Here is a 41,693-nt window from a genome sequence, read left to right as displayed (position 1 = left end):
CCGTCACGGACGGTAATACATCCAGGTCCACGGGCTGGAACCACCCGAACGAGTGACCGAAACCGGACCCGGGAACTCCACCCCCGACCCACACCACACCCCCCCTGCACGCCTGCCGGCGGTAGCCCGCCACGACGGCCCGAACGCCCGACAGCGTCGGCGGCTGTGCCTCGAAGCTGCCCATCGGTACCGATGCGCTCGCCCGTGACCGCCCCGCCGACCGCCATGAATCGGTCGCCGGGAAAGCCCCGCCCCAACCCTGGCCGAAGATCCCCGGCGCCCCGCCCCCAACTGCAGCGGCCCCCGTCGCGGCAGCCCACGACAGCCGCTCACCACCGCCACCACCGCCACCACCGCCACCACCGTCAGCCCGCCATGACGACGGGACAGCAGAAGAACACCGACGCGTGTCGGGGCACGACGCGACACGCGTCCCCTCCGGGGCGTCATCACGCCGGTGATCAACCGCCACCAGTCACCGGCACCAGCCACGCCATCGCGTTTCGAACCGACCCCGGCGGCATAAGGCCCCGGATAGACGACCGACCACGGGCCAACCCCCGGCACGGATGCCGGAACCCCCACCCCAAAACCCCCGCCGGACCGCGACGCACCCGCCACCACCACCGCGCCGCCCACCCGGCGCCGGAGGCGCTGTCTGGCGCACATGTGACCACTGGGCTGCGGTGTGGGCTGAGGCCGGGTCCTAGGCTGCGGCGATGAAGCGTGTAACCGATGTGCCCGACCGCCTCGCCCAGCCGCCTGCGGATCCGACCCGGGCGAACGACTACGACAGCTTCGCCGAGGCCTACTCGGCGGAAACCGAGAACAACCTCGTGAACGCGCACTACGAGCGGCCCGCGATGTTGGCCCTGGCCGGAGACGTGACCGACCGTCGGATCCTGGACGCAGGCTGCGGGTCGGGCCCCCTGTCCGCCGCACTGCGCGACCGCGGTGCGGCCGTCACCGGCATCGACGCCAGCGCCGAGATGGTGGCGCTGGCCAGGCGGCGACTCGGCGACAACGCAGCCCTGCACGTGGCCGATCTGCGCGACCGCCTGCCGTTCGCCGACGCCGCGTTCGACGACGTAGTCGCATCGCTGGTGCTGCACTACCTGGAGGACTGGGGCCCCACGCTGGTCGAGTTGCGGCGCGTACTCAAGCCCGGCGGGCGGCTGCTCGCATCAGTGGACCACCCTTTCGTGGCCTATACGATTCAGGATCCCCGGCCGGACTATTTCGCTGCCACCGATTACGCCTTCGACTGGACGATCAACGGACAGTCCGTCCCGATGAAGTTCTGGCGCAGGCCGCTGCACGCGATGGCCGACGCCTTCACCACCGCCGGATTCCGCCTTTCCGTCATCAGCGAGCCCCAGCCCCATCCTGCCGCCCGTGAACTGTTCCCCGACGGCTTCCGTGGCCTTTCGACCAAACCCACCTTCTTGTTCTTCGTCGTCGAGGTACCGCCCTCGGGCACCAGCTCGGAGAACTGACCAGACCGTCGCTGACCGTCGCCGACCACGAGCAACGCCTGCCGAAGCCGGACGACCAGGGCGGAACCCAATGACGGGGCGGCACCGGCGCTCCCGGTCCCGCCCCGGTCCCGCCCCGGTCCCGCCTCGTCGCACGGCGGCACGGCGGCACGACGGCACGACGGCACGACGGCACAACCTCAGTGCACGTAGCAGACGTTGGCCTCGGCCGGCGGCGGAGTGCCGTTCTTGACGTAGAAGCCGAACGTGGTCGACTCGCCGGGCTCCAGCGTCCCGTTCCTGTCGGTGTTGCCGAAGGCGACGGCGAGGCCGTAGCCGCTCAGCACCGTGCGCCAGTGCTTCTCGATGTTCGCGTCGGGCGAGATGGACGAGTGCACCATCCAATTGCCGATCTCCGTCTCACCGGAGTTCGTCACCGTCACCTTGGCGCGGTAGTCGTCACCCTTGGCAGTGATCTTCACCTTCGCGGCGCACTTCCCGCCCGCGCTCGCGGAGTGGCCCTCGTGGCCGGCGTCCTGTGCCTTGCCGTCCGCGGGCTCGGCCTGTTCCCCGTGATCGGTGTGCTCGCCGTTTCCGCCGCCGCCGGGCTGCTCGCCGGACTTCCCGCCGGGTTCGGTCCCGGTCCGGGCCTCGGCCGCGGACCGTGCGCCCTCGGCGGCGGTCTTCTCACCGGCGCCGCCGGAGTCGCCCGAGCCGCCCGTGAACACCGCCAGAAGAAGGACGGGCAGGGCGACCAGCAGGCCGAACAGTGAGAGCCTGCGCCACAGGCCGCTCCGGGTTCCGGTTCCGGAGTCGCCGCCTTCGTTCGCGCGCCAGGTTCTCAGGGATCGCTTCATGGGTGGTGCCTCTCCCTTCGGGGGGTGGAGATCCGGCGCGCGTGGGGGACGGAATGCCGCCGGACCAGAGCTGTGGGAGCGCTCCCAGAAAGGTAACCGCCCAGCCCGCTCAGGGAAATGCCCGGGGCGAAAGATGATGTGGCGCGCCCCGGTCCGGCTGCCCGCTCCGCTCCCGCCGAGCGGAGCGGGCAGCCGCTTCCACCCCCGGTCCCTCAACCGGAGATACCGAAGAATTCGACGGCCGACTCGGCCATGCCGCCCATCGGCAAGCTGTGCCCGGCGCCTTGGACGCTGATGGATTCCACCTTCACCTCACCGGCCGTGTCGGCGAAGCGCTGGCGCGACCAGTTCGGCTGCGGCTGGTCGGTGGAGGTCGGCGTGGTGCTCAGCCCGAACACGTTGGTCCACTGCTTCATTTCCTCCTCCAGGAGCTGGAAGGGGATGAGCGTGTCGTTGGTGCCGTGCCAGAGCTGCACGCGGGGGCGGTCGCCGGTGTGCTCCGGGTACGCCCGCCGCACCGCGTCACCCCACTCCTGCGGGGTCCGGCGCATGTTGCCGTTGACGCACTTGCTGGTCATGGGCGGGAAGTCGGCCTCGTTGGCGAAGCAGGTGAACGGGACGCCCATGAACACGGTTCCGGCCGCGAACACGTCCGGATAGAGGGCGAGGAGGGTGTTGGTCTCCATGCCGCCGGAGGAACTGCCGGTGACGAAGACCCGCTCCGGGTCGCCGTTGTAGCGCTCCTGCGCGTGGCCGACCATCGAGACGATCGAGGCCGGATCGCTGCCGCCGCCGCGGCGCTTGGACGCGTCGGACCACACGTCGAAGCAGTTGGACATCGCCGTCTGCTTCGTCGCGGTCGGGTAGACGACGATGAATCCGTGACGGTCGGCCAGCTGTCCGAACCCGCCCGACTGGTGGAAGCCCGGCCCGGACCCGCCGCAGCCGTGCATGGCCACGACGACCGCCGGCCGGTCGGGGAGGGAGTCCGGCACATACAGGTGCATCCGCAGGTTGCCGGGGTTGCTGCCGAAGTTGGTCACCTCCACCAGCGATGCGGCCGACGCCGGTGAGGGGGCGGAGATGCCCGTGAGGAAGAGCAGCAGGCTGCCGGCCACAGCCGCCAAGAGGGATCTGACGCGCATCGTGTGCCTCCTGTGGGGGGAGTTGGGGCACAGACGTTAGACAGTTTTCTGGCGCGCAACAATCAATTGCCGAAGTTCGATCCCAGGTTGGCCGAAGGGCGTTCCGCGGCCGTTGGATTCTCGCCATGCTCGAGAAGCGTGGCGCGGCGCGGCGGGGACGGGGACACCCGGGTGGCGGTGGGCCGTCAACCCTCCGCCGGTCAGTGGACGGCGAACCGCACGCCGAACGGGTTGAACGTCGCCGGGAGCGGTCGCCCCGGCTCCGGGCGGAGCCGTGACACCAGCTGGTACACGAGCCCTTCCCCCAGCATCGCCGCCAGCCAGGTACTGGTGTGCAGCAGCACGATGTTCTCCCCGGGGCAGACCCCCGGGCCACCGCTGAAGGGGATGAGCGCCGGGTCGGCCCGGGCACGGCCGTCGAGCCACATGTCCGGGCTGAACCGGTCGGCGTACGGGGCATACGGGTCGCCCCGGTGGAAGTACGGGGCGTGGGCGAGGACGGTGGTGCGGGCCGGCACGGTCCGTCCGCGCCACTCGACATCCTCGGTGGTCTGCCGCAGCACGGCGGGGGTCGTCGGCCAGAGCCGGACGGTGTCCAGTACGCAGGCTCGCAGGAACGGCAGCGTCCGCGGCCCGCCCGGGTCGGTGCCGGCGATCTCGTCCCGAGCGCGTCCGCCCTCCTCGGGGTGGGTGGCGAGCAGCGCGAGGGTGCGGAGGACGGTCATGCCCGCCGCGTCGAAGGCGAACAGCCAGTGCGCGATCTGGCTCAGCGGATCGGAGCCCTGCTCCTCCGCGTGCGCGAGGGCCGCCGCCGCGAGGGTGTCCGGGCCGGCCGCCTCCGCCCGCTGCCGCAGATGGTCCAGGAAGCGGGCGCGCAGCGCGCGCCGCCGGGGCAGCAGGACGGACCAGTTGGCCGCCTCGCGGAGCCGCCCCAGTTCGCCGGTGAGCCGGTGGTCGTCGCGCGCGGCGTCGCCCAGGACGGTGCGCCGTACCGTGCGCCACCAGCTCACCGCGAACGCGTCCCAGGCCAGTTGCCCGGTGACGGCTCCCCGGTCGGCCAGGAGGCGGGCCTCCTCGCGCACGGCGCGGACGACGGCAGGGGCGAGATGGTGCAGCGGCCGGTGGATCTCCAGCGCCTCCTCGTTGAGGCGCCGCCGGGACGCGCGCTCCGTTCCCCGGGTGATCAGCGAACCGTGCGGCTGGAACTGGGAGAGCGCGCCCCGCTTCTCCCAGGAGGCCGGGCTGAACGGCCGCGGCGTCCCGTCGAGTACGCGGCGCACGTCACCCGGGTCGAGGAGGAGCAGCAAGGGGCGGCCGGCCAGGCGCATCGGCAGCGGGCCGTCGCCGTGCCGTTCGCGGAGCCGGCGGAGGGACGCGATACTCCGGCGGTCGAGCTGGAGACGCTCGGCGAGGGCCATGCCGCGGGGCCGCCGTTTGATCACTCCTGTGGAGAGGAGCGGCAGCAGGACCTCGGCGGTGAAGCGCAGCCGCTCCGCCGTGCCGGCCCGCCGAGGTGCGGCGGAGGTGGTGGGCTCGGGTGCGGTGGACGGCGGCATGGCGGCTCCGGCTCGGTCGGCGGGCGTACGGTCGGCGGGCGGGATCCGGGCGGTCCGGCAGTCCGGCAGTCCGGCAGTCGGGCAGCCCAGCCGCTCCAGCGGCCCGAGCGGTCCGAACGGCCGGATGACCGGGCGGTGCGCCCGGCACTCCCGTGCGCTCCCGGCCGTCCGGCGTCCGGCGTCCGGCGTCCGGCGTCCGGCGTCCGGCGTCCGGCGTCCGGCACATCCTGCGGAACCCGCCGGACGGGCAGCGAACAGACAGACGGTCAGTCAACCGATCGGCCGAACCGGAAGCCCGCCGGGCTTGTCCGGATACCCGGCGCTTCGGCAGGGAAACGGTCCCGGAAGCGGGCCGTCCGGTTCGGGGCGGTCCGTCCTTCCCGGTGTCTCATTCTGCGGTCGGTCCGGCCGTGAGTCCTGCCACATGGGCCGGTTGGCCCTTCCCCGCACGACCCGCTCTGTGGCCGCTCACAGAGATCGGAACACCCTGGTGTGCGCCTGTTCCGGCCCCCGGCGCTCCCTTGCCCCGTGCGAGATCACCGGGCTAGCCTGCCCTCGCTCGTGACCCGTCAGTAGGTTCCGCTGTCCGGATCCGCCAAGTGAGGGCCTGCTCGGCGCGAAGCTGCCAGGGCCTTTGTCAAGGACGACATCCGGCCATCACGACGGACAACGCGGATCTCATCACACATCCCTCCGGCCACTCGAGTGCAACCGCACCGGGGAGGACCCGGAGGAACGTCACAGAAAGAGGTCGGATCGATGGTCCAACGGCTCGGTGTGGTCGCGGAGTCGGCCACAGGGGAGACGCGGGTCGCCGCGACCCCGGACACCGTGCGCCGGCTGATCAGCCTCGGCTACGACGTCCTGGTCGAGTCGGGTGCCGGTCAGCGGTCGGATTTCGCGGACGAGTTGTACGCGCAGGCCGGCGCGAAGATAGGCAGCCGTGAGGATGCCTGGCGGTCCGATGTCGTCCTGAAGGTCGATCCACCGGCTCCGGAGGAGGTCGGCCTGCTGCGGGACGACGCGACGCTGATCGGCCTGATCGGCCCCGCTCTGCGCCCGGAGCTCGTCGAGACGCTCACGCAGCGTTCGATCACCGTCCTGGCGATGGACGCGGTGCCGCGCATCTCCCGGGCCCAGTCGCTGGACGTGCTGAGCTCGATGGCCAACATCGCCGGCTACCGCGCGGTTATCGAGGCGGCCCACCGGTTCGGCCGGTTCTTCACCGGCCAGGTGACGGCGGCGGGCAAGGTGCCGCCGGCCAAGGTGCTGGTGGCCGGTGCGGGCGTGGCCGGGCTGGCGGCGATCGGCGCCGCCAAGGGCCTCGGCGCGGTCGTCCGGGCGACGGACCCGCGTCCGGAGGTCGCGGACCAGGTGCGCTCGCTGGGCGGGGATTTCCTCGCCGTGGAGGTCGAGCAGGAGGCGAGCGCCGACGGCTACGCCAAGGCGACGTCCGAGGACTACGACCGGCGCGCCGCGGAGATCTACGCGGAGCAGGCCGCCGAGGTCGACATCGTCATCACCACGGCGCTCATCCCCGGCCGCCCGGCGCCCCGGCTGCTGACGGCCGAGCACGTGGCGAGCATGCGGCCGGGCAGCGTGATCGTCGACATGGCCGCCGCGCAGGGCGGCAATGTCGCGGGCTCCGTCGCGGGCGAGGTGGTCGTGACGGACAACGGCGTGACGATCATCGGCTACACGGATCTGCCGGGCCGGCTGCCCGCGCAGGCCTCGCAGCTCTACGGAACCAACATCGTCAACCTGATGAAGCTGCTGACGCCGGGCAAGGACGGTCAGGTCGTCCTGGACTTCGACGACGTGGTGCAGCGGTCGATGACGGTGGTCCGCGCGGGAGAGAAGACGTGGCCGCCACCGCCGGTGCAGGTGTCCGCCGCCCCGGCCGCGCAGCCGAAGCCGGCGGAGGGTGCGACGCCCACGGCGGAGAGCAAGCGCAAGCAGCCGATGCCGCAGAGCCGCAAGCTGGCGCTCGGTGGTCTGGTCGCGCTGGGCCTGTTCCTGCTGACGGCGGTCTCGCCGAGCCAGCTCGCCGGTAACTTCACGGTGTTCGTGCTGGCCATCGTGATCGGCTACTACGTCATCGGCAGCGTGCACCACGCGCTGCACACGCCGCTGATGTCGGTGACCAACGCGATCTCCGGGATCATCGTCGTCGGCGCCCTGCTCCAGATCGGGCACGGGAACACCGTCGTGACCGTACTGTCGTTCGCCGCGGTCCTGCTGGCGAGCATCAACATCTTCGGTGGCTTCGCGGTCACCCGCCGCATGCTCGGCATGTTCTCCAAGGACTGAGGCCTCATGACCGTCACCACGGCCGCGCAGGCCGCCTACATCGTCTCCGCCCTGCTGTTCATCCTCAGCCTGGCCGGACTCTCCAAGCACGAGACCGCCCGCTCGGGCGTCGTCATGGGTATCTCCGGGATGGCGGTGGCCCTGGCCGCCACCATCGCGCTCGCCTCGCAGAGCATCTCCGGCACCGGCGCCGCCCTGCTGGCCGCCGCCATGCTGATCGGCGCGCTGATCGGGCTGTGGCGGGCCCGGATCGTCGAGATGACCGCCATGCCGGAACTCATCGCCCTGCTGCACAGCTTCGTCGGTCTGGCCGCCGTGCTCGTCGGCTGGAACGGCTATCTCGAGGTCGCGGACCACTCCGGGGAGGACGGCGGGCTGACCGGCACGCTCCTCGGCATCCACCACGCCGAGGTGTTCATCGGCGTCTTCATCGGGGGCGTGACGTTCACCGGCTCCATCGTCGCCTTCCTGAAGCTGTCCGCGCGGATCAAGTCCAGCCCGCTGATGCTCCCCGGCCGGAACGCGCTCAACCTCGGCGCGCTGCTGGCCTTCGCCGTCCTGACCGTGGTCTTCGTCATGGAGCCGCACATCGGTCTGCTGGTCGCGGTCACGGCGCTCGCCCTGGCCCTCGGCTGGCACCTGGTGGCCTCCATCGGCGGCGGTGACATGCCGGTGGTGGTGTCCATGCTCAACAGCTACTCGGGCTGGGCCGCCGCCGCGTCGGGCTTCCTGCTCGACAACGACCTGCTCATCGTCACCGGTGCGCTGGTCGGGTCCTCCGGCGCCTACCTGTCGTACATCATGTGCCAGGCGATGAACCGCTCCTTCCTCTCGGTGATCGCCGGCGGCTTCGGCGTCGAGGCGCCGGCCGCGGCCTCGGACGCCGAGCAGGGCGAGCACCGCGAGGTCACCGCCGAGGAGACCGCCGAACTGCTGCGCGAGGCCTCGTCGGTGATCATCACTCCGGGGTACGGCATGGCCGTCGCGCAGGCGCAGCAGCGGGTGGCCGACCTGACCCGCGCTCTGCGCGAGCAGGGCGTGGACGTCCGGTTCGGGATCCACCCGGTCGCCGGGCGGCTGCCGGGCCACATGAACGTGCTGCTGGCCGAGGCGAACGTGCCGTACGACATCGTCCTGGAGATGGACGAGATCAACGACGACTTCGCCGCCACGTCGGTGGTGCTCGTCATCGGTGCCAACGACACGGTGAACCCGGCCGCCCTGGAGGACGCGAACAGCCCGATCGCGGGCATGCCCGTGCTGCGGGTGTGGGAGGCGGAGAACGTCATCGTCTTCAAGCGCTCCATGGCCACGGGGTACGCGGGTGTGCAGAACCCGCTGTTCTTCCGCGAGAACAGCCGGATGCTCTTCGGCGACGCCCGGGCGCGCGTGGACGACATCGTGAACGCGCTGTCCGCGGCCCGGGTGTAGGGCGGCGGGCGTACCCGCCGCGCCGTGTGCGCGGTGGGGCGGCGCGGGGCGGGACCGGCTCATCGGTCCCGCCCCGCGCGGCTGTGCACCGGCCGGCGGTGAGGGCTCCCCGCCTCGGCATCGTCTCCCGGCGACGGGCCCCGACCGCGGTACCATCCCCAGCCGGACACACTCCCGCCGCGGCGTCGTCTCCCAGCGGACGGACCCCCGCCGCGGCACCGTCTCCCCGCGGACACACCCCGACCGCGGCGTCATCCCCCCGCGGAGGGGCGCAACTTGCCCGTCGCGGAGCGCGCGCGGTGGCGCAGCAGGCGGTCGAAGCGGGTGATCAGCGGGGTGACCGCGATGCCGTGGAGGACGACGGAGGCCACGACCGTGAAGGTCACCACCGCCCACAGCTCTCCGGCCGCGACACCGGCGAACTCCCCCTCCCCCAGCGCGTAGGCGAGGTAGAACAGCGAGCCGATGCCGCGGATGCCGAAGAACGCCGTCAGGCCGCGTTCCCGGGCGCAGGCCCCGCCCCGCGCCTGGCCGAGCCAGCCGGCGGCCGGGCGGATCACCAGCAGCAGGAGCAGGCCGATGGCGGCGCCCTGCCAGGTGAGCGGGGCCAGGCCGCCGAGGGCGACGAAGCCGCCCAGCAGGAACAGCAGGATGACGGTGAAGAGCCGCTCGATCTGCTCGATGAAGTCGTGCAGGACGTTGTGGTAGCCGTGGGCCCGCTCGGCGGCGCGGATGGCGCCGGCGGTGACGAAGACGGCGAGGAAGCCGTAGCCGTGCAGGACTTCGGTGACCCCGTAGGACAGGAAGGTCGCGCCGAGGGCGACGAAGCCCTCCTTGTGCTCGGAGAGCCGGAGGGCCCGGGGGCCGGCGCGGAAGAACATCCACCCGAGCAGCCGCCCGGCGGCCAGGCCGCAGAGGACGCCGACGACGCACTTGTAGAGGACGTCGACGAGCGCCCAGTGGCCGATCCAGCCGGTGGACCAGCCGGTGCCCGCGGCGGCGGCCAGGGCGACGGCCGCGCCGACGAAGGGGAAGGCCAGTCCGTCGTTGAGCCCGGCCTCGCTGGTGAGCCCGAAGCGCACCTCGTCCTCGTCGTGCTCGGCGTCGGTGGGCTCGCCCACCCGCACCTCGGCGGCGAGCACGGGGTCGGTGGGCGCGAGGACGGCTCCGATCAGCAGGGCCACGGCCGGCGGCCAGCCGAGCAGCAGCCATCCGGCGAGGGCCACGGCCCCGATGGTGAGCGGCATGGTGATGCCGAGCAGGCGCCAGGTGGTGGCCCAGGTGCGGAGTCCGAAGGGCCGGTTGATCGCGAGCCCGGCGCCCATCAGCGAGATGATCACGCAGATCTCGGTGGCGTGCTCCACCCAGCCGCGGTGGGCGACCGGGTCGGGTGCGGGCAGGGACAGCGGCAGGACGTACGGGAGCAGGTAGAGCAGCAGCCCTCCGCCGAGGAACACCATGGGCATGGACAGCGGGAGACGGGCCACAGCGCGCGGGAGGACGGCGGCGAGCAGGGCCCCCAGCCCGAAAAGGGCGAAAATCCAGTCGATCAGGGTCACCGGGTGCTTGTGCCCCGTTCCGGGCCCCGGAAGACCACCGGGGCGGGGGTGACGTGCGGGGTTCGGCGGGTCCGGGGTCCGCGGGCGGAGGAGTTCCGGGCAGAGGTTTCCGTGCGGAGAGTTCCGTGCGGAGAGTTCCGTGCGGGGGGTCCGTGCGGGGGTCCGTGGCCGGCGCCTCACCGGGCCGGCATCCATTACGGATCCGGACCCAATTAGGCTCCCATGGAGACGTCCGGCCGAGAGGCGGCCGTCGGCCGCCCGGACCGGGCGGGCAGCGGAGGGCCGCGCACCCCCGTGCACGCGCCCCGGAGCGGAGCGGGGCGAACCGTGGAACTGCGCCATCTGGTCTCCTTCGTGGCCGTGGCCGAGGAGCTGCACTTCGGCCGTGCCGCCAAGCGGCTGCGGATGGCGCAGCCGCCGCTCAGCCAGCAGATCCGGCAACTGGAGCGGGAGCTGGGCGTGCGGCTCTTCGAACGCAGCACCCGCTCGGTGCGGCTCACCAGCGCCGGGGAGTCCTTCCTCAAGCCGGTGCGGACGGTCCTCGACGATCTCGACATCGCCGTGCGGGTCGCCAGGGCGGCCGGGGAGGGCGAGTACGGGCGGGTGACGGTCGGCTTCGCCGGCGCCTCGTCCCATGCCACGCTGCCGCTGCTGACCCGGGCGGTGCGGGCCGCGCACCCGGGCATCGAGCTCGTCATGAAGGGCCAGACCTACGCCAATGTGGCCCTCGACCGGGTCGCCGACGGCTCGCTGGACCTGGGCTTCGTCCGGCTGCCGGTGAACCGGCCAGGCATCGCCTCGCGCTTCATCGGCGAGGAGGAGCTGCTGTGCGCGCTCCCCTCGGACCATCCGCTGGCGGAGCGCGAGCGGATCGCGGTGGCCGATCTGGCCGCCGAGCCCTTCGTCAGCTTTCCGGCGAACGCCGGTTCCACGCTGCGGGACGCGACCGTGCAGGTCTGCGAGGAGGCCGGTTTCCGGCCCCGGATCGTGCAGGAGGCGCCGGATTCGTACACGATCCTGGCGCTGGTGGCGGCCGGGGTCGGGGTGACGCTCACGCTCTCGTCCTGCTTGCACATCCAGCAGACGGGCCTGGTGCACCGGCCGCTGGACGGGCCGCCGGTGCGGCTGCGGTCGGCGCTGGCCTGGCGTACGGACAACCCGTCGGCGGCGCTGCGCAGCGTGCTGGCGGTGGCGGAGGAGGCCCTGCCGACCCCGCCGGGCCCGGACGGCGACGCGGCCGCGCCCGGCTGAGAACAGGACCGCCGCTCGCCGGGCCCGGGCAGCGGCTCCTCCGGGGGGTGCTTGAGCGTTGCGGCTCGGCATCGCCCTCGTGAAAACAGATTGATACGGCCGGCGTCCTAATCTCTCCCGGATCGGATATTGGACCGGAACAGTCCGGAGTGGAAGGCTCGGGTCTACGTTTGCCCTCTCCCCGGAAAGGCCCCCGACATGCCCGGACAGTCCTCCGACGTCGTCATCTGCGAGCCCCTGCGCACTCCCATCGGGCGGTTCGGCGGCGGCCTGTCGGGGCTGCGCGCCGCCGGACTGGCCGCGCACGTCGTCGCCGAGGTGGTACGGCGGACCGGCGTCGACCCGGAGCGGGTCGACGAGGTGATCCTCGGGCATGCCTACCCGACCTCCGACGCCCCCGCGATCGGCCGGGTGGCCGCCCTCGACGCCGGGCTGCCCGTCTCGGTGACGGGCACACAGATCGACCGCCGCTGCGGCTCGGGCCTCCAGGCCGTCCTCGACGCGGCCATGCAGATCCGGGCCGGTTTCAGCGACGTCGTCATCGCCGGCGGCGTGGACGTGATGAGCGCCGCGCCCTTCTACACCCACGACGCCCGCTGGGGCATCAAGGGGCCGGGCCTGGAACTGCACGACTCCCTGGCGCGCGGCCGGGTCACCGCGGGTGGCGTCAACCACCCGGTGCCGGGCGGCATGATCGAGACGGCCGAGAACCTGCGCCGCGAGTACGCCATCAGCCGCGAGGACCAGGACGCCCTGGCCCTCCGCTCCCAGCGGCGGGCCACCCGGGCGATGGAGACGGGCCTGTTCAAGGACGAGATCGTGCCGGTGACGGTGAGGACCCGCAAGGGCGAGACGGTGATCTCCACCGACGAGCACCCGCGCCCCGACACCACCGCCGAGCAGCTCGCCAAGCTGAAGCCGATCATGCGCAAGGCGGACCCGGAGGCAACCGTCACGGCCGGCAACGCCAGCGGCCAGAACGACGCGGCGGCGGCCTGTCTCGTGACGAGCGCGGAGACGGCGGAACGGCTGGGCCTGGCCCCGGTGGTCCGGCTGGTCTCGTTCGCCCGGGCGGGCGTTCCGGCCGGGACGATGGGCATCGGGCCGGTCCCGGCGACACGGGCGGCGCTCGGCCGCGCGGGCCTGGACCTCCGGGACATGGATCTGATCGAGCTGAACGAGGCCTTCGCCGCCCAGGCGCTCGCCGTCACCCGTGAGATGGGCCTGACGGAGGCCGATCACGAGCAGCGCATCAACGTCAACGGCTCGGGCATCTCCCTCGGCCACCCGGTCGGCGCCACGGGCGCCCGCATCCTGGCCACCCTGGCCCACGAGATGCGCCGCCGCGAGGCCCGCTACGGCCTGGAGACGATGTGCATCGGCGGCGGCCAGGGCCTGGCGGCGGTCTTCGAGCGCGTGGCCGGCTGACCGCGCGGGACGGGCCCGGCAAGCGGGATGCGCGTCCGACGGGCGGCAGTTCAGCGGACGGCGGGAGGGGGAAGCGGGAGGCGGCGAAGCAGCGGGCGGCGCGATGGACTCGGCCCCACCGTCCCGGCCGCCGGGGCGGACCCGTACAGGGCTCGCGGGAGGAGGGTTTATGCAACCCGTGCGCCCCAACCGCAGTATTTCCCGGGCCTCTTGACACTGTCCCGGGCACCCCGTACACACTGTGCCACCCCCTCCCCGCCCCCGGGATCCCAGGGGCGACATCGTTGTCCCACTGGACGATGACAACGATGTCAAGACACCACCAGTAGAGCACGAGAGCACAGCGGCACCACGCCCTCCCGGGGGTCCCCCACGTCAAGGAGTCGCACCATGAGCATGCGGACAGCCGTCACCGCGGCAGCCGTACTGGGGCTGATGGCCCCCCTGGCCGCCACCGCCCAGACCGCCACCGCGGCGGACGCACCGGCGCGCGCCGCCGCCACCGGCATTCACGTCGGCGACGGCAGGATCCTGGAGCGGGACGGATCCGACTTCGTGATGCGCGGCGTCAACCACGCGCACACCTGGTACACCTCGCAGACCACCCAGTCGCTGGCCGACATCAAGTCGCTGGGCGCCAACACCGTCCGTGTGGTGCTCAGTTCGGGCGACCGGTGGACGAGGAACGACACGGCCGACGTCCAGAACGTCGTCGGCCAGTGCAAGCAGAACAAGCTCATCTGCGTCCTGGAAGTCCACGACACCACCGGCTACGGCGAGCAGAGCGGTGCCACCACCCTCAGCCGTGCCGCCGACTACTGGATCGGCGTCAAGAGCGCGCTGGACGGCCAGGAGGACTACGTCATCGTCAACATCGGCAACGAGCCGCACGGCAACAACGGCTATGCCCAGTGGACGAACGACACCAAGGGCGCCATCTCCAAGCTCCGCGACGCCGGCTTCGACCACGCGCTGATGGTGGACGCGCCGAACTGGGGCCAGGACTGGTCGGGCACCATGCGCGACAACGCCCAGTCGGTCTTCGACTCCGACCCGGACCGCAACACCATCTTCTCGATCCACATGTACGGGGTCTACGACACCGCCGCCGAGGTCCGGGACTACCTGAACGCCTTCACCTCCAAGCGACTGCCCATCATCGTCGGCGAGTTCGGGCACGACCACTCCGACGGCAACCCGGACGAGGACGCCATCCTCGCCGAGGCCCAGTCCAAGGGCCTCGGCTACCTCGGCTGGTCGTGGAGCGGCAACAGCAGCGACGTCGGCTACCTCGACATGGCCAACGGGTTCGACAAGAACTCGCTGAGCAGTTGGGGCGAGCGGATCTTCAACGGCACCAACGGCATCCGGCAGACCTCCCGGGAAGCCTCGGTGTACGGATCCCGTACACAGGACCCGTGCACTGACCACGTTCACTGACCACGCGCACTGGTCCCGCGGCCCTCCGCGGCCAGCACGGCACGCCCCGTGGCGCGGCTTCCTCCACCACCGCGCCGACAGACCGCGGCTCCGGCTCCGGCACGCCGCCGACACCATCGCCGAGACCGCGCCCGGCACCGGCCCCCCACCCGGCGCCGGGCGCACGGGCGTCCGGGGGGATCGCGGCGCGGCTGCCGCGGGCCCGCGCCGCCGAAGCCCTGCGGCCGGCGGAGTCGGGCGCGGTCGCCGGCAAGGCGCTGCTGACGCCGTGACAGGTGCGACACCGGGAGCCCGGTTCCCCGTGCCGCGTTCCGCCTCCCGCACGTTCAGCCTCCCGCAGGCCGCGTCCCCGCAGGCCCCCGGGCCGCGTTCCGCGGGCAGCGGGCAGCGGGCAGCGGGCCACCGGTCCCCGGTCTCAGCCTGCGTGGCGGGCCGTGCCCTGGCTGCCGGAGAACAGCACCTCGGCCAGTTCGGCGTCCAGCGACTGGCGCACCTTGTCGGTCAGGGCGCCGTCGGTCGCCTCGCGGACGACCTCCACCACGCACCGGGACTCGTGCACCGCCTTGGGGTAGCCGGTGCTCGCCCGCTGCGCGACCCGCTCGAAGAACTCCTGGCTGCTCATCCGGACCCCGGTCTCGGGCTCGTCCGCCGCGTTCGCCACCCGGCGCAGATGCTCGCCGATCTCCCGGGGCAGCTGGGCCGCCAGATGCTCCGCCAGCGTCGCCGGGACGCGCTCGGCGAGCGTTTCCAGACTGGCCCGGGTGGCCGTCTCGGCGGCCCCGCGGCTGCCGAGGTGAGCGCGGGCCTGAACCTGGCCGATAAACGTGTCGTGCTGCATGGGATGCTCCTCGTGCTCCTTCGCGGTGCCGCACAGCACGGGGTGCGCGGCGGTGTCCGCCCACCGCACGGCTGTGCCCGCCGGCCGCGCTTGTGCGGTGTGCGTGCGTGTCTGCGGTTGCAGCGTCCCCGGCCGGGTTTCCGTGCCCTTTCGGGCAAAACCTCCCCACCGCACCGGTTCCGGGCGTCGCCGTATGACGGGGGCACGACCGGCCTGCGTCGCCGACCGGCCGGTCCGCGCGCCGGGTGCCGGGCCGTGCGGGTCCCGGCCGGCACGGCCCCCGGGTACCAGCGCCGCCGACCCGGGCGAGAGCCGACACGGCCCCCGCGTCCGCCGGCCCGGGCCCCGACCGTCAGGCGTCGCGCCGGTGCACCGCTCGCAGGCCGGCCAGGAGTGCGGCGGCCGCCCACAACGCCGTCACCGCGAGACCCGCCCACGGGCCGAGGCCTCCCGGCGGATCCTGGTACAGGACTTGCTGTCCGGCGCGGTCCGGAAGCCAGGCGGCGGCGCCCTCGGCGATGTCCCCGACCACGAAGGAGACGATCAGGATGAACGGGATGAGCAGGCTCAGTACCGCGACGGCGCTGCGCAGCAGGAAGGTGAGCCCCGCGGCGAACAGCGTCATCAGGGTGAGGTAGATCCCCGCGCCGGCGCAGGCCCGCAGGGCTCCCGGCTCCCCGAGACCGATGGCCAGCTCCCCCAGGAACGCCTGGCCGGCGAAGAAGGTGGCGAACGCGGTGGCGAACCCCGTCACGAGGGCGGCGGCGGCCACGACCGCCGTCTTGGCCGCGTAGAAGAGGCCCCGCTGTGGCACGGCGGCCAGTGAGATCCGCAGGGCACCGCCCGTGTACTCGGACGACACGGCGGTGGCGCCGAAGGAAATGGCCGCGATCTGCGCGAAGTTGATCGCGTAAAAGGCTTCGAAGACGGGGTCCCCGCCGTTGTCCGCCTCGGCCCGGCCGACGGTGGCGTAGACGAGCACGGTGATGGCCAGCGAGGCGGCGAGGACCGCGATGAGCGACCCGAAGCTCGCCCGGACCGACCTGATCTTGATCCACTCGGAGTGGAGCACTGCTGTGATCGCTGTGACGGACATGGTCAGGCCTCCCGTACTGCGGTCGGGGACGGGGGAGCCGCGGCGGCGAATTCGGTCTCGTCCGCCGTGAGGGCGAGATAGGCCTGCTCCAGGGAGGCGCGTTCGTCGATGAGTTCGGACACGGGGATGCCCTCGCGGGCGGCGACGGCTCCGACCTCCTCGGCCGTGGCGCCCTCCACCACCCACCGGCCGTCGCCGTCTCCCGCGACCGTGTGCCCCCGGGCCAGCAGCGTGGCGCGCAGCCGGACGGGGTCGCCGGTGCGGACGCGGACGCGCGCGTTGCTGTGCCGGTCGATGAAGTCCCGCAGGGGGAGGTCGGCGAGGAGCCGGCCCCGCCCGAGGACGACGAGGTGGTCGGCGAAGGTCGCGGTCTCGTTCATCAGATGGCTGGAGACGAGGACCGTGCGGCCCTCGCGGGCGAGCCGGCGCAGCAACTCGCGGATCCAGACGATCCCTTCGGGGTCGAGGCCGTTGGCCGGCTCGTCCAGCAGGAGAACGGGCGGGTCCCCGAGAAGCGCGGCGGCGATGCCGAGGCGCTGGCGCATGCCGAGCGAGAAGGTCTTGATGCGGCGGCGTGCCGCCGTGGTGAGGCCCGTCTCCCGGAGGACCTCGTCGATGCGGCGGGCCGGAATGCGGTTGCCGGCGGCGAGAAAGCGCAGATGGTCACGGGCGGTGCGGGAACCGTGGGCGGCCTGGGCGTCCAGCAGGGCGCCGACCGTGCGCAGGGGCTCGTCGAAGGTCCGGTACGGGCGGCCGCCGACCGTGGCGGTGCCGGAGGTGGGGCGGTCGAGGCCCAGGACGAGGCGCATGGTGGTGGACTTGCCGGCCCCGTTGGGCCCGAGGAACCCGGTGACCCGGCCCGGTGCGATGCTGCACGTCAGGCGGTCGACGGCCCGGGTGCCGCCGTACTCCTTCGTCAGGTCGGTGAGGTCGATGCTGGTCATGGCTTCAGCGTGGCCGTACGGGCCGGGGCCGGGCATCCCCCGCCGGTGGAGCCGGTCTCCCCCATGCGGGGGAGCCGCCGTCCCGCCCGCTCTGGCACGATGACGGCGTGCCGGGCCTCCTGATGCCGCTGACCCGTGCGGTCACGTACACCCGCTGGCTTCATCTGCTGGTGGGGTCGATCCTGCCGTTCGTCTGCGCCATGGTCCATCCGGGGCTGGACAGTCCGTCGCCGGCCGACTGGGCGCTGATCGCGATCCTGCCCGTTCCGCTGGTTCTGGCCGCCGCCATGGTGCCCGGGGTGCGCCGGGCGGAGGGGCTGCAGGCCCAGATGATGCTGTTTCCCGGACCGCACGCGCGAGTGAGGGGTGACGGGGACGCGGGTGTCTCCACCGTTCCGTCCGCTTCGTGGAGCGACCGCGCCCGGACCGGCGCCTGGATGGTGCTGCGGCTGGAAGCCGGACTGGCCGTCGCGCTGGTGACGGGGCAGCTGATGGCGCTCTCGATGGAGCTCGCCGGGGCGGCCACCGGGAATCCGGGTGTCGCCGGCCCGCTGCTGCTGCCGGTCCCCGGCACCGGCTGGGAGTACGGTCTGCTGGTGCCGGTGCCCGTCCTGGTGCTGGTCGCGGTGGTCGCCGGAGCGGGGGCCCTCATGGCCGAGGCCGCCCGCCGGCTGCTCGGGCCGTCGGCAAAGGAGCGCCTGGCCGAGCTGGAGGAGCGCACCGAGCGGCTGCTGGAACGCAACCGCATCGCCCGGGAGCTGCACGATTCCATCGGCCACGCCCTGACGCTGGCCGTGGTCCAGGCGGGTGCCGCCCGGGCGGCGGCCGACCCGGATTTCACCGACCGGGCGCTGGAGACCATTGAGGAGACGGGACGGGCGGCGCTGGAGGATCTCGAACGGGTCCTGCTCGTGCTGCGCGAGACACGGCGGCCGGCCGCCGCCCGGCCGGCCCTCGGGGAGGCGGGCCAACTGCTGGACTCCGCACGGTCCTCGGGCTCGCGGGTCGACGCGGAGGTGACCGGGCCCCTGGAGGACGTGCCGGGCCCGGTGTCCCGCGAGGGCTACCGGATCCTCCAGGAGGCCCTCACCAATGTGCTGCGGCACGCGGGTCCCGTCCCGGTCCGGGTGCGCATCACCGTTGCGGAGGGACGGCTGCGGCTGGAGGTGCGCAATCCGCTGGGCGCGGCGCCGGCCCCGGTGGCGGGCACGGGCGGCGGCAGCGGGCTGCGCGGCATCCGCGAGCGTGCCGCGCTGCTCGGAGGCGAGGCCCGGGCTGCCCAGGACGGCGGCCTGTGGCTGCTGCGCGTCGACCTGCCGCTGCGGTGACGTGACCGACCGGCGGTGACATGACGGACCGCCGGCCCGGCTGCACCGCCGGCGACACGGACCCCCTGGCGCGGGGCGGATTCAGGTCTCGCGCCCGGCGCTGCGGTCGGGTGCGCTCATGTCCCCCGTCCCGGGCGTGCCCCCGGCGAGCCCGTAGCGCAGGTACACGGTGCCCTTCGGGCCGGCCGCGGGCGGTTCGAGGAGCGTGAGGTTCGTGGGCACCTCGCCGCCGTCGAACACCTTCTTCCCGACGCCGAGCACGATCGGGTGCACCCAGAGGTCGAGACGGTCGAACAGCTTCTCCCGCAGCAGGGTCTGCACCAGGTTGAGGCTGCCGACGACCTTCACGTGCTCGTGCCGGTCGCGGATCCCGCGCACCGCGCCGGCCAGGTCCGGGCCGAGCAGCGTGGACCCGGCCCACGGGAGATCGGGCCTGCCGCGGGAGGCCACGTACTTCGGGACGCGGTTGAAGAGCGTGGCGATCTCGCCGTCCTCGCCGCCCTCCTGGTGCGGCCAGTAGGCGGCGAAGATGTCGTACGTCCGCCGGCCGAGCAGGAGGGCGTCCGTGCCCTCGTACGCGGCGCCGACCTGCGCCCCGGCCACCTCGTCCATCAGGGGCGCCTGCCAGCCGCCGAAGGGGAACCCGGCCGGGTCCTCGTCGGGGCCGCCGGGCGCCTGCCCCACGAGGTCGAGGGTGGCGAACAGTTCGATGTGGATGAGGCCCATGTCCCGCTCCCGATGGGTCGGTTGTTCCGGTCGGTGGGCGGACTCGCGGGCGCCGGCGGACTCATCGCCACGGCGGCCCCGTGCTGCGTGTTCGCCCTGCGGCAGGGTCCTGCCGCCGGCCCCGGCAGGTGTGCCGAATGCCTCGGTCCCGGCCCGCGCGTCCGGTGTCCCGGACTTCTCATGCCGGCCGGTGGTGAAGCGCGCGGCGCGGTACCCGGCTCATCGCACCGGGCCGGGGCGCCGCACCGGCACTCCCGCTCACGGTAGGGCACGAGCCGCGTCCGCACCGGCCGGCCGGTCTGCGCGGACGGGCGTCATCGCAGGTCACCGGCGGAAAGCCACGGTTGTGGCACTAGGCTGACCGGATGCCGCTCACCGTTCTCCTGGTCGACGACGAACCACTCGTACGGGCGGGCCTGCGCGCCGTACTGGAGGCCCAGCCGGACATCGAGGTGGTGGGCGAGGCGGGTGACGGGGCGGCCGTGATCCCGCTGATCCGGCGGCTGCGCCCCGACGTGGTGGCCATGGACGTACGCATGCCCCTCATGGACGGCATCGAGGCCACGCGGGCGGTCCTGCGCACGGTGCCGGACCCGCCCAAGATCGTGGTGGTGACGACCTTCGAGAACGACGAGTACGTGTACGGGGCGCTCCGTGCCGGCGCTGACGGGTTCCTGCTCAAGCGGGCGCGGCCGGCGGAGATCGTGCAGGCCATGCGGCTGGTGGTGGAAGGCGATTCCCTGCTGTTCCCGGCGGCGGTGCGGCAGTTGGCCGCCGCGCACGGCGAAGAGCACGGCAACGCCGGGGCCCGGGCGGCCATGGAGCGCGCCGCGCTGACCGGGCGGGAGGGGGAGGTGCTGCGTCTCATGGCGCGTGGGCTGTCCAACGCGGAGATCGCCGCACGCCTGGTCGTGGGCGGCGAGACCGTCAAATCCCATGTGAGTTCGATCCTGGCGAAACTCGGGGTGCGGGACCGCACGCAGGCGGTCATCGCGGCGTACGAGTCCGGCTTCGTGGCCCCGGGCTGATCACCGGGCGGGGGACGGCCGGGCCGGCGGGGGCAGCGGGAGGACAACTGGGGTGCGGCCGGGCCGGAGTGGTGCCAACCTGTGCCGGTGACCTCCACCGAGACGACGACCTCCCTCCGTGCCGCCGCGGCGCGCAACAACGCCGACTGGTGCGCCGCGGTCTGCCGGTCCCACGGCGTTCCGGGCACCTTGGACGAGACGGCCTGGTACAGCTCCCGCCGCACCCCGCCGTACTACCCCGACGCCGTCACCCTGCACCCCGCCGCGGCGCCGGACGGCTTTCTCCCCGGAATCGACACGACGTCACCCGGGTGCTCCGTCAAGGACAGTTTTGCCACGCTCGACCTCGCCCCGGGCGGCTTCACCGAACTGTTCACCGCCCACTGGATCCACCGCCCCGCCGGCCTTCCCGCACCGCGAACGCCTGCCCTGCGCGCCGAACCGGTGACCGCGGCCGCCCGGCTCCGCGACTGGCAGACCGCCTGGCACGGCGGCGGTGACGGGGCCCCGGACATCTTCCGGCCCGCGCTGCTGGACGACCCGTCCGTGCTGGTGCTGGCCTTTCACGACGGCAGGGAACTCGCCGGCGGCGCCGTCCTCAACCGCAGCGCGGGGCTGGTCGGCCTCTCCAACCTTTTCGCCGTCAACGACGGCGACATCGCCGCCGTGTGGTCATCCGCTCTCACCGCGGCCGCCGGCCACTTCCCCGGCCTCCCCGTCGTCGGCTACGAGCAGGGGGACGATCTCGGGCCCGCGCTCGCCTGCGGCTTCACCGTGCTCGGCCCGCTCCGCGTCTGGCTGCACCACTCCTGACCCGGTGCCGTGTCTCCCCCGGCCCGGGGACGGCGCGGGCGGTGGCGGCCGTCCGACCGTTCGTGAAGGGCACCGGCCGCCGGTCGGCAGAGCCTGTTCCACTCAACTCCCCCATTCGCCGGGCCTCTTCGGGTCACCGGGCGTCTTGTGGCCGCCCTGGGGGATGAGCCAGGCTGTCCGGCGCCCGGCCAACCTCCTGCGCCCCGCCCCGCACCCCCACCCCCCACCGATATGAGGTGCACGCGATATGAGCAGCAACAAACCGTTACCGGCCCGCCGCGGTCTGCTGGCCGCCGCCGCGGCTCTCGCCGCGGGCGCCGCCGTGAGCGGGCCGGCCGCCGCCCGCGCCCTGGCCGTTCCGCCGTCCGGCGCGCCGGCCCCCGCTGCCGGTGGCGGTGGCGGGCCGCGCCCGGCCGCCGCCCGTCCGCTGTTCCTGGGGACGTACACCTCGCAGCCCGGCGGCGGCACGGGCATCGGCCTCGCCTCGTACGACCCGGTGAGCGGGGAGGTCTTCCCGGGCGGGACCCTTGCCGGCGTCGCCGATCCCTCGTTCCTCGCCCTCGCCCCCTGCGGGCGCACCCTCTACGCCGTCAACGAGCGCCGGCCCGGCGGCGTCACCGCGATCGCCCTCGGTGAGGACGGCCGGCACCGGGTGCTGAACAGCCGCGACACGGGCGGCGACGCGCCCTGCCACCTCTCCGTCCATCCCGGGGGCCGGTTCCTGCTGAGCGCCAACTACACCTCGGGCTCCGTCGCGGTGCACCCCGTCGAGGAGGACGGCTCGCTCGGCGAGCGCACCGACCTGGTGGAGCACACCAGTCCCCCGCCCGGCCCCGGCCAGGACGGCCCGCACGCGCACCAGATCCTGACCACCCCCGACGGCGGCCATGTCCTCGCCGTCGACCTCGGCAACGACAGCGTCCACACCTACCGCCTCGACCCGTCCGCCGGGACGCTCGACCGGGTCTCCGTGGCCGTCCTGCCGCCCGGCGCGGGCCCGCGGGCGCTGGCCTTCCACCCCTCGGGCCGGTACGCGTATCTCGCCAACGAGCTGAGCGACACGATCGCGGTCTGCGCCTACGACCCGGACACCGGCCGTCTCACCCCCGGGACCCCGCAGCCGACCGGCACCGGCGGTGTCACCAGCTACCCCGCGCAGCCGCTGGTGTCCCGCGACGGCGCCCATGCCTATCTCAGCAACCGCGGGCACAACAGCGTCAGCCACTACGCCGTCGAGGACGGGGGCGCCTCGCTGCGGCTGCTCGGCACGGTCCCGGTCGGCGGTGACTGGCCCCGGCACCTGGCTCTCTCCCCCGACGGTGCGCTGATGTTCGCCTGCAACCAGCGCTCCGGCTCGGTGACGGTCTTCCGGGTCGCCCCGGGCACGGGCACCCTCTCCCCAGCGGCCACGCATACGGCCCCGGTTCCGGTCTTCGCCCTGCCGCTCTGACGGCCCGGGCGTGGACGCGCCGTTCGGCTGACCGTCAACGCACGGGACCCGCCGGGCCGTTGAGCCCGGCGGGTCCCTGAGCGTCACGCGTCACGGTCCGGCGGTTCACCAGACCGTGACGTCACCGATCAGTACGTGACCTGGCCGTTGCCGCCGTCGAAGACGACGTCGGAGCAGGAGTAGAAGTTCTCCTGGCTGTCCGAACGGGTCCAGTGGATGTAGATGATGTGCTGGCCGGACCGCTGCGGCAGGTTGAGGTCCCAGTAGTAGTGGCCGCCGTTGGAGCCCGCGCCGCCGGACTGCGGCGGGTTGGTCACGGTCTGCAGGAGCTCCAGGTCGCTCCAGGCCAGGCTCTTCGTCGGGCTGAAGCCGTTCTTGGTGATGTAGACGTCGAACTTGCCCGGGTGGTGCGCCCAGTTGCTGTGCTTGACCTGGATGCTGGCGCCGGAGGTGAGGTGGGTCTTCGGCCAGTCGGCGCGCGCGGCGTTGTACGAGGAGAAGTTGTACGGGCCGCGGTCGCCGCCACTGCACAGCTTGCCGTCCGGGATGTAACCGGTCGTCTTGCCGCCGCCGTTGGAGTCCAGCACGGCGAACCAGTTGTAAAGCGGGGTGGTGCTGGACTGCTGGACCGCCGCGGCGCAGGCCGGGTTGGCCGGCATCTGGTGGTTGTTCTTGATCAGGTCCTCGTAGCAGAGGTACGTGCGCGAACCCGGCATCATGGTCGCGCCGTGGGCGGCCGCGGGCGAGGGCATGGACGCCGCGACGAGAGCGAACAGGCCCGCTCCGAGGAGGCTCAGCGAACGGGGGGTGCGGACCGGGGACTTCTTCCGGTCCGGGTGCCGAATGGCCATGTGGGGGTCTCCTAGGGGGTCACCCGGCGGGCCGGGCGCCGTACGGACCCCGGCCGCTGGCGTGCGGCCGGGCCGGCGGGCGGCCCGTCGCCGGATCGAGTCCGACTGATGTGCAGCCACTCCCCGTCCCGCTGTGCGGCCGGGGTGGAGGGACGGCCGCCGACGGGAATGGGAGCGCTCCCACACAGATAGCACCCCGGGGATCATTCGTAAACCGTTCACACACAATTGTCGTGCCCACACCGGGATTTGACGGAGGAACCGGCCCCAGGGGGCCGGTTCCCGCCGGTACCGTACGGCGGCCGGGGCCGGCTCAGGCGCCCCGCGTCCCCCGGAGCACGTCCTCGGCCAGCACCCGGGCGACATTGCGCTCGGCGAGGGCGGTGATGGTGACGAAGGGGTTCACCCCGATGGACCCCGGGATCAGCGAGCTGTCGACCGCGTACAGATTGCGGTGTCCGCGCAGCCGCCCGTACCCGTCCGTGGCCGCGCCCAGCGGGCAGCCGCCCAGCGGGTGGTAGCAGAAGTCGTCGGCGAACGCGCGGTCGTCGCCGAAGAGGTCGTATCGGTACTCCGTGCGGTTGGCGCGGTTGACGCGGTCGAGGAGGGACTTGGCGGCGGTGACCGCCGGCGCGTTCTGCTCCCGCCGCCAGTCCAGCCGGAGCTTCCCCGTAGCGGGGTCGAGGGAGAACGTGCCGCGTTCCGGGTTGTCGGTGATCGCCAGATAGAGGCTGATCCCGGTCTCGATCCCGGCCGGGAGGGGGGCGATCTCGGCGAAGACGGGGTGGGTGGGGTGGTTCCAGTCGTCGATGGCGAGGACGGGGATGGCGGACTGCTGGCTGCCGGTCGGATTCCAGGGGTGGTTGGCGCGGCCGGCCATGATGTTGCCGTTGGGGCCCCACCCGGTGCCGAGTTCGGGGCTGAGGTCGGGCAGCGCGCCGGAGTCGCGGGCACGGAGCAGGAGTTCGGTGGTGCCGAGGCTGCCCGCGCCGAGGAAGAGGTGGGTGCAGGAGACCTCGGTGCGGGCCACCACGGAGCCGTTCTCGTCGATCTCCTTGACCGTCAGCGTGTAGCCGCCGTCCGGGCCCCGCTCGATCCGCTCGACCTGCCGCATCGTGCGGAGGGTGACCTTGCCGGTGCCGAGGGCGGCGGCGAGATAGGACTTGTCCAGGCTGCGCTTGCCGTGGTTGTTGCCGTAGATGACCTCGCCCGCGAGGGCGGACTTTGCGGCCTCGCCGCGCTCCTCCCGCTCCATGTACCCGAAGTCGTAGACGTTCGGCACGTAGGTGGTGGAGAGCCCGGCGTTGTGCGCCTGGTCGCGGGCCAGCCGGGCGAAGCGGTAGTAGTCGCTGTCGCCGAAGTAGTCGGTGCCGATGCTGTTGACGCCGAGCATGGCGCGGGCCCGGGGGAAGTACGTGCCGTACATCTCGGCGGCGTCGACGCCGGGGAGCACCTTCTCGAAGTGGCCGCGGGCCGGGGTGACGGCCATGCCGCCGTTGACGAGGGAGCCGCCGCCGACGCCGCGGCCGACGTAGACGGACATCTCGCCGAAGTTGACGCGGTCCAGGACGCCCGGGTAGCGCTCGATGTTCCGGTTGACCAGATCGAGCCAGAGCAGGGTGTCGAGCGGTGCCTCGGTGCGGTCCTTGAACCACATGGAGCGGCGGTCCGGGTTGAGCATGTCGCAGAAGATCCTGCCGTCCGCGGCGGCCTCGTCCCAGAGCCGGCCCATCTCCAGGACGAGGGTGTTCACGCCCGCCTCGCCGAGCCGGAGGGCCGCGACGGAGGCCCCGTAGCCGGAGCCGACGACGACGGCGGGGAAGGAGTCGCCGGAGGCCGCCGACCGGTCGGCGGCGGACGCGGGGGCGGAGACGCTGGTGAGTCCGGCCGCGGCGGCGGCCTGGAGCGCGGTGGCACCGATGAAGTGGCGGCGGCTCCTGCCTGCGAGAACCATCAGAACCGGGGGCACCGGCGAGGCGTCGGCGGGTGGCGGGACGGCCTGCCGGTGGTGGGCTGCCGATCATGCTGACACGTGCTGTTACCCCGGGTACCCCCGGGCACGGAAGCAACACCGGTCCCCCGGGAAATCGCCGCACACGGGCGGGTGTTGGGCCCGGCCGGCATGGGCCCGGCCGGCGTTGGGCCCCGCGGGCCGGGTGCCGACCGGGCCGGGTGCCGGCCGCGCCGAGTGCCGACCGGGCCGGGTGCCGGCCGGGGTGTTCGGCCTGGTACCGGGACGCGGCGCGGGCGCAGCCGGGACACGGGCGCGGCGAAGGTGCGGGCGCGGCCGAAGTGCGGGCGCAGCCCGGAGCGCGGGCTCAGCCGGGGTGCGGGCTCAGCCGGGATGCCGCTCGCCGCGGTCGCGGCGGGCGCGGCGCTCGCGCCGGTCGCGGAGCACGGCCTCCGGGTCGTAGGGCCTGACATTGAGGGGCGGGCCCACCGGCGGCCTGCGGATCGCCTCGCCGATCTTCTCGTTGATCTCCGCCAGGATGCGCCGGGCCTCGCGCTCGGAGCGGGCGCCGAGCGCGGCCTCGTAGGCGTCCTCCGCCTCCTTGCGCAGGGCGAGCGCCGGGGGCAGGGCGGAGGCGCCCTCGCGGTGCATCTTCTTCTTGATCCACCAGTTCTCGTCGTACGGGGCGTCCAGGCCGGTCAGCGGCTGGCCCGCGCCCGGCAGATTCTCGAAAGCGCCCCGCTCGGCGGCTTCCCGGATCTGCCGGTCGACCCAGGACTCGAAGTCGACGCCGGGCGGTTTGCGTTCCGTCATGGCAGGGCCTCCCCTGGGCTCCGGCCGGCCGGCCGGCCGGTCGGTCCGGTGCGGGCAGTGCCGGTCCCTCGTGACGGACCGGGCCTCCACGGTACAAGAATCCGCTCCCTCCCGGCCCTCTGTACCGGCGCGCCCGGTCAGGTGCCGAGGGCGGGGCGACGAAGGCCCGGGGGAACCCCTGCCGCCCGGTCCTCGACGAGCTCGGGTGGTCGCGGCGAGCCGGACTGGTCGCGACGCGTGATCGACTCGGTGAACATGCGGCCGCTGAAAGGGGGAGCCGACGGATCCGCCTGTTGGTCGAGGGAAGTACGGCTCGAAGATCCATCCGCTCACCGGCGCGTCCGACCCTGTCCATGGGCATCCTCGGGGCCAACGCCCAGTCTGCTACCGCAGACTCGCCGAATGAGATTGCAGGACAAGGGACTTGCACGGTTCGTGGCTTGTCCCACGGGTCACCGGTAACAGTTCCCTGGGACGAACTCCCGCCGAACAGGAAGGGAAATCCCGAGCTTTCCGGCAGCTCCGTTCCCTAGGTTTCACCCCATGGCCTCATCCATGGGTCCTGATGACCGAGTTGACGAGGCGCGGCCACGTCTGATGACCCGCCCGCTGCTGTTGCGCTTCGTGACGGTTGTCGGCTCTTCGGCGAGCTTCCATCTGCTGCTGCCCGTCGTCCCGGCCTACGCACAGAGCGCGCCGGGCGGGGGCAGCGACAAGGCGGGCCTGGTCACCGGTGCGCTGATGCTGGCCACGGTGGCCGGCGAGCTGACTGCCCCGTGGTTGGCCGCACGCTGTGGCTATCGCGTGATGCTGGGGGCGGGGTTGTTCCTCCTGGGCGCTCCGGCCCTGGCCCTGACCGTGTCGCAGAGTATGGCGTGGATCGTGGTGGTGTGCCTTGTCCGGGGGTTCGGCTTCGCGTTCACCCTGGTGGCGGGTGGGGCGCTGACGGCGTCGCTGATCCCGCCCGAACGCCGCGGGGAGGGGCTGGCCCTGATCGGCGTCGTGGCCGGTGTGCCCTTGCTGGTGGGCCTGCCGCTCGGGGCCTGGCTGGCCTTGCACACGGGGTACGGACCCGTCTGCTCAGTGGCGGCACTCATCGCTTTGGTCTCCATCGCCGCTGTCCCGGGTCTGCCCGGCCGGAAAGCAGCGTCGGGGCCGCCCCTGGGGGTCTTCGCCGGCGCCTGTTCCGGCGCGCTCGGCCGGCCCACGGCCGTGTTCGCGGTGACGGCGGTGGGCGCGGGGTTCGTCGTCACCTTTCTGCCACTGGCCGTGGCACCGGGCCATTCCGGCGTGGTTGCCGCGGCTCTCTTCGTGCAACCGGCCGCCGCGACCGCATCCCGTTGGTTCGCCGGCCGGCGCGCCGACCGGCGCGGAGCCGCCGGGCTGCTCGTGCCGGGGCTGGCCGTGTCAGCCGCCGGCATCTTCGTCATCGCCCTCACGGGCGTCCCCGCCGCGGTCGTCGTGGGTGCGGCCGTGTTCGGGATCGGCTTCGGCGTCATCCAGAGCGCCACCCTCACGCTGATGTACACCCGGGTCCCGTCCTCCGGGTACGGGACGGTGAGCGCCCTGTGGAATCTTGCCTACGACGCGGGGATGGGTATCGGCGCGGTCGGCTTCGGCATGGTGGCCGGTGTGACCGGCTACCCCTGGGCCATCGTCCTGACCGCGTTCCTGATGCTGACAGCCCTCGTCCCGGCCTGGTGCGACCGAACGGCAGCGCGCACACGACGCGCGAGGACGAGGGGGATCGGACGGTGACGGCAGAGGGGCCACGGTGAGCGGTCGCCTGCGTCCCTCATCCGCTTCCGCGGTCTCGCCGCATGCTCTCGACTCCCCCCTACGGCAGCGGCCATGCGTCACGTCCGCCGGGCCCGGCCGGTGAGGTGACCGGGGCGGGCATGTCGACGCATACCCGCGCCGTGGCCCCTCGCCCTCCCGGTGCGCCGTCGGCCTGCCGCAGACTGGCCCCATGGAACTCCAGATCACCGCGACCTCCCCCGAGCATCCCGCCGACCTCCTCGATCTGCCGTGGAGCGTGCCGCTGGAGGAGTGGCCGGACAAGCACCTGGTCGCGCTGCCGCGCGGCATCTCCCGCCATGTGGTGCGGTTCGCCCGCGCGGGCGACGAGGTGGTCGCCGTCAAGGAGGTCGGCGAGTGGGCGGCCGTACGGGAGTACGAGTTGCTGCGGGACCTGGACCGGCTCGCCGTACCGGCCGTGGACGCGCTCGCGGTGGTCACCGGGCGGAGAGACGCGAGCGGCGAGCCGCTGGAGCCGGTGCTCATCACCCGGCATCTGGACGGCTCGCTGCCGTACCGCTCGATGTTCGAGACGACGATGCGGCCCGGCACCATCAACCGGCTGCTGGACGCGCTCGCCGTCCTCCTCGTCCGTCTCCACCTGAGCGGCTTCGCGTGGGGCGACTGTTCGCTCTCCAACACCCTCTTCCGGCGCGACGCGGGCGAGTACGCCGCCTACCTCGTCGATGCCGAGACGGGGCAGCTCCAGCCCCAGCTGAGCCGCGGGCAGCGGGAGTACGACCTGGAGATCGCCCGGGTGAACATATCCGGCGAGCTGATGGACCTGGAGGCGGGCGGCTCCCTGCACCCCTCGGTGGACCCGGTCGAGTTCGGCACGGCCATCGCCGAGCGGTACGGGGAGCTGTGGCACGAGCTGACCCGCCAGTCGGTGTACCCGCTCGCCAAGCGGCACTACATCGACCGCCGCATCCGCCGCCTCAACGACCTCGGCTTCGACGTGGCGGAGATGCAGATCCAGGCGACCCCCGACGGCGACGCGGTGACGTTCCTCCCGAAGGTCGTCGACGCCGGACACCACCAGCGGCAGCTGCTCCGGCTGACGGGTATGGACGCCGAGGAGAACCAGGCGCGCAGCCTGCTCCGCGACCTGGAGACCTGGATGGTCTCGCAGGACGACTACGCGCCGGGCGACCCGCTCGGCGCACGCCCCGAGGTGCTGGCCCACCGCTGGGTGCGGGACGTGTTCCGGCCCGCCGTCCGCCTGGTCCCACGCGAGCTGCGCGGCTCGGCCGACATCGCGCAGATCTACCACGAGCTGCTGGAACACCGCTGGCTGCTGTCGGAGCGGGCCCGTCACGACGTGGGCCTGGAGGCCACCGTGGAGGACTACATCCGCACGGTGCTCCGGCCCGGCGGGGGGAGCGGCGAGGGGGCCGGGGCGGCGGGGACGGCGACGGAGGCGGAGGCCGGAGACGGCCCGGAGGGGGAAGAGGAGGGCTGAGGCGGCGGGCACGGTCCCGTCGGGAGGCGGCCGGGCATCGGGGCCGCCCGGGGGGTGATAGTCCTCCGCTCCGGTGGGTACCCGGGCCGGGCCCCGAACCGGCGAGAGGATGCGATCGCTGTGTCCCACAAGGCAGCCCACCGAGCGGCACACGACGGCGGCGACATCGGACGGCGCGTCGCCCGCCAGCGCGAACGCCTCGGTCTCAGCCGCGAGCAGCTGGCGACCCGGGCCGGGATGGCCCCCGGCTACCTGGAGTATCTGGAGGAGCACCCCGCCGACCCCAGCGGCCCGGGCCTGCTCAAGCTGGCCGGGGCGCTGGAGACGACGGTCGCGGCGCTGCGCGGCGGCTTGCCCTGCCCCCCGCCGGAGCGGGGCCGGCCCGGTGACTATCCGCAGCTGCGCGACCTCGGCCCCGAGGAGTGCCGGGACCGGCTCGCCTCGCACGGGGTGGGCCGGGTCGCCGTCTCCGGCGCGGAGGGCCCGGTGATCATCCCGGTGAACTACCTGGTCCTGGACGACACGATCGCCTTCCGGGCCCGGCCCGGCACCCCGGCCGCGACCGCACCGGAGCAGGAGGTCGCCTTCGAGGTCGACGACGTGGACGAGATGCTGAGCCAGGGCTGGAGCGTCCTGGTCACGGGCCGCGCCCGGGCCGCCACCGGCCACGAGGCCGCCCTGCTGGACGAGCGGGCGCCCCGCGAGCCATGGGCGGGCGACGGGCGCGACCGCTGGGTGCTCATCACCCCGGAGCACGTCTCGGGACGCCGCATGCACCTGGGCTGAGCGGGGGGCGGGGCGCCTTCGGGCACCGCCTGCCGGCGAGTGGGCCGGCAGTCCCCGGAGGCGGCCCGGCTCCGCGGAGCGGGGGTTCACCCTGCATGCCCGGTGGCCGTGCCACCGGGCGCCTCCGGCGGGCCTCCGGCTCCCCGCAACCCGGACGTTCCGGGAACACCACACGGGTCCGCGCGGCCCGGCCCGGCCGCCGGTCAGGCCCGCAGGTAGGCCAGAACGGCCAGCACCCTGCGGTGGGTCCCGTCCGCCGGAGGCAGGTCCAGCTTGGTGAGGATGCCGTTGATGTGCTTGCCGATCGCGGCCTCCGAGACCACCAGCTCCTTCGCGATCGCGCTGTTGGACCTGCCTTCCGCGATCAGCGCCAGCACCTCGCGCTCGCGCGGCGTGAGCCGCTCCAGCGGATCGCGGCGACGGCGCAGCAGGCGGCGCACCACCTCCGGGTCGACCACGGTCCCGCCGTCCGCCACCTCGTGCAGGGCGTCGACGAACTCCTCGACCTGGCCGACACGGTCCTTCAGCAGGTAACCGACCCCGGAACCGTCGCCGGAGTCCAGCAGCTCAGCGGCGTAGGTCCGCTGCACGTACTGGCTGAGGACCAGAACCGGCAGAGCCGGCCGCTTCTCGCGCAGCCGCACCGCCGCGTGCAGCCCTTCGTCCTGAAAACCGGGCGGCATCCGCACGTCCGTCACCACGATGTCGGGGGCGTGCTCCTCAACTGCGGCGACCAGCGACTCCGCGTCGGCCACGGCGGCCACCACCTCGTTGCCGGAGCGGCCGAGCAGACCGATGAGTCCTTCCCGCAGCAGCACGCTGTCCTCGGCCAGCACTACGCGGAGCGATGGTCTCCCTCGGTCAACTCGCAAGGAAACTCCACAAGTAACAGCGTCGGTCCCCCCGGCGGGCTGGCCAGGGCAAGTCTGCCATCCAGGACGGACACCCGGTCCGCGAGGCCGGTGAGCCCGCTGCCCAGCGAGGCATCGGCGCCGCCTGTGCCGTCGTCGCGCACCTGGAGGAACAGGCGGCCGTCTCGGTGACATCCGCTCACCTGCGCACGGCCGGCGCCGCTGTGCTTGGCGACGTTGGCGAGCGCTTCGCAGACCGCGAAGTACGCCGCGGATTCGACCGCTGAGGGCAGTCGGCCCGGCAGTTCGAGGTCGATGTCGACGGGGATCGCGGAGCGGTCCGCGGCGTCGGCGACCGCGGCTTCCAGACCGTAGTCCGCGAGGACCCTGGGATGGATGCCGTGGATGAGCTCGCGCAACTCCGCGAGAGCCTTGTCCGCCTCCTCATGGGCCTTGGCGAGGTGGTCGGCGAACTGACCGGGCGGTGCGTCCAGCCGTGCCAGGCCCAGGGCCATCGTCAGGGCCACCAGCCGCTGTTGCGCGCCGTCGTGCAGATCGCGTTCGATGCGGCGCCGCTCCGCTTCGAAGGCGTGCACCAACCGGGAGCGGGACCGGGTCAACTCGGTCACCCTTGCGTCGAGTTCGCCCTCGTGGGAGGTGATCAGCAGCCGGGTCAGCCCGGCACGGGCACCCGCCGCGACGCCGAGCGCGTAAGCGCACAGGCCCATGAGGACCAGGCCCAGCAGGGCGACGCCGTACGCGGTGGGCCACGTGGTGATCGTCCACAATTTGAGCACCTTGGTCTCCTGGCCGTCGCCGACCGTGGCCATCAGCAGCGGGGTGGCGACCATAGCCAGGGGGAAGAGAAGGGCCGCCGTGAGCACCAAGGCGTCAACCGGCCACAGCAGCCCGGCGAACAGCAGCACGAACCCGAGCTCCCGCCACGTCGCCTGTTCGCGCAGCCGGGTGGTCAGCCAGGCCCACAGGCCCGGCGCGACCGGCCCCCGGTGCCGTCCGGGTGCCGGATCACAGTCGATCAGGCTCAGCCTGCGCCGCTCCACCCAGGCCACCGGAATTCCGGTCAGCGCGACCACCACGAGCAGGGGAAGTCCCACCACCGTGATGGCGAGCGCCCCGGCGAACGCCGCCACCGTCACGACCCCCACCAGGGCGGTGGCACCGGCCGCCGCTCCGGTGAGCAGATAGGCGACGGAACGCCAGGGCCACGCCGACAGCAGGAAGCCCGGCCGGGACATGGCCTGCCACACATTCCGAGGACGCATGGGGAGCACCGTAGGAGCGGGAACCGGCCCGGCGCCATCGGTCCAGGGCCCGGGCCGGGGGTAGGGCCGGACCTACCCCCGGCAGGCCCTGCCCCGGCGGGGCGAGGAGATACGGGCCCCTGCCGCTCTCCCCCGCAGGCCGTCGTACGGCACCCGGGCGACCGCGGCCCGGGGTGAGCGGGGCCGAGGCCGCAGGATAGGTCTGGCCTTACCTCAAGTCTCGTCCCTGCCCCACTGCGCCGTGAGGCGCCGTCACGGTTTCGTGGAGACACCGCCGACACGACGGAGACGGCGGTGTCCGAAGGCGGCTTGGCCGGCTGAGCGGCTGCCGGGGATGGCAGGAACGACAGCGACATGAGGGGAAACGCATGACCAACGACGCGATCCGCCTGTGCTCCGTAACCCGGCGTTACGGCTCGGGCAGCGCCGCCGTCACCGCTCTCGACGAGGTGTCGTTCGCTTCCCCGGAGGGGACGTTCACCGCCGTCATGGGTCCGTCCGGCTCCGGCAAGTCGACCCTGCTGCAGTGCGCGGCGGGTCTGGAGCGGCCCACTTCGGGCTCGGTCACCGTGGGCGGGACCGACCTGAGCGAGCTGAGCGAGACCGGACTGACCCTGCTGCGTCGCGAGCGCATCGGCTTTGTGTTCCAGTCGTTCAACCTGCTGTCCTCGCTGACCGCCGAACAGAACGTCGCCCTGCCGCTGCGGCTGGCCGGCCACCGTCCCGGGAAAGCCCGTGTGCGCGGGGTGCTCGAACAGGTCGGACTCGGTGACCGGGCGCGGCACCGGCCGACGGAGATGTCCGGAGGCCAGCAGCAGCGGGTCGCACTGGCCCGAGCGCTGATCACCCGTCCGGAAGTGCTGTTCGGCGACGAGCCGACCGGCGCGCTCGACTCGCGGACCGGCCGCGAGGTGCTGACCCTGCTGCGCCGCATGGTCGACCGGGACGGCCGGACGATCATCATGGTCACCCACGACCCCGTCGCGGCCTCCTACGCCGATCGCGTCGTCTTCCTCGTCGACGGCCGTGTCAACGGCGAGCTGACCGGCGCCTCCGCGGAGGGCATCTCGGCGCGGATGACCAGGGTCGAGGCCGTGCCGTGCTGAGCACCGCCCTGCGCACCCTGCGCACTCGCTGGGTCACCTTCGCCGGCAGTTTCGTCGCCCTGTCCCTCGGTGTGGCGCTGATCGCCGTCATGGGGCTGGCTCTGGCGTCCTCGCTGGACGCACCCGACCGAGGGCCGGAGCGGTTCGCCGCCGCGCCGGTCGTCGTCAAGGGCCAGGACACCCTCGTGGTGCCCACCCCGGCCGGCGACCGCTCCCGGAAGCTCGCGCATCCACGTTCCGTGCCCGGCGACGCGGTGGCGAAGCTGCGGGACCTGGGGACAGTCGTCGAGGACCGGTCGTTCGCCGTGCGGGCCGAGGGCGGGCCCGCCGATCTGGTGGGCCATCCCTGGTCCACTGCGGCCTTCGCGCCGTACGAGCTCGCCGCGGGACGCGCGCCCGAGACCGGGGACGAGGCGGTGATCAGCGGCGACTGGGCCCGTCCGGGCACACAGGTGCGGACCGGCGGCGGCACGGTGCGCGTCGTCGGCACCGTGGCCGGCCTCGGCTTCGAGAACGCCATCTTCTACACCGACACCCGCGCCGCCGAACTGTCGCCGCGCAGCCTTCAGCTCGTGGTCGACGCCGATGCGGCGGCCGTGCGCGAGGCGGTGCGCGGCAGCGAGGGCGTCCAGGTCCTCACCGGGGACGCGCGCCGGTACGCCGACGCCGACCCCGACCGGGACAGCGAGGCCCTCACCGCGATGAACGCCATGTTCGGCACGGCCGGTGGCGTCACCGGGTTCGTATCGGTGTTCGTGGTGGCCTCGACCTTCGCGTTCGCGGTGGCCCAGCGGCGCCGCGAGTTCGGGCTGCTGCGGATCGCCGGGGCGACCCCGGGGCAGATCCGCCGCATGGTCGTCCACGAGGCGCTCGCGGTCGGTGTGCTCGCCTCGGCCGCCGGCTGCGTGCTCGGATACCACGGGGCGCCGAAGCTCGCCTCGTGGGCGGTCGAAGAGAGCCTCGCGCCGCGCTGGTTCACCATCGGCGACTACACCTGGCCGTACCACGTGGCGTTCGGGACAGGTCTGTTCGTGGCACTGTGCGGCGTTCTGGCCGCCTCGTGGCGAGCGGGGCGCACGGGTCCCACCGAGGCGCTGCGCGAGGCGTCCGTGGACACCCGGACGATGACATGGGGCCGTCGGCTGTTCGGCGCGGCCCTGCTCGTCACCGCCGCGGTAACGCTGGTCCTGGCCCTGGTGACGGACCCGGGCGACCTGCTGCGGCGCAAGACCTATGTGAGCCGGCCCATGCTGCTCATCACCGCGGTCGCGCTCCTCGCACCAGTGCTGGTGCGGCCACTGGTCCGGCTGCTCGCCTGGCTGCCGGCCCGGCTGCCGGGCGCCGTGGGCATGCTGGCGCGGGAGAACGCCGCCACCGGGGTCCGCCGCACGGCCGCCGTCGCCGCCCCCGTCCTGGTCACGGTCGCGCTGGCGGGATCACTGCTGGGCGCCACGGCCACGCTCAACGAGGCGAAGGCCACCGAGATCCGTGAGCGGACGACCGCCGACTTCGTCGTCAGCCCGGCGGGCGATGCCGGCTTCGACAGGGCGACGCTCCAGCGGCTGGACGCCGTGCCCGGGGCCGAGCTCTCCGCGACCGCGTCCAGCGCCGTGTACGCACTGGAGGAGGGCACGTCGCTCATCAGGTCCGATGCCAGGGCCGTCGATCCCCAAGGGCTCGCGGCGACAGCCCGTCTCCCGCTGGCGGCGGGGAAGGTGAGCGATCTGGACGATGACTCGATCATCGTCAACGAGGAGTGGGAGAAGCACACCGTGGGCGAGCGGGTTGACGTGTGGCTCGGCGACGGCACGAGGACGTCCCTGAGGATCGCCGCGGTCATGACCACCGGCACCGGCAACAACGGCGTCTACGTCACCCCGCGCAACGCCCCCGCGGCGCCCGTCGACCAGGTCGACGTACACCTCGCGAAAGGTGCCGGCTCGGGCACCGTGGCCGCCGGCCTGCGTCAGGCGGTGCGGGTGTCGGGCGGGGAGGTCCTCGCCGGGGACGCATGGGTGCGGGCGACGTACCCCGAGAGCAACCGGACGACCCGGATGGGCTTCTTCCTGGTCCTCGGGATCGCCCTCGTCTACACCGGCATCTCGCTGGCCAACACGATGGTCATGGCGACCTCCGACCGGACGCGCGAGCTGTCCGTGCTGCGGCTGACCGGAGCCACCCGGTGGCAGGTGCTGCGGTTGGTGGGTGCCGAGGCGCTGATGGTCGTCGTGGTCGGCGGGGTGCTGGGAGCGCTGGTCGCCGGGCTCAATCTGCTGGGCATGTGGAGCGCGCTGTGTCTGCTCTCGGTGTGGACCCCGATCGTGGTTCCGTGGACGGCGCTCGGTACGGTCGTGGGTGCCTGCGCGGTGCTCGCCGTGGTTTCGGCGGTGGCCCCGGCCGGCCTCTCCCTGCGCCGGACGGCGGTCGAGCAGGCGGGCGTACGGGATTAGCCCTCCGACGCGAGTGCGCCGGAGGGTGGCGAGGCTCCAGGCCCGCTGGGCACCCGCACCCGCACCCGGCCGCCGCGGCTGGTACGGGCGGCCCGCGGCCCGTACGGCCCCCGCCGCGGCCGGGCCGCCCCGCCCGCATCCGTGCGGACGGCTGATCACGAATGGGGGGCGTCGTGCACTCCCGGGAGGATCGGGGGCACGAGAATGGCGATGCGTTCCGAACGATCTCTCCGAGGGAGACCGATGCCGTCCACACCGCGAGCCGCCCGCTGGCTCGTACCCGCCCTGCTGCTCGTCGTCTGGCTGGGGATCGGCGGGGCCCTGGGGCCGTACGCCGGGAAGCTCAGCGAGATCGCCACCAACGACCAGTCGGCCTTCCTCCCCGAGAGCGCCGAGTCGACGAAGGTGATCGATGCTCAGAAGGCGTTCCGGCAGAGCGAGACGCTGCCCGCGATCGTCGTCTGGACCGCCGACGAGGGGAAGATCACGGGCGGTCAGCGGGAGGCGGCCACCGGCGCGCTGGCCTCGCTCTCCGACAGCCCCGGTGTCACGGGCAGGGTCTCCCCCGCCCTGCCCTCGGAGGACGGCCTGGCGCTGCAGGGCGTGGTCCAGCTCCGCGACGACCTGGGCGATGAGACCGGCGCCGCCCTGGACCGCATCGAGAAGGCGGCCGAGCGGGTTGACGGGACGTCGGTACGGATCGCCGGTCCCGCCGCCACCCAGAACGACCTCTCCGAGGCCTTCGCCGGCGTCGACGGACTGCTGCTCGGGGTGGCGCTCAGCGTGGTGCTGCTGATCCTGCTGCTGGTCTACCGGAGTGTGCTGCTGCCGCTCGTCATCATCCTCAGCGCGGTCTTCGCGCTGTCGCTGGCCACCGGCATCGTCTACGCCCTCGCCGAGCGCGATGTGGTGCGGGTGGACGGGCAGGTGCAGGGCATCCTCTTCATCCTCGTCATCGGCGCGGCCACCGACTACGCCCTGCTGCTCTCCGCCCGCTTCCGCGAGGAACTGCCCCTGAAGGAACAGCGGTTCGACGCCATGCGCGCCGCCGTGCGCCGGTCCGCCGGGGCGATCACGGCCAGCGCCGCCACCGTGGCGCTGGGCCTGCTCGCCCTGCTGCTCAGCGATCTGGCGAACAACAAGGCGCTCGGCCCGGTCGGCGCCATCGGCATCGTCTGCTCCGTCCTCGCCGCGCTGACCTTCCTGCCCGCCGCCCTGCTGCTCCTCGGCCGGGCCGCGTACTGGCCGGCCCGTCCCAAGCCCGTGGCGGACCCGGAGCACCCGGAGGCGCGGGGCGGCAGCATCTGGGCCCGGGTCGCCGCCTGGGTGGACCGGGCGCCGCGGAAGATCTGGGCCGTGACCCTCGCGGTGCTCGCCCTGTTCGCCGTCTTCGCGCCGCAGCTGAAGTCGGAGGGGGTGCCGCTGAGCGAGATCTTCGTCAACGACGCGCCGTCGGTCGCCGCGCAGCGCACGCTGAGCGAGCACTTCCCCGGCGGCACGGGCAATCCGGCGGTCGTCATCGCCGACGCCGACCGCGTCCGGGAGGTGACGCGGGCCGCGAACGGCACGGACGGCGTCTCCGCGGCCGCGCCCGTCACCGAGTCCGGGCGGCCCGGCGGGGGCGAGCCCCTGGTCGTGGACGGACGGGTGCGGATCGACGCCGTGCTGGAGGACGACGCCGACAGCAACGCCGCCCGGGCGACCGTGCAGCGGCTCCGGGACGCGGTGCACGAGGTGCCCGGCGCGGACGCCCTCGTCGGCGGCTACACCGCGCAGCAGTACGACACCCAGACCACCGCGCAGCGCGACCTGAAGGTGATCGTCCCGGTGGTGCTGGCCATCATCCTGGTGATCCTGGTGGCGCTGCTGCGCTCGCTGCTGCTGCCGGTGCTGCTGGTGCTCACCGTCGCCCTCAACTACGGGGCGACGATCGGGGTCGCCACGCTCGTCTTCGAGCACGTCTTCGGTTTCGGCGGGGTCGATCCGTCCGTGCCGCTGTACGGGTTCGTCTTCCTGGTGGCCCTGGGGGTGGACTACAACATCTTCCTGATGACGCGGGTCCGGGAGGAGGCGCAGCTCCGGGGCACCCGGCTGGGCGTCCTCAAGGGGCTGACGGCGACCGGCGGCGTGATCACCTCGGCCGGGGTGGTGCTGGCGGCGACGTTCGCCGCGCTGGTCGTCATCCCGCTGGCGTTCCTCGTCCAGATCGCGTTCATCGTGGCCTTCGGCGTGCTGCTGGACACCCTGGTGGTGCGGTCGCTGCTGGTGCCGGCGCTCACCCGGGACATCGGGCCGGCGGTGTGGTGGCCCAGCGCGCTGCGCCACGATCCGGCGGCCGCCGACCGGAGCCCCGGCGACGCGGGTGCCCGGTCCGGCGCCGGGGGCTGAGTCCGCCCGGCTCCGTACGGGACGCATCCGCCCGGCTCCCGTACGGGAGAACCGGCCGGAACTGCTACCGGGGCGTGCCGAACGGTGACATGACACCGCAACCGTTCGGCGCGTCCCGCCGTCGCCGCATCAACTGCCTTACGGAAGAGGTCAGTTCGGGCACCTCCGGGGCGTGCTGAACGGTGACATGGCACCGCAACCTTTCAGCCCGTCCCGTCGTCGTCAGAGATGTGCCGGACATGTTCACCGGGCCAACACACGCTTGCGGCCCGGTGAACACACGGCGCTCCGTTCCCGTGACGACTCCCGTGGAGGCCCTCTGTGCGTCGCCGTATCCGCCCGTCCCTCGTCGCGCGCTGCGCGGTCGTGGCCGCCCTCGCCACCGCCGCGCCGTCCCTTCTGGCACTCCCCGCGAACGCCGGGGAGAGCGCGCCGGCCGCCCGCCCGGCCGGGCTCGCGCCGCAGCCCGACTTCGACGGGGACGGCCACGCCGACGTCGCCTCCTCGGCTCCCGGCGGCACCATCGGCGGCCTGGCGGAGGCCGGGTACGTCGTCGTGGTGTACAGCTCCTCCGGCGGTGTGGAGACCGAACGGCGGCACGTCATCAGCCAGGCCACGGCCGGGGTCCCCGGCTCGCCGGCCGCCGGCGGCCGGTTCGGCCACCGCACGGTCGCCCGCGACCTCGACGGCGACGGCTACACCGACCTCGCCGTGGAGACCCCGGGAACCTCGTCCGTCACCGTCCTGTGGGGCTCCCGGTTCGGCCTGGACGGCGGCACCGTGCTGCCCGTCTCCGCCGGAACGAACGGCGACAGCCTGACCGGCGGGGACTTCAACGGCGACGGGCACGCCGACCTGGTCGGCGTCAGCTCGCTCTCCGAGGAATGGGGCGACCTGCGCATCCTCTACGGCCCGTTCACGCGCGCCGGTGCCCCGGCCCGCACGGCGGACGTGCCCACCGGCCGGGTGTTCGAGCCCCGGGACCTCGTCGCGGGCGACGTCACCGGTGACGGCCGGGACGACCTCGTCAGTCTGCACGACTTCGAGGAGATGACCGAACCGGCCATCTTCTGGCGCGGCACCGCCACCGGCCTCGCCCGCGGCAGCGCCTCCCCCGGCCGCGGCGCCACAGCGGTGATCGGTGACGTGGACGGCGACGGGTACGGGGACCTGGTGATGCGGATGGTGCCCGGCGGCGTCAACGAGGACCTGCCGTACGACGAGGGGTCGCTCAAGGTCGTGTACGGCACGGCGGACGGCCCCGGCACCCGGACGGCGGTCATCGACCAGGACACGGCGGGCGTGCCGGGCGCCGGTGAGGCGGGCGACCAGTTCGGCGCGGCCCTCGCCGCCGGGGACGGCACCGGCGACGGGCGCGCGGACATCGCCGTCGGCGTGCCGCACGAGGATCTGCCCGCGGGCGCCGACGCCGGTGCCGTCGTCCTGCTCAAGGGCGGCACGGGCGGGCTCTCCGGCAGTGGCGCGCGCGCCTTCCACCAGGACACGGCCGGCGTGCCGGGGATCGCCGAGGCCGGGGACCGCTTCGGCTCGGCCCTCGCCCTGCAGGACACCGACGGCGACGGCCGGGACGACCTGGCCGCCGGCGCGCCCCTGGAGGACGGTTCATTCCGGGACTCGGGCGCGGTGTGGGTGCTGCGCGGCGCCGCCGACTCGCTGACCACGACCGGGATCGTCTCGTTCGGGCCGTCGGCCTTCGGCGCCCCGGAGGCCGGTGCCCGGCTGGGCGGGGCGCTTCCGCGCTGAGGCCGCGGGAGGCTCCTTCGGCGGGCCGCCGGGCACCCGGGCGCGTGCCGGCCTTCGGCTCGGGACGGCCGACCGTTCGGCCGTCCGGGACGGGGCCGGGCGGGCCAGGTCGGCCGCCTCGAGGGTGCCGCGGACCCCGGAGGCGCTTCCGCGGGGAGGTTCGGGTGGCCGTTCGCCGGGGAGGCGTGCACGGGCCCGGGCTCCCGGCTCGGGCCGGTGGGCCACCGGGTCGGCCGGGCGGGCCGGGCGGGCCGCCTCGATGGTGCCGCGGACCCCGGAGGCGCTTCCGCGCGGAGGCTCCGTCGGCGGTCCGCCGGAACTCCGGGCACGGGCCCGGACTCCGGGCGCGGGCCGGCGAGCGGGCGGCTCGTCCGGACCGCCGGTCGGGCCGAACTGACCGGCGGCCGGGCCGGACGGACTCAGTGGTGCCGCGGCCCCTGGCGGGGGCCGGTGCCGGGCATCCTGCGCCGGTGCTCGAGCTCCTCCTCGACCGGGGGCTTGTCCGCGTCGCGCAGGTGCCGGGACAGATGCCGCTTGGCGCCCTTGCGGCCCTGTTCACCCTGCTGGCCGGGGCTGTGGCCGAGGTCGGAGTCCGGGTCGACCCGGACGGAGTGGGCCACCTGTTCGCGGTTCTCGTACCGCTCGGCCGGGATGCCGCGCAGCGCGGCCACGGCCGCCTGGGAGGCACCGCCCACCTTCGCGGCCCGGATGAGTTCGTCCTTGCCGGCCGGAAAGTCGACGTCCTTGATCGCGTGCAGGACCTGGGGGACGCTCGTGTGCGCCATGGCTCTCTCCTTGCCGCTCCTGGGGGTGCGTGCGCCGGGCTCCGCTGCGGCACGGCGCGCAGAGGGCCGGCCGGCCGGGAGGCGGCCGTTGCCCAGGACTGCCGGGTTCCCGGGCAAGAAGGATGAAACCCCGCATACCCGTCACCGCTGCCCGGGCGCCGGGGCGCGGCGCGGGGGCGTGCGCGGGACTCGGGGCGCGGGGGGCGAGCGGGGCCTCGGGCGGCCCGGCAGCCGCAGCAGCTCACGGCTGCTCACGGCTGCTCACGGCTGCTCACGGCTGCTCACGGCTGCTCACGGCTGCTCACGGCTGCTCACGGCTGCTCACGGCAAGTGTCAGCAGGCCACGGCCTTGGGGACGTCGGCACCCTGGTCGGCGAGGTCGCAGAGGGTCCGGAACGAGATCTTCCAGTCGCCGTCCTGCCGGACGGACTCCCCCTCCTTCTCCGGCCGGACCGGCTCGCCGCCGCTCAGGAGGGTGTAGCCGACCTCGGCGGCCCGCTCGGAGGTGAAGTCCACGGACTCGACGCGCACCCGCAGGTCGCGGGCCCGCTTGTCCTCGGCGAACCCCTGGATCATCAGCTCGTACTGCACGCCGTCCTCGACAAGAGCGGCCTTCTTCTCCACCGCCAGGTCCGGGTCGAAAAAGCCCCGCCAGGCCTTCCTGACCTCGTCCTCCGCCCGGTCCGGGTCGTCCGGGGCGGTCGCCGTCGGGCTCGGGGAGGCGGAGGAGG

At 73.4% G+C, this 41,693-nt stretch carries 31 protein-coding genes and 1 pseudogene (1 of these 32 only partly in view); 17 read left to right on the top strand and 15 right to left on the bottom strand.

Features of this window, described 5'->3' with window-relative positions:
* Positions 1-719 precede the first annotated feature (719 nt).
* Positions 720-1,496 carry a class I SAM-dependent methyltransferase gene (locus IF83_RS0122760; RefSeq protein WP_030547053.1) on the top strand — a complete coding sequence of 259 codons (777 nt, stop codon included), beginning with the start codon at positions 720-722 and terminating at the stop codon, positions 1,494-1,496.
* A 179-nt stretch (positions 1,497-1,675) separates the two neighbouring features.
* Here the strand turns inward: IF83_RS0122760 and IF83_RS0122755 are convergent, their stop codons facing one another.
* The 3 genes from IF83_RS0122755 to IF83_RS0122745 all read right to left on the bottom strand — a co-directional run bounded on the left by IF83_RS0122755 (position 1,676) and on the right by IF83_RS0122745 (position 5,033).
* Positions 1,676-2,332 (bottom strand): cellulose binding domain-containing protein, encoded by a 657-nt coding sequence (locus tag IF83_RS0122755; RefSeq protein WP_030547051.1) that lies wholly within the window; start codon positions 2,330-2,332, stop codon positions 1,676-1,678.
* A gap of 212 nt (positions 2,333-2,544) precedes the next feature.
* Positions 2,545-3,477: an extracellular catalytic domain type 1 short-chain-length polyhydroxyalkanoate depolymerase gene (locus IF83_RS0122750; RefSeq protein ID WP_030547049.1), complete on the bottom strand. Its 933-nt coding sequence runs from the start codon at positions 3,475-3,477 to the stop codon at positions 2,545-2,547.
* 200 nt (positions 3,478-3,677) lie between these two features.
* Positions 3,678-5,033: a cytochrome P450 gene (locus tag IF83_RS0122745; RefSeq protein WP_030547047.1), complete on the bottom strand. Its 1,356-nt coding sequence runs from the start codon at positions 5,031-5,033 to the stop codon at positions 3,678-3,680.
* Positions 5,034-5,792: 759 nt separating this feature from the next.
* On the opposite strand from IF83_RS0122745, the gene IF83_RS0122740 reads away from it, so the two are divergent.
* The gene (locus tag IF83_RS0122740) at positions 5,793-7,343 is read left to right on the top strand and encodes a Re/Si-specific NAD(P)(+) transhydrogenase subunit alpha (protein WP_030547045.1); all 1,551 of its coding nucleotides are present in this window, start codon (positions 5,793-5,795) and stop codon (positions 7,341-7,343) included.
* Between the two features lie 6 nt (positions 7,344-7,349).
* Positions 7,350-8,774 (top strand): Re/Si-specific NAD(P)(+) transhydrogenase subunit beta, encoded by a 1,425-nt coding sequence (gene pntB / locus IF83_RS0122735; protein WP_030547043.1) that lies wholly within the window; start codon positions 7,350-7,352, stop codon positions 8,772-8,774.
* A 251-nt stretch (positions 8,775-9,025) separates the two neighbouring features.
* Here pntB and IF83_RS0122730 read toward each other — a convergent pair whose 3' ends face one another.
* The gene (locus IF83_RS0122730; RefSeq protein WP_030547041.1) at positions 9,026-10,333 is read right to left on the bottom strand and encodes a cation:proton antiporter; all 1,308 of its coding nucleotides are present in this window, start codon (positions 10,331-10,333) and stop codon (positions 9,026-9,028) included.
* 327 nt (positions 10,334-10,660) lie between these two features.
* Between IF83_RS0122730 and IF83_RS0122725 the strand changes: the two genes are divergently transcribed.
* The 3 genes from IF83_RS0122725 to IF83_RS0122715 all read left to right on the top strand — a co-directional run bounded on the left by IF83_RS0122725 (position 10,661) and on the right by IF83_RS0122715 (position 14,452).
* A complete protein-coding gene (locus IF83_RS0122725) occupies positions 10,661-11,584 on the top strand; it encodes a LysR family transcriptional regulator (protein ID WP_030547039.1) in 924 nt (307 codons plus the stop codon).
* 198 nt (positions 11,585-11,782) lie between these two features.
* Complete coding sequence (locus IF83_RS0122720) at positions 11,783-13,012, top strand: acetyl-CoA C-acetyltransferase (RefSeq protein ID WP_030547038.1); 1,230 nt, start codon at positions 11,783-11,785, stop codon at positions 13,010-13,012.
* A 390-nt stretch (positions 13,013-13,402) separates the two neighbouring features.
* Complete coding sequence (locus tag IF83_RS0122715) at positions 13,403-14,452, top strand: glycoside hydrolase family 5 protein (protein ID WP_051723183.1); 1,050 nt, start codon at positions 13,403-13,405, stop codon at positions 14,450-14,452.
* A gap of 415 nt (positions 14,453-14,867) precedes the next feature.
* Here the strand turns inward: IF83_RS0122715 and IF83_RS0122710 are convergent, their stop codons facing one another.
* The 3 genes from IF83_RS0122710 to IF83_RS0122700 all read right to left on the bottom strand — a co-directional run bounded on the left by IF83_RS0122710 (position 14,868) and on the right by IF83_RS0122700 (position 17,330).
* Positions 14,868-15,290 carry a DUF2267 domain-containing protein gene (locus tag IF83_RS0122710; protein WP_030547034.1) on the bottom strand — a complete coding sequence of 141 codons (423 nt, stop codon included), beginning with the start codon at positions 15,288-15,290 and terminating at the stop codon, positions 14,868-14,870.
* A 352-nt stretch (positions 15,291-15,642) separates the two neighbouring features.
* Positions 15,643-16,386 (bottom strand): ABC transporter, encoded by a 744-nt coding sequence (locus IF83_RS0122705; RefSeq protein ID WP_030547032.1) that lies wholly within the window; start codon positions 16,384-16,386, stop codon positions 15,643-15,645.
* Positions 16,387-16,388: 2 nt separating this feature from the next.
* Positions 16,389-17,330 (bottom strand): ABC transporter ATP-binding protein, encoded by a 942-nt coding sequence (locus tag IF83_RS0122700; protein ID WP_030547030.1) that lies wholly within the window; start codon positions 17,328-17,330, stop codon positions 16,389-16,391.
* 107 nt (positions 17,331-17,437) lie between these two features.
* Between IF83_RS0122700 and IF83_RS0122695 the strand changes: the two genes are divergently transcribed.
* Positions 17,438-18,658 carry a sensor histidine kinase gene (locus IF83_RS0122695; RefSeq protein ID WP_030547028.1) on the top strand — a complete coding sequence of 407 codons (1,221 nt, stop codon included), beginning with the start codon at positions 17,438-17,440 and terminating at the stop codon, positions 18,656-18,658.
* Positions 18,659-18,739: 81 nt separating this feature from the next.
* Here the strand turns inward: IF83_RS0122695 and IF83_RS0122690 are convergent, their stop codons facing one another.
* Entirely contained in the window at positions 18,740-19,384 is a 645-nt protein-coding gene (locus tag IF83_RS0122690) for a dihydrofolate reductase family protein (protein ID WP_030547026.1), read from the bottom strand.
* A gap of 365 nt (positions 19,385-19,749) precedes the next feature.
* On the opposite strand from IF83_RS0122690, the gene IF83_RS0122685 reads away from it, so the two are divergent.
* The 3 genes from IF83_RS0122685 (at position 19,750) to IF83_RS0122675 (ending at position 22,675) form a co-directional block, all read left to right on the top strand.
* A complete protein-coding gene (locus IF83_RS0122685) occupies positions 19,750-20,412 on the top strand; it encodes a response regulator (protein WP_030547024.1) in 663 nt (220 codons plus the stop codon).
* Positions 20,413-20,499: 87 nt separating this feature from the next.
* Positions 20,500-21,225, top strand: coding sequence for a hypothetical protein (locus IF83_RS0122680; protein WP_030547022.1), 726 nt, complete (start codon positions 20,500-20,502; stop codon positions 21,223-21,225).
* Positions 21,226-21,472: 247 nt separating this feature from the next.
* Entirely contained in the window at positions 21,473-22,675 is a 1,203-nt protein-coding gene (locus IF83_RS0122675; RefSeq protein WP_030547019.1) for a lactonase family protein, read from the top strand.
* 134 nt (positions 22,676-22,809) lie between these two features.
* On the opposite strand, the pseudogene IF83_RS0122670 reads toward IF83_RS0122675, so the two are convergent.
* From IF83_RS0122670 to IF83_RS0122660, 3 genes and pseudogenes are all read right to left on the bottom strand, one after another.
* Positions 22,810-23,427, bottom strand: a pseudogene (locus IF83_RS0122670) (lytic polysaccharide monooxygenase auxiliary activity family 9 protein); the annotation flags it as partial.
* A 412-nt stretch (positions 23,428-23,839) separates the two neighbouring features.
* The gene (locus IF83_RS0122665; protein ID WP_030547014.1) at positions 23,840-25,480 is read right to left on the bottom strand and encodes a GMC oxidoreductase; all 1,641 of its coding nucleotides are present in this window, start codon (positions 25,478-25,480) and stop codon (positions 23,840-23,842) included.
* Between the two features lie 381 nt (positions 25,481-25,861).
* Complete coding sequence (locus IF83_RS0122660; RefSeq protein ID WP_030547012.1) at positions 25,862-26,290, bottom strand: DnaJ family domain-containing protein; 429 nt, start codon at positions 26,288-26,290, stop codon at positions 25,862-25,864.
* A gap of 543 nt (positions 26,291-26,833) precedes the next feature.
* Here IF83_RS0122660 and IF83_RS0122655 point away from each other — a divergent pair.
* From IF83_RS0122655 to IF83_RS0122645, 3 genes are all read left to right on the top strand, one after another.
* Positions 26,834-28,048: an MFS transporter gene (locus tag IF83_RS0122655; protein ID WP_244177176.1), complete on the top strand. Its 1,215-nt coding sequence runs from the start codon at positions 26,834-26,836 to the stop codon at positions 28,046-28,048.
* Positions 28,049-28,259: 211 nt separating this feature from the next.
* Positions 28,260-29,549, top strand: coding sequence for a DUF4032 domain-containing protein (locus tag IF83_RS0122650; RefSeq protein WP_078843754.1), 1,290 nt, complete (start codon positions 28,260-28,262; stop codon positions 29,547-29,549).
* 120 nt (positions 29,550-29,669) lie between these two features.
* On the top strand, positions 29,670-30,335 hold the full coding sequence (locus tag IF83_RS0122645; protein WP_244177175.1) for a helix-turn-helix domain-containing protein: 666 nt from the start codon (positions 29,670-29,672) through the stop codon (positions 30,333-30,335).
* A gap of 203 nt (positions 30,336-30,538) precedes the next feature.
* On the opposite strand, the gene IF83_RS0122640 is transcribed toward IF83_RS0122645, so the two are convergent.
* Positions 30,539-31,171, bottom strand: a complete 633-nt coding sequence (locus IF83_RS0122640; RefSeq protein WP_030547004.1) for a response regulator transcription factor — start codon at positions 31,169-31,171, stop codon at positions 30,539-30,541.
* A complete protein-coding gene (locus IF83_RS0122635; RefSeq protein ID WP_394297365.1) occupies positions 31,171-32,469 on the bottom strand; it encodes a sensor histidine kinase in 1,299 nt (432 codons plus the stop codon). The genes IF83_RS0122640 and IF83_RS0122635 overlap by 1 nt, the downstream gene beginning before the upstream one ends.
* 368 nt (positions 32,470-32,837) lie before the next feature.
* Here IF83_RS0122635 and IF83_RS0122630 point away from each other — a divergent pair, with 368 nt between their 5' ends.
* The 4 genes from IF83_RS0122630 to IF83_RS0122615 all read left to right on the top strand — a co-directional run bounded on the left by IF83_RS0122630 (position 32,838) and on the right by IF83_RS0122615 (position 40,177).
* Positions 32,838-33,575, top strand: a complete 738-nt coding sequence (locus IF83_RS0122630) for an ABC transporter ATP-binding protein (protein ID WP_030547000.1) — start codon at positions 32,838-32,840, stop codon at positions 33,573-33,575.
* A complete protein-coding gene (locus tag IF83_RS0122625; protein WP_030546999.1) occupies positions 33,569-36,025 on the top strand; it encodes an FtsX-like permease family protein in 2,457 nt (818 codons plus the stop codon). The genes IF83_RS0122630 and IF83_RS0122625 overlap by 7 nt, the downstream gene beginning before the upstream one ends.
* 243 nt (positions 36,026-36,268) lie before the next feature.
* On the top strand, positions 36,269-38,413 hold the full coding sequence (locus IF83_RS0122620; RefSeq protein WP_051723177.1) for an MMPL family transporter: 2,145 nt from the start codon (positions 36,269-36,271) through the stop codon (positions 38,411-38,413).
* 321 nt (positions 38,414-38,734) lie between these two features.
* Complete coding sequence (locus IF83_RS0122615; protein WP_030546993.1) at positions 38,735-40,177, top strand: FG-GAP-like repeat-containing protein; 1,443 nt, start codon at positions 38,735-38,737, stop codon at positions 40,175-40,177.
* A 419-nt stretch (positions 40,178-40,596) separates the two neighbouring features.
* On the opposite strand, the gene IF83_RS0122610 is transcribed toward IF83_RS0122615, so the two are convergent.
* Together IF83_RS0122610 and IF83_RS33855 are read right to left on the bottom strand one after the other, a co-directional pair.
* Positions 40,597-40,962 carry a DUF2795 domain-containing protein gene (locus IF83_RS0122610; protein ID WP_051723175.1) on the bottom strand — a complete coding sequence of 122 codons (366 nt, stop codon included), beginning with the start codon at positions 40,960-40,962 and terminating at the stop codon, positions 40,597-40,599.
* Positions 40,963-41,295: 333 nt separating this feature from the next.
* Positions 41,296-41,693, bottom strand: partial view of a hypothetical protein gene (locus IF83_RS33855; protein ID WP_051723174.1) — the 3' portion only. The gene runs 157 nt beyond the window's last position; 398 of the gene's 555 nt are visible here — the last part of the coding sequence; its start codon lies off the right edge, out of view; it ends in the stop codon at positions 41,296-41,298.

The sequence above is a fragment of the Streptomyces albus subsp. albus genome (assembly GCF_000719865.1).
Taxonomy (GTDB): domain Bacteria; phylum Actinomycetota; class Actinomycetes; order Streptomycetales; family Streptomycetaceae; genus Streptomyces; species Streptomyces albus_E.
The sequence above is the reverse complement of the archived record's forward strand: the minus strand, read 5'-3'. Positions and strand labels throughout refer to the sequence as shown.

Coding starts and splice junctions, on each gene's coding strand:
- IF83_RS0122760 (WP_030547053.1), top strand. CDS start 720: ATGAAGCGTGTAACCGATGTGCCCGACCGCCTCGCCCAGCCGCCTGCG.
- IF83_RS0122755 (WP_030547051.1), bottom strand. CDS start 2,332: ATGAAGCGATCCCTGAGAACCTGGCGCGCGAACGAAGGCGGCGACTCC.
- IF83_RS0122750 (WP_030547049.1), bottom strand. CDS start 3,477: ATGCGCGTCAGATCCCTCTTGGCGGCTGTGGCCGGCAGCCTGCTGCTC.
- IF83_RS0122745 (WP_030547047.1), bottom strand. CDS start 5,033: ATGCCGCCGTCCACCGCACCCGAGCCCACCACCTCCGCCGCACCTCGG.
- IF83_RS0122740 (WP_030547045.1), top strand. CDS start 5,793: ATGGTCCAACGGCTCGGTGTGGTCGCGGAGTCGGCCACAGGGGAGACG.
- pntB (WP_030547043.1), top strand. CDS start 7,350: ATGACCGTCACCACGGCCGCGCAGGCCGCCTACATCGTCTCCGCCCTG.
- IF83_RS0122720 (WP_030547038.1), top strand. CDS start 11,783: ATGCCCGGACAGTCCTCCGACGTCGTCATCTGCGAGCCCCTGCGCACT.
- IF83_RS0122715 (WP_051723183.1), top strand. CDS start 13,403: ATGAGCATGCGGACAGCCGTCACCGCGGCAGCCGTACTGGGGCTGATG.
- IF83_RS0122710 (WP_030547034.1), bottom strand. CDS start 15,290: ATGCAGCACGACACGTTTATCGGCCAGGTTCAGGCCCGCGCTCACCTC.
- IF83_RS0122705 (WP_030547032.1), bottom strand. CDS start 16,386: ATGTCCGTCACAGCGATCACAGCAGTGCTCCACTCCGAGTGGATCAAG.
- IF83_RS0122700 (WP_030547030.1), bottom strand. CDS start 17,330: ATGACCAGCATCGACCTCACCGACCTGACGAAGGAGTACGGCGGCACC.
- IF83_RS0122690 (WP_030547026.1), bottom strand. CDS start 19,384: ATGGGCCTCATCCACATCGAACTGTTCGCCACCCTCGACCTCGTGGGG.
- IF83_RS0122685 (WP_030547024.1), top strand. CDS start 19,750: ATGCCGCTCACCGTTCTCCTGGTCGACGACGAACCACTCGTACGGGCG.
- IF83_RS0122675 (WP_030547019.1), top strand. CDS start 21,473: ATGAGCAGCAACAAACCGTTACCGGCCCGCCGCGGTCTGCTGGCCGCC.
- IF83_RS0122665 (WP_030547014.1), bottom strand. CDS start 25,480: ATGGTTCTCGCAGGCAGGAGCCGCCGCCACTTCATCGGTGCCACCGCG.
- IF83_RS0122660 (WP_030547012.1), bottom strand. CDS start 26,290: ATGACGGAACGCAAACCGCCCGGCGTCGACTTCGAGTCCTGGGTCGAC.
- IF83_RS0122655 (WP_244177176.1), top strand. CDS start 26,834: ATGGCCTCATCCATGGGTCCTGATGACCGAGTTGACGAGGCGCGGCCA.
- IF83_RS0122650 (WP_078843754.1), top strand. CDS start 28,260: ATGGAACTCCAGATCACCGCGACCTCCCCCGAGCATCCCGCCGACCTC.
- IF83_RS0122635 (WP_394297365.1), bottom strand. CDS start 32,469: ATGCGTCCTCGGAATGTGTGGCAGGCCATGTCCCGGCCGGGCTTCCTG.
- IF83_RS0122630 (WP_030547000.1), top strand. CDS start 32,838: ATGACCAACGACGCGATCCGCCTGTGCTCCGTAACCCGGCGTTACGGC.
- IF83_RS0122620 (WP_051723177.1), top strand. CDS start 36,269: ATGCCGTCCACACCGCGAGCCGCCCGCTGGCTCGTACCCGCCCTGCTG.
- IF83_RS0122610 (WP_051723175.1), bottom strand. CDS start 40,962: ATGGCGCACACGAGCGTCCCCCAGGTCCTGCACGCGATCAAGGACGTC.